Source organism: Streptomyces sp. NRRL WC-3742 (assembly GCF_000720635.1).
Lineage (GTDB): Bacteria > Actinomycetota > Actinomycetes > Streptomycetales > Streptomycetaceae > Kitasatospora.
In genome coordinates this window covers 1-56,008 of record NZ_JOCF01000011.1, presented here as the reverse complement: position 1 = coordinate 56,008, position 56,008 = coordinate 1, and the positions used below count along the sequence as shown (strand labels likewise).

The following is a 56,008-nucleotide window of genomic DNA, read 5'->3' as shown; positions in this document are numbered from 1 at the left end:
TCGGCGGTGACCAGGTAGAGCTGGTGGAAGATCGGCAGCTCGTCGTAGCCGCCCTGGACGACCTCGACGCCGCTCTTCTCGGCCTTCTTGATGTTGCGGCGCCAGAGCTGGTTGAAGCCCTTCTGGATGTCGTCCAGCGAGCGGTTGGCCAGCGGCACCTGGTACACGTAGCGCGGCTGGACGTCACCGAAGCCGGCGCCGCCGTCCTCGCCCTGCAGCCAGCCCGCCTTGCGCAGCCGGTCGGCCACCTCGAAGGCGCGCGGCTCGTACCAGTCGGCCTCGATGTCGCGCAGGCGCTTGGCCTGCTTGCCGGCGATGGCCTCCTTGATGGTGGGGGCGTTCCAGCGGCGGATGACCACCGGCGGGCCCATCTTCACCGAGAACGCGCCCTGCGACTTGAGGTGCGCCAGCATCGGGGAGAGCCAGCGTTCGAGGTCGCGGTCGAACCAGTCGATGACCGGGCCCTCGGGCAGGTAGGCGAGGTAGCGCTTGACCTTGGGCAGCTGGCGGTAGAGCACCAGGCCGGCGCCGATGAGCTGGTCGGCCTCGTCGAACCAGCCGATCGACTCCGAGCGCCACTCGGCCTTCACGTCACCCCAGGCCGGGACCTGCATGTGGCTGGCCGAGGCGCGGCTCCTGATGAAGGCGAGGTGCTCCTCGCGGGTGATCGTCCTCAGGCGCAGGCTCATTTGCTCGGTGCTCCTCGTCGGTCGGGCTGCGGTGGCCCCAGGTTCTCGGGCTGACCCTATCGTCCGGGGCCCGAGGGCCCGCGGCTGCGGGCAGGACGGCGCCCCCGTTGCGTACCTGTCTGCTTGCAGATACGCCACGGGGGCGCCGAGGGTTCCTGGACGGGCCGGACGGGCTCGACGGGGGCCGGTCGGACCCCGCCCCGGTCGGACCCTGTCGGTCGGCCCTCCCGGTCAGCCCCAGAGGCCGCCGCGGGCGATGCCGAGGTAGAAGCCGACCGCGGAGGCGCCCAGCGTGATCATCAGGACGAAGCGCTCGGCGGTGGTGACCGAGACGAACATGCCCCACAGACCGGTGACGATCCCGGCCAGGCCGGTCCACGAGGTCAGCAGGTGCAGGTTGTAGAAGAACGAGGTGGTGAAGGAGATCACGCCCAGCACGGCGGTGAGCGCCACCAGGGTGTTCTCGCGGGGGTGCGGGTGGCCGTCGGTGTTCAGCGTGAGCGCGGGCATGCGGTGGACGGACTGGGCCATGAGTCCCACCTCCAGGCGTGGAGACGAACGGGCAGGAATCCCGTTCGTCCAGATTGCGGCGGTTGTGCCTCTCCCACAACCCCTGTGCGTTTTGTTCGGCCGTCCGGGTGCAGGTAGGCTGTGCCGTCTGCACTGGTGTAGTTGTGCCCCCTTGTGCCCTCGTGAGGGTCGAACCCTTTCGGGTGAGCGGGGCCCGACTGTCGGACCCGGCCGCTACGGTGAGCCGGTGTCGTCACCGCACCGGTGCCGACGCTACGCACAACCCTCCTGCCACGGAGAGACCGTGGCCGCTGAGTCCAAAGGAGGTGGGTTACTCATGCGTCACTACGAGCTGATGGTCATCCTCGACCCCTCGGTCGAGGAGCGCGCTGTCTCCCCCCTGATCGAGTCCTTCCTGGCTGTCGTCCGCAACGGCGGCGGCAAGGTGGAGAAGGTCGACACCTGGGGTCGCCGCCGTCTGGCTTACGAGATCAACAAGCAGTCCGAGGGCATCTACTCGGTCATCGACCTCAAGGCCACGCCTGAGGTCGTCAAGGAGCTCGACCGCCAGCTGGGCCTGAGCGAGTCGGTTCTGCGGACCAAGGTCCTGCGCCCGGACACCCACTGAGCCACCTCTGAGGCCCTTCGGGTCTCGGGTAGCTCGCGTCCGCTGTTTCACGTGAAACATGCGGTGAACGGACAACTTCCCGAGAGGTCATCTCCACCATGGCAGGCGAGACCGTCATCACCCTCGTCGGCAATCTCGTCGACGATCCCGAGCTGCGCTTCACCCCGTCGGGTGCGGCGGTCGCGAAGTTCCGCATCGCGTCCACCCCCCGCACCTTCGACCGCCAGACGAACGAGTGGAAGGACGGCGAGAGCCTCTTCCTCACGTGCAACGTCTGGCGTCAGCCGGCGGAGAACGTGGCCGAGTCGCTTCAGCGGGGCATGCGCGTCATCGTGCAGGGCCGGCTGCGCCAGCGGTCTTACGAGACCAAGGAAGGCGAGAAGCGGACGGTCTTCGAGGTCGAGGTCGACGAGGTCGGCCCGAGCCTGCGCTCGGCGACCGCCAAGGTCACCCGCGCCAACCGCTCCGGCGGTCCCGGCGGCGGTGGCGGCTTCGGCGGCGGCCAGCAGAGCGGCGGCGGCCAGGGCAACTGGGGAGGCGGCGGTGGCGGCCAGCAGGGCGGCAGCTGGGGTGGAAACTCCGGCGGCCAGTCCGGCCCGTCCGACGACCCCTGGGCGTCCAGCGCCCCGTCCGGTGGGAACCAGAGCGGCGGCTGGGGTGGAAACTCCGGCGGCGGCGGCGGTGGCGGCTACTCGGAAGAGCCTCCGTTCTAAGAGCTGACAGATTTCGTGCGGCCCGGCCGCCGGCGCCTTCGGGCGCCGACCGGGCCGTGAACCCCAAATGGAGCACACCATGGCGAAGCCGCCTGCTCGCAAGCCGAAGAAGAAGGTTTGCGTCTTCTGCAAGGACAAGGTCAACTACGTTGACTACAAGGACACGAACCTGCTGCGGAAGTACATCTCCGACCGCGGAAAGATCCGTGCCCGCCGGGTCACCGGCAACTGCACCCAGCACCAGCGTGACGTCGCGACGGCCGTGAAGAACAGCCGTGAGATGGCGCTGCTGCCCTACACCAGCACCGCGCGCTAAGAGAGGGTGACCGAGTAATGAAGATCATCCTCACGCACGAGGTGCCGGGCCTGGGCTCGGCCGGCGAGATCGTCGAGGTCAAGGACGGTTACGCCCGCAACTACCTGGTCCCGCGTGGCTTCGCCATCCGCTGGACCAAGGGTGGCCAGAAGGACGTCGACGCGATCCGTCGCGCCCGCAAGATCCACGCCATCCAGACGCTCGAGGCCGCCACCGAGGTCAAGGGCAAGCTCGAGGGCGTCCAGGTCAAGCTGGCCGTCCGCTCGGGCGACGCCGGCCGTCTGTTCGGCTCGGTGACCCAGGCCGACGTCGTCGAGGCCATCAAGGCCGCCGGCGGTCCGTCCGTGGACAAGCGCGCCGTCGCGATCGCCTCGCCGATCAAGACCGTGGGCACCCACAAGGTCTCGGTCAAGCTGCACTCGGACGTCGTGGCCAACCTCGACGTCGCCGTCGTGGCTGCCTGAATTCCCTAGCAGTGGCCTGAGGGCCGGACTCCTCCGGGAGTCCGGCCCTCGGTCGTTCCCGGGGGTCGTTCCCGGGGGTGGTTCCCGGGGGTGGTTCCTCAGCTTCTGACCGCGCCGGTGACCAGCCAGCGGCCGCCCCGGGCGCGCCAGACCAGGAAGCCGGCGCGGACCAGCATGAACAGGTTCATCGCCCACCAGAGCCCGGCCAGCCCGGTGCCGCTGGCGGGGACGGCCAGGGCGACCGGGGTGAACACCGCCAGCGTCGCCAGCGCGGCCCGGGCCAGGTAGGGACCGTCCCCGGCGCCCATCAGCACCCCGTCCAGGACGAAGACCAGTCCGGCCACCGGCTGGCTGAGGGCGAGCAGCAGCAGGGCGGTGCCCAGCTGCGCCTGGACGGCCGGATCGGGCGTGAACAGCGGGATGTACAGCGGGCGGGCGAGCACCGCCAGCAGGCCGAGCAGCAGCCCGGAGCCGACGCCCCACTCGACCATCCGCCGGGTGGCCCCCTTCGCGCTGGGGACGTCCCCGGCGCCCAGGAAGCGCCCGATGATGGCCTGGCCGGCGATGGCGATGGCGTCCAGCGCGAAGGCCAGGAAGTTGAACAGCGTCATGGTGACCTGGTGCGCGGCCACCTGGTCGTCGCCGAGCCGGGCGGCCACGGCGGTGGCGAGCATCAGCACCGCGCGCAGGCTGAGCGTCCGCACCAGCAGCGGGCCCCCGGCCCTGGCGCTCGCCCGGATACCGGCCCGGTCCGGTCGCAGGGAGGCCCGCTCACGGCGGGCGCCGCGCACGACCACGACCAGGTAGACGGCCGCCATCCCGGTCTGCGCCAGCACCGTCCCCCAGGCGGAGCCGGCCACCCCGAGCCCGGCGCCGTACACCAGGCCCGCGTTGAGGCCGAGGTTGGCCGCGAAGCCCGCCACGGCCACCACCAGCGGGGTGCGGGTGTCCTGGAGTCCGCGCAGCACGCCGGTGGCGGCCAGCACCAGGAGCATCGCGGGGATGCCCAGGGAGCTGATCCGCAGGTACGTCACGGCGTACGGCGCCGCCGTGGGCGAGGCGCCCAGCGCGGTGGCCACCCAGGGGGCCAGCAGCAGGGTGAGCAGCACGACGGGGACGGCGAGGCCGAGCGCCAGCCAGAGGCCGTCGACGCCCTGCTGGACGGCGCCCCGCCGGTCCCCGGCGCCGATCCGGCGGGCGACGGCCGCGGTGGTGGCGTAGGCGAGGAAGACGAACACCCCGGTCGCGGTGGCCAGGGCGGCGGAGGCGACGCCGACACCGGCGAGCTGCGGGGTGCCGAGGTGGCCGACGATCGCCGAGTCGGCCATCAGGAAGAGGGGCTCGGCGACGAGGGCGCCGAAGGCGGGCACGGCCAGGGAGAGGATCTCCCGGTCGTGACGGCGTCCGGCGCGCGGCTCGGTGGGGGCGGCGGTCATGGGGACCAGCGTACTCATCCACAGGTAATGGCTGCTATGGCTTTTCGAGCATTACTCGAACATGTGGAGGACGGTCGCGGAGGGCGAGGCGCCCGCGGCCGTCCGGCAGCGTGTGAAGAATTTCTCATGCACAGCCCCGGGAAGAGGTAATCGCAGGTCAGCGAGTTGACAGTGGGGCGATGGTCGGTTTATCCACAGGAGCTTCCACAGGGGTGTCCACAGCTTTGCGGCACTTCTCCACAGCCCGGGGCCACTCGTCCACACCCCCTGTGGATAACCGCCTTGGCGCCAGGGCTCCCGGCGCCTTAGCGTGGGCCCTCCACCCGACACTCCCGCCCGCCCCGGCGTCCGGTTTGTCGCTGCCGTGGCGTACAAAGAGGAGCGGCTCCGCTCCAGACTCGCACCACTCGCTGATCGGGGAAACGCGTGACCGGCCCCCAGTACGACCCCCACGACGCCCCGCCGCCGGAGGAGGACTGGCAGCCCGCCGAGGACCCGTTCCCGGCCGGGGCCTTCGACGACGCCCCCTTCCCGGAAGGGCCCGGCGACCGCCTTCCCGTCTCCCGCAACCGCGGTGGCCAGGGCGGTGGCGGCGGTCAGGGCGGCGGCGGGCGCGGCGAGGGCTTCAAGAAGGGCGGCTTCCAGAAGGACGGGTTCCAGAAGGACGGTTTCCGGGGCGGCAAGGGCGACCGCCGGGACGGCGGCGCGGACGAGGGCCAGGGCGGCGCCGACGGCTTCGAGCGCGTCCCCCCGCAGGACCTCGCCGCCGAGCAGTCCGTCCTCGGCGGCATGCTGCTCTCCAAGGACGCCATCGCCGACGTCGTGGAGGTGCTCAAGCCCGCCGACTACTACCGGCCCGCGCACGAGATGATCCACGGCGCGATCCTCGACCTCTACGCCCGGGGCGAGCCGGCCGACCCGATCACCGTGGCCGGCGAGCTGACCAAGCGCGGCGAACTGCAGCGCGTCGGCGGGGCCTCCTACCTGCACACCCTGGTCAACTCCGTCCCGACCGCGGCCAACGCCGAGTACTACGCCCAGATCGTCAACGAGCGCGCCGTCCTGCGCCGCCTGGTCGAGGCCGGCACCCGCATCGCCGGCATGGGCTACGCGGCCGAGGGCGACGTGGACGAGATCGTCAACGCCGCCCAGGCGCAGATCTACGCCGTCACCGAGCAGCGGACCAACGAGGACTACGCCCCGCTCGCCGACATCATGGAGGGCGCCCTCGACGAGATCGAGGCGATCGGCTCCCGCCAGGGCCAGATGTCCGGCGTGCCGACCGGCTTCGCCGACTTCGACGCGCTCACCAACGGCCTCCACCCCGGCCAGATGATCGTCATCGCGGCCCGCCCCGCCATGGGTAAGTCCACCCTCGCGCTGGACTTCGCCCGGGCCTGCTCGATCCACAACAAGCTGCCGAGCGTGATCTTCTCGCTCGAAATGGGGCGCAACGAGATCGCGATGCGCCTGCTCTCCGCCGAGGCCCGGGTCGCGCTGCACCACATGCGCTCCGGCAACATGACGGACGACGACTGGACGCGCGTCGCCCGCCGGATGCCGGACGTCAGCGAGGCCCCGCTGTTCATCGACGACTCCCCGAACCTGTCGATGATGGAGATCCGCGCCAAGTGCCGCCGGCTCAAGCAGCGCAACGACATCAAGCTGATCGTCATCGACTACCTCCAGCTGATGCAGTCCGGAGGCTCCCGCCGGGCCGAGAACCGCCAGCAGGAGGTCTCGGACATGTCCCGTAACCTCAAGCTGCTGGCCAAGGAGCTGGAGGTGCCGGTCATCGCACTCTCCCAGCTGAACCGTGGCCCCGAGCAGCGCACCGACAAGCGGCCGATGGTGTCAGACCTGCGAGAGTCCGGCTCCATCGAGCAGGACGCCGACATGGTCATCCTGCTGCACCGCGAGGACGCCTACGAGAAGGAGTCCCCCCGCGCGGGCGAGGCCGACCTGATCGTCGCCAAGCACCGTAACGGCCCCACCGCCACCATCACCGTCGCCTTCCAGGGCCACTACTCCCGCTTCGTCGACATGACCCGGGACTGAGCCCTCCTACAGCGTGACCGTCGCGCGGAAGAGGGTCGCGGGGGCCGGGGCGGAGAGGCGGGTCGGGGTACCGGTGGCGGGGAGGTAGGCGGAGGCGCCGCGGGTCAGGGTGAGGGCGGTGCCGTCGGGGGCGGTGAGGTCGACGGTGCCCTCGGTACAGAGCAGGATCTGCGGGGTGCGGCCGTCGATCTCGTACGCGGTGCCGTCCAGGGTGAAGCGGGAGAGGCGGAACTCGTCGATCGGGACGGGGTAGAGCTCCTCGCCGGGGGTGGTGTCGACCGGGCGGGGGTGCAGGATCTCGGGCGTGCAGGGCTCGACGACCACGACGTCCAGGAGCTGCGGCACGTCGATGTGCTTGGGGGTGAGACCGGCCCGCAGCACGTTGTCGGAGTTGGCCTGGAGCTCGACGCAGGCGCCGGACAGGTAGGCGTGCGGCACCCCGGCGCCCAGGTAGAGCGCCTCTCCGGCGCGCAGCCGGAAGTGGTGGAGGAGCAGGCCCACGATCACGCCGCGGTCCTCGGGGAAGTCCTTGGCGATCCGGGCGTAGGGCGCGTACTCGCCGTCCGGGTCGGTACGCCAGAGGGCCTCGACGCTCTCCCGTACGATCCGCGAGGCTGCCTCGCCGTCCATCGTCAGCACGGCGACCAGGGCGCCGCGCAGTGCCTCGGACTCGTCCTCGGCGCCCAGCAGCTCGATCACCGGGGCGAGCCCGGGCACCTTGAGGCCGGCCATCAGCCGGGCCGCGTCGGCGGGCCGGCGGAAGCCGCAGAGGCCCTCGAACTCGCCCAGGGCGCAGATCAGTTCGGGCTTGTGGTTGTCGTCGCGGTAGTTGCGCTCGGGGGCGTCCAGCGGGATGCCGAGGGCGTTCTCGGCGGCGAACCCGGCCCGGGCCTGGGCCAGGGTGGGGTGGGCCTGGATGGAGAGCGGGATGCCCGCGGCGAGGACCTTGAACAGGAAGGGGAGGGTCGGGCCGAACTTCGCGACGCTCGCCGCGCCCAGTTCGCCCTGCGGGTCGGCCGCGATCAGCTCGTCCAGCCGGCTCGGGCCCTCGCCGCGGTCGACGCGGGACGGGTCGCCGGGGTGGGCGCCCATCCACAGTTCGGCCTGCGGTTCGCCGGTCGGCTCCTGGCCGAGGAGCTCGGGCAGGGCCGTGAGCGATCCCCAGGCGTACGGGCGGACGGTGTTGACGAGCCTGTCCATGCGCGCGGTCCTACTCCTTCGCTGAACGTCCTTCGCCGCGGCGGCGCGGGCGGTCCGGGCACGGGCAGGGGCATCGACCCTAGCCGACCGATGTCCCGGACGGGGAAACGGTGGGTGTCCGGTGGGAGTGCCGAGGACGGACCGGCGGTTCCCGGGGCCGCGGTAGTAGGATGCCAGGACGCGGAAGTCTCCGTCCTGCACAACAGTTCTCCACCGTGGCGACGCCGGCGGGCTGGCTGCGGGGCCGCGTTCCAGAGTGCGGGTGCCGCGGTTCCGCCAATTTTCCCGCCATCGGCCGAGAGGTTTGTACGTGACCGTGAACCAGCGGAGTTTTGCTGATCTCGGCAGGGTTCTGGTGATCATCCCGACCTACAACGAGGCGGAGAACGTCGAGCGAATCGTCGGCCGGGTGCGCGCAGCCGTCCCCGAGGCCCACGTGCTGGTCGCCGACGACAACAGCCCGGACGGGACGGGCGAGCTGGCCGACAAGCTGGCCGTCGAGGACGAGAACGTCCACGTCATGCACCGCAAGGGCAAGGAGGGCCTGGGCGCCGCCTACCTCGCGGGCTTCCGCTGGGGCATCGACCAGGGCTACGACGTGCTCGTCGAGATGGACGCGGACGGCTCCCACCAGCCCGAGGAGCTCGACCGGCTGCTGACCGCGCTGCGCGGCGCCGACCTGGTGCTGGGCTCGCGCTGGGTGCCCGGCGGCCGGGTGGTGAACTGGCCGAAGTCCCGGCTGCTGCTCTCGCGCGGCGGCTCCACCTACTCGCGGCTGATGCTGGGCGTGCCGATCCGGGACGTCACCGGCGGCTACCGGGCCTTCCGCAAGGAGACCCTGCTGGGCCTGGGCATGGACGAGGTGGCCTCGGCCGGGTACTGCTTCCAGGTCGACCTGGCCTGGCGCACGGTGAAGGCCGGCTTCAAGGTGGCCGAGGTGCCGATCACCTTCGTCGAGCGCGAGCTGGGCGCGTCCAAGATGAGCCGCAGCATCGTCGTCGAGGCGCTCTGGCGGGTGACGTCCTGGGGCATCGCGGACCGGGTGGCCCGGCTGCGGGCCAAGCGCTGAGTTTCACTTCACGGGACGAGGGCCCGTCCGCCGGAACCGGCGGACGGGCCCTCGTCCCGTTTTTCCGTCAGCAGCGGCCCTTGAGCGCGTGCTCGGGCAGGTACTGGTTGGCCCAGACGGCCAGTTCGGTGAGCGCGGGCTTGAGCGCGGCGCCGCCCTCGGTGAGCCGGTAGCTGACGCGCAGCGGCGGGCCCTCGTCGACCTCGCGGACGACCAGCCCGGCGTCGCCCAGTTCGGTGAGCCGGTCGGAGAGCATCCGTTCGCTGATGCCCGGGATCGCTCGGCGCAGTTCGGAGAAGTAGGCGGGGCCGTTGCTGGTGAGGACGCCCAGCAGGAGGCCCGTCCAGCGCTTGCCCAGCAGGGAGAAGACCCGGGTGAGGGCGTTCTCGACGTCGAAGCAGGTCCCGTGGCCCTCTGCGGCTCCACAGGGCCCGGGTGCCGCCGTGCCCTCGGGGGTTTCCGGTTCGGTCACTGCCTGGTGCTCGGCCATGGCTCCAGCTTACCGAACTCGTCACTAGTGACTGCAGAAAAGTAAGCTGCTACCGTAGTTGCAGCAACAGAGAAGTCCGCAGCTCCTTACGTCATGGAGAACCGTCATGCCCACGCTCCTGCACCTCGACTCCTCCGCCCTCCTCGACGGCTCCGTCTCCCGCGAGGTCACGGCCGCCTACCGCGCCGCCTGGCTGGCCGCGAACCCCGGCGGCACCGTCGTCTACCGGGACCTCGCCGCCGCACCGCTCCCGCACCTGGACGGACACGGCGTCGTCAGCGCCTTCCTCCCGGCCGAGGCCCGCACCGCCGAGCAGCAGGCCGCCTTCGCGCTGCGCGAGGAGGTCATGACCGAGCTGGAGTCCGCCGACGCGGTGCTGATCGGCGCCCCGATGTACAACTTCACGGTCCCGTCGACCCTCAAGGCGTGGCTGGACCACGTGATCCTGATGGGCCGCACCGCCGGCGAGACGCCCAGCGCCAAGGGCACCCCGGTCACCGTGGTCGCCTCCCGCGGCGGCTCGTACGCGCCGGGGGCGCCGCGTGAGCCGTACGAGTTCGTCACCACCTACCTGGAGAAGGTGCTGACCGGCATGCTCGGGCTGGAGGTGGACTTCATCGTTCCCGAGTTCACGCTGGCGCCGACCGTCCCCGCGATGGCCGACTTCATCGGGCGCGCCGCCGAGTCCAGGGCCGAGGCGCTGGAGCTGGCCGCCCGCCGGGGCAAGGAGATCGGCGCCGCGGTCGCGGTGTGACGTGAAGGCGCGCGCCCCGCCGGGCGCGCCTCCCGCGCAATCGGGCGCCGGTGCTCCCATGCTGTAGGGCGCAGTACGACCGACCGCCGAGCAGAGGGAGCAGCCCGTGACGTCGTCCCCGCCCGAGGAGGGCTCCGGCGTGCAACGGGCGGACGCCGAGCCCGGTGGTGCACCCGAGAAGGCCACCGGGGCCGTGCGGCCGCTGGAGATCGCCGTGTTCACCGGGCCCGAGTCGGCCTTCTTCACGACCTCCACGCTGATCCTCGGCGAGCGCACCGCGATCCTCGTCGACGCCCAGCTCACCCGCAGCGCCGGGCGCGAGGTGGCCGAGTGGGTCGCGGGCAAGGGCAGGCGGCTGCTCGCCGTGCTCGTCACCCACCAGCACCCCGACCACTACTTCGGCGCCGAGGAGGTGCTGCGGCTCTTCCCCGAGGCGCAGCTGCTGGCCGCGCCCGCCGTGGTCGAGGGCATCCGGAGCACCGTCGCCGCCAAGGTCGCCCAGTGGAAGCCGGTGTACGGCGACGACATCCCCGACCACCCGCTGATCCCGGCCCCGCTGCTGCCGCAGCCGCTGATGCTCGACCAGCAGGTCATCCCGGTGCTGCTGCTCGGGCAGGCCGACTGCGGGGACTCCACCGTCGTCCACGTGCCGAGCATCCGCACGGCCATCGCGGGCGACTTCGTCAGCAACGGCACCCACGTGTGGACGGCCGACACCACCCCGGCCCAGCGCACCACCTGGGGCCACAACCTCACCCGGATCGCCGACCTCGGCGTGGACCGGGTGATCGCCGGGCACCGCGCCCCCGAGCAGGGCGACGACGCGGCCCGGGTGCTCGCCTTCACCGGGGAGTACCTGCGGGACTTCGACCGGCTGCTGGCGGAGCACCCGGACGACCCGGAGGCGCTGGTCACCGCGATGAGCGAGCGGTACGGGGAGCTGACCCTGCCGGCCTTCCTGGAGCTCGGCGCGGTGGCCAACACCGGGCGGGCGGCGCAGGCGCCGGTGGAGGAGCCCGTGGAGCCCGAGGACGCCTCGGACTCAGGGGACTCAGGGGACTCAGGGGAGTCCGAGGGCTAGATACTGGCCGTATGACGCCGTACGACGTGATCGTGCCCGCCGGCGGGGCCGCCCGGCGGCTGGGCGGGGCCGACAAGCCCGGCCTCACCGTGGGGGAGAGCACGCTGCTCGACCGGGTGCTCGCCGCCTGCGAGGGCGCCCGGACCGTTGCCGTGGTCGGGCCGGAGCGGCCGACCGTACGGCCCGGCGTCCGCTGGACCGGGGAGCAGCCGCCCGGCGGCGGGCCGGTCGCGGCCGTCGCGGCCGGGCTGGCGCTGGTGGAGGCGCCGGTCGTGCTGCTGCTCGCCGCCGACCTGCCCTTCCTGAACCGGCGCACGGTGGAGCGGCTGGTCGCCGCCCTCGACGCGGCGGCCCCGGGTGTGGACGCGGCCCTGCTGATCGACGCCGGCGGCCGCGACCAGCCGCTGGCCGCCGCGTACCGGGCCGACGCCCTCCGCACGGCCCTGGCCGCCCTCGGCGACCCGGCCGGGCGGCCGCTGCACCGCCTCGTCGGCGGGCTCGGGCGGGTGCTGGTCGCGGACACGGACGACGTGGCGTACGACTGCGACACCTGGGAGGACCTGGAGCAGGCCCGCGACCGCGACCGCACATAGGGCGCGAGCGGGTTGTGAGCGAAACGACGCGCGCCGCACACGGGGCGAACACCTCCGGAGAATCCCCGATCGGGCAGCATGGGCGCATGGAGCGCACGCTGGATGACTGGATCGCCGAGGTCGGCGCCGACCTGGGCATCGACCTGGATGTGGACGTCCGGGGACTGCTCGACATGGCCCGGGTGGTCGCGCACGGGGTGGAGCGGCCGGCCGCGCCGCTGACCGCCTTCCTGATCGGCTACGCCGCCGCTCAGCGCGGTGGCGGGCCGCAGGCCGTGGAGGAGGCGTCGCGGCGGGCCGTGGCGCTCGCCGAGCGGTGGGCGGCCGCCGCCGGGCCGGGCGAGCCGTGAGCGCGGCCGGGCAGACCACGGTGGCCGCCCCGTCGACCGGCCCCGGCGTGACGGGCTGGGCGCAGGCCCGGGAGCGGGCCCGCCGGGCCGGGCTGCGGCCGCTGCCGCCGGTCGGACTGCCGCTGGCCGAGGCGCTCGGCCGCACCCTCGCCGAGCCGCTCGCCGCGCTCACCGACCTGCCCGCCTTCGACACCTCCGCGATGGACGGCTGGGCCGTCGCAGGCCCCGGCCCCTGGCGGGTCACCGGGCGGGTGCTCGCCGGGCGGGCCGATGCGGCCGCGCTGGCGGACGGCGCGGCCGTGGAGATCGCCACCGGCGCCCAACTGCCCTCCGGCGCCACGGCCGTGCTGCGCCGCGAGCACGGGCGGACGGACGGGGCGCTGCTGCACGCCTGCGGCCCGATGCCCGTGACCACCGGCCAGGACGTGCGCCCGCGCGGTCAGGAGTGCCGCAGGGGCGAGGAGTTGCTGCCCGCCGGCACCCCCGTGGGGCCCGCCGTGCTCGGGCTGGCCGCCGCCTGCGGGCACGACCGGCTGACCGTGCGCCGCCGTCCCGTCGTCCAACTCTTCGTTCTGGGCGACGAGTTGCTCTCCTCCGGGGTGCCCGGGGCGGGCCTGGTGCGGGACGCGCTGGGGCCGCTGCTGCCGCCCTGGCTGCGGTCGGCCGGCGCCGAGGTGGCCGAAGTCCGGTGCGTACGGGACGACTTCGGTCTGCTGCGGGACGCGCTGCGGCACTGCGAGGCCGACCTGGTGCTCACCACCGGCGGTACGGCGGCCGGCCCGGTCGACTTCCTGCACCGGGCACTTGCCGAGGCCGGAGCCCGGCTGCTGGTGGACGGCGTGGCCGTGCGGCCCGGGCACCCGATGCTGCTGGCCGAACTCCCCGGCGGGCGGCACCTGGTGGGCCTGCCGGGCAATCCGCTGGCCGCCGTCGCCGGGATGGCGACCCTCGCCCTGCCGCTGCTGCACGCCCTCGCCGGGCGTCCCGCCGCGGGCCCCGCCCCCGCCAGGGCGGCCGTCGCCCTGCCCGGGCACCCGGTGGACACCCGGCTTCAGCCCGTGCGGCGCACCGCCGAGGGCGTCGTACCCCTCGCCTTCGACGGGCCGGCGATGCTGCGCGGCCTGGCCAGGGCCGAGGCGCTGGCCGTGCTGCCGCCCGGCGGGGTGGCGGCGGGGGAGCCCGTCGAGCTGGTGGAGGCGCCGTGAATCGGCTGCGGAGCGTCGCGGCACCGGGGACGGAGCCGTGGGCGGACGCCGGGATCGTGCTGCCCGCACGGCCGTCGGCTCCGGCCGTGCGGCAGGTGGGCTCACGGCTGCTGCTGGCACTGGCTGTGCTCGTCGCCACCACGGTGATCGTCTACCTCGACCGCAGCGGCTACAACGACAACGCGGATGGCGAGCTCAGCTTCCTGGACGCGGCGTACTACGCCACCGTGACCCTCTCCACCACCGGGTACGGCGACATCACGCCGTTCAGCGACAGCGCCAGGCTCACCAACATCCTCGTGATCACCCCGCTGCGCGTGCTGTTCCTGATCATCCTGGTCGGCACCACCCTGGAGGTGCTCACCGAACGCACCCGCCTGCAATGGCGGTTGAACCGCTGGAGGTCCACCGTGCGCGAGCACACCGTCGTCATCGGCTACGGGACGAAGGGGCGCAGCGCCGTCGACACCCTGCTCGGCCAGGGGGTGAAGAAGGAGGAGATCGTCGTCGTCGACCCGCAGCGCAAGGTGGTCGACCAGGCCGCGCAGCACGGCCTGGTCGGGGTGGTCGGCGACGCGACCCGTACGGACACCCTGGTCCGGGCGGCCGTCCCCACGGCGGCCCGGATCGTCGTCGCCCCCGAGCGGGACGACACCGCCGTGCTGATCACCCTGACGGCGCGCCAGCTGAACAAGGGCGCCACGGTGGTCGCGGCCGTGCGGGAGGACGAGAACGCGCCGCTGCTGCGGCAGAGCGGCGCCGACGTGGTGGTCACCAGCTCCAGTTCGGCCGGGCGGCTGCTCGGGCTGTCGATGCTCAGCCCGAACGCCGGGGCGGTGATGGAGGACCTGCTGACGTACGGCAACGGGCTGGACGTCGTGGAGCGGCCCGTCACCCGGGCCGAGGCCGGGCACAGCCCGCGCGAGTGCGAGGAACTGGTGGTCGCGGTGGTCCGGGGCCGGCGGGTGCTCAACTACACCGAGCCGGAGGCGTCGGTGCTGCAGCTCACCGACCGGGTGATCGTCATCAAGTCCGCCGAGCGGCGCGGGGCCTGACCGGCTCGAGGCCGGGGCGCGCAGTAGGTTCGGAACCATGTATGCGATGACGATTCCCGTGCCGGGCGGCCCCGAGGCCCTGGTGTGGTCCGAGGTGCCCGATCCGGTGGCCGGCGAGGGCGAGGTCCTGGTCGAGGTGGCGGCCACCGCCGTCAACCGGGCCGACCTGCTCCAGCGGCAGGGCTTCTACAACCCACCGCCCGGCGCCTCGCCCTACCCGGGGCTGGAGTGCGCCGGGCGGATCGTGGCCCTCGGGCCGGGGGTGTCCGGCTGGGCGGTGGGCGACGAGGTGTGCGCGCTGCTCTCCGGCGGCGGGTACGCCCAGCTGGTCGCGGTGCCGACCGGGCAGCTGCTGCCGCTGCCGAAGGGGCTGGGCCCCGAGCAGGCCGCGGCGCTGCCGGAGGTGGCCTGCACGGTCTGGTCCAACGTGTTCCTCACCGCGCACCTGCGGCCCGGCGAGACGGTGCTGCTGCACGGCGGCGCCAGCGGCATCGGGACGATGGCGATCCAGCTGGCCAAGGCGGTCGGCGCGCGGGTCGCGGTGACGGCCGGCAGCGCGGAGAAGCTGGCCCGCTGCGCGGAGCTGGGCGCGGACATCCTGATCGACTACCGGGAGCAGGACTTCGTCGAGGCCCTGCGGGAGGCCACGGGCGGGGCCGGGGCGGACGTGATCCTGGACATCATGGGCGCCAAGTACCTGCAGCGGAACGTGGACGCCCTGGCCGTCAACGGGCGGCTGGTGATCATCGGGCTGCAGGGCGGGGTGAAGGGCGAGCTCGACCTCAACGCGCTGCTGCGCAAGCGGGCCGCGGTGATCGCGACCAACCTGCGGGGACGGCCGCTGGCGGAGAAGGCGGCGATCGTGGCGGCCGTGCGGGAGCACGTGTGGCCGCTGGTCGAGTCCGGGGTGGTGAAGCCGGTGGTCGACCGGGTGGTGCCACTGACCGAGGCCGGGGAGGGGCACCGGGTGCTGGAGGCGGGCGAGCAGGTGGGGAAGGTCGTGCTGCGGGCCTGAGGGGGGCGGGCGCCCGGGAAGGGCGCCCGAAATGCCTCGAATGTCGGAGTGTGTGAGGCTGGTCACGAGCTGTCCCGCCGCTGACCCCGCCCAGAGCGGGGTCGGCCGTCGGAAGGACCTCCGACCGTGGCCGCACCCTTCTCCGTGCTCCTCGCTCGCCGTCGTAGCCGTCGCGGTGGTTGCCGCCGTTCGCTGTCGTACCGGGCCCAGCGGGTCGTCGCGGGGGCGCTGCTGGGGCTGACGCTCCCGCTGGCCGCCGCGACGATCGCGGTGGCGGCGCCCTCGCCGTCGCCTTCGCCCTCTCCCGCGCCGTCCTCGGCGGCCGTCCCTTCGGCTGCCCCTTCCCCGGTGGCCTCCTCGACAGCCTCCCCGGCGGCGGAGGCGCGGCCGGTGGCGGCGGCCGTCCCGTCCGTGCCGGAGGCCCCTCCGCCCCGGCACCCGGTGGCGCACGGGCGCCCGGACACGGGTGGCTCCAGGGCGTTCCGGCACCGGCCCGGCTCGGCGCCCGAGCGGGCGGACGCGGCGGTGGAGCAGGCGCCCGACCAGGTGCCGGACCAGGCACCCGGGCAGGCACCGGACCAGGTACCCGGGCAGGCGCCCGAGGCCGACCGGTCCGACGCCGACCGGGGGAGCCCGGAGGCCGGGCCCACCGAGGACACCTCCGGGGAGAGCGTGACGACGGCCTCCGGCCAGACCGTCGCCGCTGCCGCCGCCCCGATCGTGCTGCCCGCGCACTGGCGCGACGCCTCCACCGTCCAGCTGCCGCTCGGCGCCGGGCTGAGCCTGATCGGCTGCGGCCTCGGCCTGGTCGGCCTGCGCCTGCGCCGCGGCTGAGCGCTCCCGCGGCGGTCCCGCGGCGGTCCCGGGTTCGGGATTCGGGCGGGACGGTGGATCTGAGTACCCGTACGGATACCGGTGGGGCGGGCGGGGGCGTACCGTCGTGGCGGGCGGGACAGGGCGGCGGGGCGAACGGGGGCTTCCGCCGGACCAACCCCAGTGAGAGAGAATGTTGTTCATGACGAATCCGATGAACGAGCGCTCGTCGCAGGAGCCCTTCCGGGCCGGCGGCGGGCAGGACGGCCAGAAGGTGCTGATCGTCGGACCGGACGGGATGCCCGTGGGGCAGGGGTTCGCCGACGTGACGGGCGGGGACGAGGGCGAGATGCCCCGTGAGCTTCCGGTGACCGAGATGGTCGAGCAGCCGGCCAAGGTCATGCGCATCGGCAGCATGATCAAGCAGCTGCTGGAGGAAGTGCGGGCGGCGCCCCTCGACGAGGCCAGCCGGGCCCGGCTGAAGGACATCCACGCCAGTTCCATCAAGGAGCTGGAGCTCGGGCTGGCCCCCGAGCTGGTCGCGGAGCTGGAGCGGCTCTCGCTGCCGTTCACCGAGGACTCCATCCCGACCGAGGCGGAGCTGCGGATCGCCCAGGCCCAGCTGGTCGGCTGGCTGGAGGGCCTGTTCCACGGCATCCAGACCGCCCTGTTCGCCCAGCAGATGGCGGCGCGGGCGCAGCTGGAGCAGATGCGCAGGGCGCTGCCGCCCGGCCTCAACGGCGCGGAACCGGACGAGGACGAGCCGGGCCAGGGCCGCGGCATCCGCTCCGGCCCGTACCTGTAGCCGTCCCGGCGGGCCGTACCCGGGGTCCGGACCTGTAGCCTTCCGGTCCGGCCCTGAGCCGATCGACGTCGGCGCGAGCCGATACCCTGACCCCTGTCGTCGGCCGATGCCGCCGCGGCAGGGGTCCACCGGGCCGGCTGAGCGGGGCCCACCACGTAGCACGTAGTACGGACGAGACCGAACGTCACGGTCGCGGCACCGCGCCGCGTCGAGGGGGAGCAGAGCACCATGAGCGAGCACGGCAACGCGGCGGTCGAGGGCTCCTCCCTGGGCAACGGCCGCTATGTGCTGCAGCAGCTGCTGGGCGAGGGCGGCATGGCCTCCGTGCACCTCGCGTACGACAGCGTGCTGGGCCGGTCGGTGGCACTGAAGAGCATGCACAGCGAGCTGGGCCGGGACGAGTCCTTCAAGGAGCGCTTCCGCCGCGAGGCCCAGGCCGTGGCCCGGCTGGAGCACCCGAACATCGTCACGGTGTACGACAGCGGCGAGGACATCGCCCCCGACGGCTCCAGCACGCCGTACATCGTCATGCAGCTGGTCGACGGCAAGGGCCTGCGCGACGCGATCAACGAGGCCGTCGCCCAGCACGGCGCGATGCCGCCCGAGGAGGCCCTGCGGGTCATCGTCGGCGTGCTGAACGCGCTGGAGGCGTCGCACGACATGGGTCTCGTGCACCGCGACATCAAGCCCGGCAACGTCATGTTCGACCGCAAGGGCAACGTCAAGGTCATGGACTTCGGCATCGCCCGGGCGCTGGAGTCCGGCGTCACGTCGATGACCCAGACCGGCATGGTGGTCGGCACCCCGCAGTACCTCTCGCCCGAGCAGGCGCTCGGCAAGCCGGTGGACGCGCGCTCCGACCTGTACTCGGTCGGCGTGATGCTCTTCGAGATGATCACCGGCCGACTGGTCTTCGACGGCGACTCGGCCTTCTCGATCGCCTACAAGCACGTCCAGGAGGAGCCGCCGGCGCCCTCCAGCCTCAACCCCTCGGTGACCCCGGTGGTGGACGCCTACGTCGGGCAGGCCCTGCGCAAGGACCCGGCGCACCGCTTCCAGAGCGCGGCCGACATGCGGGACGAGGCCGAGCGGCTGATCGCGGAGCTCAAGGGCGGCGGCAGCGGGCAGCAGCTCAAGGCCAGCACCCCGCTGGTGATCGGCGAGGGCCCGCGCTCGGCGCACGCCGCCCCGACCCCGGCGCCGCCGCAGGCCCCGCAGACGCCGCAGCCGTTCCCGGGCCAGCAGTACCAGACCCCGCCGCCCGCCTACCGGACGCCGGCCCCGCAGCCGCAGTACCCCCAGCAGGTCCACCCCCAGCAGGCGCAGCAGGCGCGGCCGCCGTACCAGACCCCGCCGCCCGCCTACCAGACCCCGCGCCCCGGCTTCCCGCAGCCGGCGCACACCCCGCCGCCGCGGCCGATGCCGCCGTACCAGCAGCCGAAGCCCTCCGGGGGCGGCTGCTCGACGGCCGTCGTGGTGATCTCGATCATCGTCGGCGTGCTGGTGCTGGCGGGCATCATCATCGCGATCGTGATCAACAACGCGCAGGACAAGACCAAGACCAAGGTGCTGCACGGCGCCCCCGCCATGAGTGTCACGGTGGTGGACGGCCGGGGCGACGGGAATGCCCTGATCTGACGGCCTTGGCCCACCCCGGGCGTGCCACGACCGTCCGCCGGAGGCGGTAGCGTTCGGGGATACGCAAGCGACAGGGCACCGCGATCCGAGCGACCGCCCGGGGCGAGGAGCGATGGCACAGACCCAGCAGCCGGACGACGACGGCGGGGCCCGGGCGGGCGGTGGGACCGGCGGGACGCCGAGGATCCCCGGGCCCGGGGACGAGGCGGCGACCTCCGCGCTGCCGCCGTTCGCCGGGGGCGGCCCGCAGACCCCGGGCCGCGGCACCGCCGCCCCGCTCGGCACCGTCGGGGACGGCCGCTACCGGCTGACGCACCGGCTCGGCCGCGGCGGCATGGCCGAGGTGTTCGCCGCCGAGGACGTGCGGCTCGGCCGCACCGTCGCCGTCAAGCTGCTGCGCGGCGACCTCGCCCAGGACGAGGTCGCCCGGCTGCGCTTCACCCGCGAGGCTCACGCCGTCGCGGCGCTGAACCACCACTCGATCGTCTCGGTCTACGACACCGGCGAGGAGTACGTCGGGGACGAGTCCACGCCGTACATCGTGATGGAGCTGGTCGAAGGCCGCACCGTCCGCGAGCTGCTGGTGGACGAGGCCGCCCCGCCGGTCGACCAGGCGCTGATCATCATCGCCGGGGTGCTGGAGGCGCTCGCCTACAGCCACCGCAACGGCATCGTCCACCGCGACATCAAGCCCGCCAACGTGATCATCACCAACGCCGGCGCGGTGAAGGTGATGGACTTCGGCATCGCCCGGGCGCTGACCGGCGGGGCGACCACCATGACCCAGACCGGCATGGTCATGGGCACCCCGCAGTACCTCTCGCCCGAGCAGGCGCTCGGCAAGCCGGTCGACCACCGCTCCGACCTGTACGCGGCCGGCTGCATGCTCTACGAGCTCCTCGCGCTGCGCCCGCCCTTCATGGGCGACACCCCGCTCTCGGTGGTCTACCAGCACGTCCAGGACCCGCCGGTGCCGCCCTCGCAGACCAACGGCCGGGTGCCGGCGGGCCTCGACCCGCTGGTGCTGCGCTCGCTGGCCAAGAACCCGGACGACCGCTTCCAGGACGCCGACGAGTTCCGCGCGCACGTCCAGCACGCGCTGCGCGAGATGCACGCCGCCGGGCCCGGCTGGGTCGGCGGGATGCCGGGCGACACCGGGGCCACCCAGGTGCTGCGGCCGGCCGACGGGACGGCCGCCACGGCGGCCTTCGGCGCGGTCGGCGCGGGCGACCAGACCTCCGTGCTGCCGTACTCGACGCCCGGCCCGCACACCCCGGCCTCGCCCCACCAGGGCGCGGGCGGCGGCGACGGGGGTTACGGCGGCGGGTACGACGACCACGAGGACGGCCACGGCAAGCGGCGCGGCATGTGGGCCGCGGTGGCCGGCGCGGCCGCCGTCCTGCTCGCGGCCGGGATCGGCATCGCGGTGGCGCTCAGCGGCTCCGGCGGGGAGAGCGACAAGCACGTGCCCAAGGAGACCGTCCCGGTGGTGAGCACCACCGAGCCCAGCCCGACCGCCCAGAGCGGCGGCGGGCAGAGCCCGGCGGCGCCGAACACCGCCACCAGGAAGCCGCAGCAGCCGACGGACACCGGCAACAACGGCGGGAGCGGCGGCAACATGTCGCCGTCGCCGAGCGCGAAGCACACGCCGACGCCCACGCCGACCGCGACGCAGAGCCACACGGCGACGACAACTCCCTCGGCGACGACCACGAAGGAGCCGACCTCCCCGGCAACGACGCCCGCCGGAGGGGCGACCACCCCCGCGCCGCCCCCCAAGACGCCTTAGGGCGAGCCAGGGCGGCGGCGGCACCGGCGGCGGTCAGTTGGCGAAGGCGTCCAGGACCTGCTCGTACTCCTGGCACCACCACGCCAGCTGCCCCGCCGAGGCCGGGTAGAGCGGGTCGGCCCGGTGGTCGCCCCGCTGGTAGCGCCACTGCAGCATCCAGAAGTCGTTGAGCCGCTCCCACCAGACCCGGTGGGTGGCGGCGGCCAGGTGCTCGGCGGTGGCGGCTCCGGTGGCCCGGTACGCCTGTGAGTAGTGGCGGACCCGGACGAGGTCGAGCGTGCCGGACGTCCGGTCGTTGAAGAGCAGGGTGGCCGCGCGGACGGCCTCCTCGGCGCGCGGCTGGGGGCCCAGCTTGTCCCAGTCCAGGACGGCCGCGACCTGCCCGCCGTGGCCGTCGGGGTCGTACAGCAGGTTGAGCCCGTGGAAGTCGCCGTGGGTCCAGCCGGTGGGCGGGGCGACGCCCGGGGCGGGGCGCCGGTGGGCGTGGTCGGCGAGCAGTTCAAGCCGTTCCGTGAGTCGGCGCTCGACGAGGACGTCGAGGTCCCCGTGGGGGCGGTGCCTGCGGGCGTGCCGACGCAGGTCACGGGCCAGGTCGGCGCTGTCGGCGGAGTCGGCGCTGCGGTAGCCGGCGGGCTGGTCGAGGGGGGCGCAGACGTCGTCGAGCGCGCCGTGCAGCCGGCCGAGCAGCGCGCCGAGCGCGTCGCACTCCGGGAGGGCGAGCTCGGTGCCGTGCCGGTGCCGGCCCTTCACCCAGGGGAAGAGCGCGAACAGCCGGCCACCCAGGCCGACCACGGTGTTCGCGCGTTCCGTGCAGGTCAGCGGGGGTGCGACGGGCAGGCCGAGGGCGGACAGGTCGGCGGTGGCGCGGTGGTGGGCGAGGATCTTGGGACGGTTGGCGGTGGCGGAGTCGACGTAGCACTTCAGGAAGTACGTGCCGGCCTCGGTGATGACCCGGTAGCCCCGGTTCAGCAGGCCCTCCGCGACCGGTTCGGCGGTCAGCGTTCTCCCCACGGGATAGCGGTCCAGGACCTCGGCGAGTGCGGTGTGCGGGACAGGTGGGCTGAGGGTCCCCATCGGTGGTGCGGCGAGGTCGGGGCGTGCCGGGGCACAGGCGAGGGTCTGGCTGAAAGTCACAGCCAGAGGTTATGGCCACACCGCAGGGGTCCTTGACAAACAGTCAGGACTGTGCAGGGGGTGGGTCAGTGCTGGTGGTCGGCCTGGCGCCGCGCCACGAAGGCGGCCGCCTGGGTCCGTCGCTCCATGCCCATCTTGGCGAGCAGACTGGAGACGTAGTTCTTCACCGTCTTCTCGGCGAGGTGCAACTCGTTGCCGATCTGACGATTCGTCATACCTTCGCCGATGAGGTCGAGGATTCGCCGCTCCTGCTTGGTGAGTTGTGCCAACCGCTCGTCCTCCTTCTCGCCGCCGTCGCGCAGCCGGGCGAGCACCCGGCTGGTGGCCACCGGGTCGAGCAGGGAGCGGCCGGCGGCCACGTCCCGGACGGCGGTGATCAGGTCGGTGCCGCGGATCGCCTTGAGGACGTAGCCCGAGGCGCCCGCCATGATCGAGTCGAACAGGGCCTCGTCGTCCGAGAAGGACGTCAGCATCAGGCACTTGATCTCGGGCATCCGTGACCGGATCTCGCGGCAGACCTCGACGCCGTTCCCGTCCGGAAGCCGCACGTCGAGCACCGCGACGTCGGGGTGGACGGCCGGAATCCGGGTGATCGCCTCGGCGGCCGTCCCGGCCTCGCCGACCACCTCGATGTCGCCTTCGACCGAGAGCAGATCGTGCACGCCCCGCCGGACCACCTCGTGGTCGTCGAGCAGGAATACCCTGATATGTCCGTTGTCAGTCACGCCCAAAGCCTCCCATATCACCGTACGACAGACGCCCCTCCCGGTCCGTGGGGGCGTTGTGATCAAGCCATGACGGAACGAACCGATACCGAGAACCCCCTTACGCACGGGCGTCTGCCCGGATAACGTGCGCTGGTGTCCTGAAGGCGCTCGAAATGAGAGCTGCGTCACGCCGACCGTCACCCCCACCCTTCCGACGGCTCGCCGAGCGCGGCACCCTCGGGGTTGTAGGCCCTGAACAAGTAGGACGTCCTAGCGCAGACGCGCCAAGGGCGGACGCTGGGTAACGTTCTCTAGCGGGACGCCGTCGGAACAGGATCACCACCTGCCACGCAGTAGGTGCGCACACCCACGCGCGCCCCGCGAGGCGGTGACCGGACCGGTCACCGGCGACCCCGGGCGGCCGGACAGACCGAGGAGTGAACGTGACCGTCAAAAGCACGGCGAGGGCCCGCAAGAAGGCGGCCCCCGGCGTCCCTGACACCCTCCGCGCCACGGGTAAGGACGCCCAGCCGGAGCTCGTGCAGCTGCTCACGCCGGAAGGCGAGCGGGTCGAGCACCCGGACTACCCCCTCACCGTCACGCCCGACGAACTGCGCTCCCTCTACCGCGACCTGGTGCTGGTGCGCCGGTTCGACGGTGAGGCGACCGCGCTGCAGCGCCAGGGCGAGCTGGGCCTGTGGGCCTCGCTGCTGGGCCAGGAGGCCGCCCAGGTCGGCTCCGGGCGGGCCATGCGGACCGGTGACTACGCCTTCCCCACCTACCGCGAGCACGGCGTGGCCTGGTGCCGCGACGTCGACCCGCTGAACCTGCTCGGCATGTTCCGCGGCGTGAACCACGGTGGCTGGGACCCGAACGAGAAGAACTTCCACCTGTACACCATCGTGATCGGCGCGCAGGCCCTGCACGCCACCGGGTACGCGATGGGCATCACCAAGGACGGCGCCGACGACGCGGTGATCGCGTACTTCGGCGACGGCGCCTCCAGCCAGGGCGACGTCAACGAGGCGTTCACCTTCGCCTCGGTCTACAACGCGCCGGTCGTGTTCTTCTGCCAGAACAACCAGTGGGCGATCTCCGAGCCCACCACCACGCAGACCAAGATCCCGCTCTACCGCCGCGCCTCCGGCTTCGGCTTCCCGGGCGTGCGGGTGGACGGCAACGACGTGCTGGCCTGCCTCGCCGTGACCCGCTGGGCGCTCGACCACGCCCGCAACGGCAACGGCCCGGTGCTGATCGAAGCCTTCACCTACCGCATGGGCGCGCACACCACCTCCGACGACCCGACGCGCTACCGGCACGCGGAGGAGACCGAAGCCTGGAAGGCCAAGGACCCGATCCTGCGGCTGCGCACCCTCCTGGAGAAGGAGGGCCTGGCGGACGAGGAGTTCTTCGCGGCCGTCGACGCCGAGAGCGAGCAGCTGGGGCTGCGGGTGCGCGAGGGCGTGCGCGGCATGCCCGACCCGGACCCGACGCTGATCTTCGACCACGTCTACAGCGAGCCTCATGCGCTGGTCGATGAGGAACGGGTCGAGTACGTCGAGTACGCGGCCTCCTTCGAAGCGGGGGAGAACCACTGATGGCCGGCCAGCTCAGCATCGCCAAGGCGCTCAACGACGCGCTGCGCAAGTCGTTGGAGAACGACCCGAAGACGCTCCTGATGGGCGAGGACATCGGCAAGCTCGGTGGCGTCTTCCGCATCACCGACGGCCTGCAGAAGGACTTCGGCGAGGGCCGGGTGATCGACACCCCGCTCGCCGAGTCCGGCATCATGGGCACCGCGATCGGCCTCGCGCTGCGCGGGTACCGCCCGGTCGTGGAGATCCAGTTCGACGGCTTCGTCTACCCGGCCTTCGACCAGATCGTCTCCCAGCTGGCGAAGATGCACGCCCGCGCGCTCGGGCACGTCAAGATGCCCGTCACCGTCCGCATCCCGTACGCGGGCGGCATCGGCGCGGTCGAGCACCACAGCGAGTCCCACGAGGCGTACTTCGCCCACACCGCGGGCCTGCGGGTGGTCACCCCCTCCAACGCGCACGACGCGCACTGGATGCTGCGCCAGGCGATCGAGTCGGACGACCCGGTGATCTTCCTGGAGCCCAAGCGGCGCTACTGGGACAAGGGCGAGGTCGGCACGGCCCCGGACCTCGGGATGCACGACGCCCGGATCGTCCGGCCCGGCACCGACGCGACGCTGATCGCGTACGGCCCGATGGTGAAGGTCTGCCTGGAGGCCGCCGCGGCCGCCGAGGAGGACGGCCGCCGCCTGGAGGTCGTCGACCTGCGCTCGCTCTCCCCGGTGGACTTCCGGACGCTCGAGGAGTCCGTGAAGCGCACCGGCCGGGCCGTCGTGGTGCACGAGGCGCCCGTCTTCCTGGGCATGGGCGCCGAGCTGGCCGCCCGGCTCACGGAGAAGTGCTTCTACCACCTGGAAGCGCCCGTCCTGAGGGTCGGCGGCTACTTCGCGCCGTACCCGCCGTCCCGGGTCGAGGAGGCGTTCCTGCCCGACCTGGACCGCGTGCTCGACGCCGTCGACCGCGCGCTCGCGTACTGAACCGGGGAGCGAAGATGACCACCGAAGTTCGCTCGCTCCGCGAGTTCAAGATGCCCGACGTGGGCGAGGGGCTCACCGAGGCCGAGATCCTCAGCTGGTACGTCAAGCCCGGTGACGTCGTCACCGACGGGCAGGTCGTGTGCGAGGTGGAGACCGCCAAGGCCGCGGTGGAGCTGCCGATCCCGTTCAACGGGGTCGTCGAGCAGCTGCACTTCCCCGAGGGGTCGACGGTCGACGTCGGCACCGTGATCATCTCGATCGCGGTCGCCGGGGAGGCGGGGGCCGCTCCGGTCGCCGCCGTGCCCGCACCCGCCGCCGCACCGGCCGCGGCTCCCGAGGCCGAGGCCGTGCCGGAGCGCCGGGAGGTGCTGGTCGGCTACGGCCCGCGCACCGGCACCGCGCAGCGCCGGGCCCGGCGCACCACGGCCACCGCCGTGGCCGCTCCGGCGAAGCCCGCGCCCGTCGCGGCTCCGGCTCCCGTGGCCCCCGTGGCTCCGGTGGCTCCGGTGGCTCCGGTGACCGAGGCCCCGGCCGGGGAGCGGCCGCTGGCCAAGCCGCCGGTACGCAAGCTGGCCAAGGACCTCGGCGTCGACCTGCGGGCCGTCACCCCGACCGGTACGGGCGGCGTGATCACCCGCGAGGACCTGCACGCCTTCGCGGCGGCCCAGGCCGCGCCGGTGGCCGAGCCCGTCGTGGCGGAGGTGTCCGAGGCGCCCCAGGCCCAGGCCCCGGCGCCGGTCGTCCCGGCCGCGGGCGACGTCCGGGTGCCGATCAAGGGCGTGCGCAAGGCGACCGCGCAGGCGATGGTGGCCTCGGCCTTCACCGCCCCGCACGTCACCGAGTTCGTCCAGGTCGACGTGACCCGCACGATGAAGTTCGTCCGCAAGCTCAAGGAGACCGGCGAGCTCGGGCGCGACGTCCGCGTCAGCCCGCTGCTGCTGGTCGCCAAGGCGCTGCTCACCGCGATCAAGCGGCACCCCGAGATCAACGCCCAGTGGGACGAGGCGGCCCAGGAGATCGTGATCAAGGGCCAGGTGAACCTCGGCATCGCCGCGGCCACCCCCCGCGGCCTGATCGTCCCGAACATCAAGGACGCCGGGTCCAAGACCCTCGCGGGCCTCGCGACCTCGCTCGGCGAGCTGGTCGAGACCGCCCGCCAGGGCAAGACCTCGCCGGCCGACATGCAGGGTGGCACGGTCACCATCACCAACGTCGGCGTCTTCGGCGTCGACACCGGCACCCCGATCCTCAACCCGGGCGAGGCCGCGATCCTCGCCTTCGGCGCGGTCCGGGAGCTGCCGTGGGTGCACAAGGGCAAGGTCGTCCCGCGCCAGGTGACGACGCTGGCGCTCTCCTTCGACCACCGCCTGGTCGACGGTGAGCTGGGCTCCAGGGTGCTGGCCGACGTGGCCGGCCTGCTGGAGCAGCCGAAGCGCCTGATCACCTGGGGCTGACCGGCCGAGGACCCACGAAGGGGCCCTGTTCCGCACCGTCGTGCGGAACAGGGCCCCTTCCGCTGCGCTCAAAAGATTGGTTGGAATGACTGGGGCGATCTGGATCGTTCGGCCAGGTCGGTGACATTTGCGTCCGCCGGTAGGGGCGACACGCCGCGTCGGGTACGTCTCCGCTCCACCACCCGGGCGACGCGGGTGACCGGAGCACCGAGGACGCACCCGTATGCCGCCTGGCAACCCTGGCCGTCTCGTCCGGAGTCTGGCCGCGCTCGTGCTGGTGTCCACCGCCGTACTGCCCGCCGCGCTGGAGCTGGCGGGCCCCTCGCCCTTCGGCGTGATCGGGCCGGGCGCGCCGCCGGTCGACCGGGCGGCGCCCCCGCACCACGTCGTACGGGCCGACCAGCGGGCCCCGGCCGCCGCCCCGACCTTCGACATACGCCGCACCGGGGACCCCGCCAACCGGATCACCCTCGTCCTGCTCGGGGACGGCTACACCACCGACCAGCAGGAGATGTTCCGGCAGCAGGCCGACAAGGCGTGGCACGCGCTGATGGACATCGAGCCGTTCCGCACCTACCAGGGGTTCTTCAACATACGGCGCGTCGAGGTCGTCTCCCCGGTCTCCGGGATAGCCGAGACCGAAGGCCGCGGCCGCAACCCCGGCACCCCGCTCGGCATGCACTTCTGGTGCGAGGGCACCGCCCGGCTGCTCTGCGCCGACGAGTCCGCCACCGCCCGGTACGCGGGGGACGGCGCCGGGCCGCAGTACCTGATCGCGCTGGCCAACTCCGTCGAGTACGGCGGCGCCGGCGGCACCGGGGTGACCACCCTGGCCGGGGGCAGCCCGGACGCCGGGCGGATCATCCAGCACGAGATCGGCCACACCGTGGGGGACCTCGGGGACGAGTACGACAGCGCCCCGGAGGACGCGGACTACCCGAACCTCTCCACCCTCAACGCCGACGACATGCGCCGGAAGCAGACGAAGTGGTGGCGCTGGCTGGGCACCGAGTCCCCGGACGGCGCCGGGACCATCGGGGCGTACCGCAGCGCCAACGGCCTCTACCGGCCGACCCAGGACTCGGTGATGCGCACCCTGGGCAGCGCCTACAACCTGCCCTCGCGCGAGGCGATCATCGAGGAGCTGTACCGCAAGGTCCGCCCGACCGACGCCCCCTCACCGCCCCCGGGCGAGGTGACCGGGCGCCCCCGGCTGGACGTGCGGCCGCTGCCGCTGACCGGCGCCCGGCAGCTGGCGGTGGAGTGGAAGGTGGACGGCGTCCCGGTGAAGCCGCAGCCCTCGGACGGGCGGCTGGACACCGCGCGGCTGGACCTGGAGCCGGGCCGTACGGCCACGGTGACCGCGACGGTGCGCGACACCACCGACTGGGTGCGGGACGAGGGCTTCCGGGACAAGTACATGACCCGCTCGGTGTCCTGGACGGTGACGGGCTGACGGTGACGGGCTGGGGGCGACTGGCCCGGCGTGACCGACGGGACCGGTCCGGTTCGACCGGTTCTGCAGCCCCACTCTGGGCGTCCAATCATGGGATGACTAATCTGGTCGCACTATGACCGTGGAGCCCGCCCGTTCAGCCGCGTCCCGATCCACCGCAGAGCCCGTAACCCCGCCGTCCTCCCCGCTGCCGTCCTCGCCGGCGTTCCCGCCCGGCGGGCGCGCGGCCTGGCTGGCCTGGTCCATCGGCGTCAGCGTCTACGTCCTGGCCGTCATCCACCGCACCAGCCTCGGCGTGGCCGGGCTGGACGCCGCCGACCGCTTCGGCATCGGCGCCTCGGCGCTCTCCACCTTCTCGATCCTCCAGGTGCTGGTCTACGCGGCCATGCAGATACCCGTGGGCCTGCTCGTCGACCGCTTCGGGCCGCGACGGGTGCTGCTGGTGGGCGTGGTGCTGCTGAGCGCCGGCCAGCTGGCCTTCGCCTTCAGCTCCTCCTTCGGCCCCGCGCTGGTCTCCCGGGCGGTGCTCGGCTGCGGCGACGCCATGACCTTCATCAGCGTGCTGCGCATAGCCGCCCGGTGGTTCCCGGCGGCCCGCAACCCCTTCGTCGCCCAGCTGACGGGCCTGGTCGGGATGGGCGGCAACCTGATCACCACCGTGGTGCTCGCCCAGGTGTTGCACCAGGAGGGCTGGACGCCGACCTTCACGGCGATCGCGCTGCTCGGCGTCGGGGTGTTCGCCCTCGTCGCGCTGTTCCTGCGGGAGGCCCCGGCGGGGGTGGCCGAGCTGGCCGAGGTGCGGCCGCAGAGCGGGGAGCGCCCGCCGATCGGGCGTCAGGTTCGCGACTGCTGGCGTGAGCCCGGCACCCGGCTCGGGCTGTGGGTGCACTTCACCACGCAGTTCCCGGGCAACGTCTTCGGCCTGCTCTGGGGCCTGCCCTACCTGGTGGAGGCCCAGGGGATGTCCCGGGCCGGTGCGGGCGGTCTGCTGACCCTGCTGGTGCTCTCCAACATGACCGCGGGCTTCGTCTTCGGCCGGGTGCTCTCCCGCACCGCACGGGCCCGGATGCCCATCGTGCTCACCGTCATCGCGGCCACCGCGCTCGGCTGGGCACTCGCCCTGGCCTGGCCCGGCGGACACCCGCCGATGTGGCTGCTGGTCGGCCTCGTCGCGGTGATGGGCAGCAACGGCCCCGCCTCACTGGTCGGCATGGACTACGCCCGCGCCCACAACCCGTCGGAGCGCCTCGGCACGGCCTCCGGCATCGTCAACATGGGCGGCTTCATCGGCACGATGATCAGTCTGCTCGGCATCGGCGTGCTGCTGGACGCACTCACGCCGGAAGGCACCGACGGGTATCCGGTCGATGCCTTCCGATGGGCGTTCTGCTGGCTGTACGTCCCGCTGGCGGTGGGGACCCTGATGATCCTCCGGCTGCGCCGGAAGGTCATTGCATAGGGTTTCCGACCTGCGGAAAACGTCCTGTGCCTGAGTTGAACTCAGGCATTCACCGACCGTACTCGCGCATCAGATCCGAGATCTGCCGGGCGGTGCCGTGGATGACAGCACCGTGCAGTTCCACGGTCAGCTGGCCGTCACCGACCTCGGTCGGTTTGGGTGCGAGCAGGAGCATGCGGACCAGATCCACGATCTTGATCTTCACGCAACGGGGGATGGCGGTGCCGCCCCTGATGCCGACCCGCTCAACGCTCGGGCAGGAGTAGTAGCCGCCGAAAGGCGGGCCACTGTCGTCCTCTCGCGACGGCACGTCGTAGAGCATTTCCCCGTGTTTGCAGTACACCGTTCCGTCGGACCGCAGGTAGACCTGGGGCCCGTCAGCGCGATCGAGCTCGGCGAGGATCTCCACCTGCTGGCCGATCGCCTCGGCCAGGGTTTCCGCCATTCGCCGCTGCTGGGTGGGGATGTCGGTGTCCCCACGGCGGACGGAGGGGAGCAACTCCTCGGTGACCCAGTCCCTGAACGGCCTGGAGGTGGCCTTGTTGGACCTCATCAGCAGCGAGTAGAGGCCCGCCTCGCTCACCACACCCAGGAGCGGGTTTTTGACCGCATAGGGTTTCTGACCTGCGGAATCCTGGTAACCATCGCTTTTGGCGATGGTTACCAACCGCATGTCGATGATGCGGTGCTGGCGGTCCTCCAGCCGCTTGACGGCATCGGCCGGATTGCGTCGACCCAGCACGCGGCACACGTCCGCCGTGTACACGCCGGGTGGTGTGCGCCGGTGGGTCAGGGGGTGACCGAGAAGTTGGCCAGGACGCGGTCGGCGAGTTCCTTGTCGCCGTCGATGGTCACCGGGCCGGGGCGGCCGCGGCCGCAGGCGAGGCGGACGTACGTCTCCCAGTCCATGGTGAGCTGGACGTCCGGGGCCAGGCTGATGGACTCGTCCACCGAGCCGCGGCCGGAGGCGTCCACCCGTACGGTGCGCAGGAACTCCAGCGGGCCGGTTACGTCCACCACCAGGGTGGTGCCCGCCGGGGCGCCGGCGGCGTGGGCGACGGCCTTGGGCAGGCCGGACAGCAGGAGGTCACGGGCGATCTGGGCGGCGGGGGAGTCCAGGTTGCCGGGGGTGTCGAGGGCGCGGCGCAGGTCCTGCTCGTGAACCCAGACGTCGAAGGCCCGGGTCTTCAGCAGCTGGTGGTAGGGGACCTTGGGCGCGTCCTGACCGAGCGGCAGGGGCACCAGCTCGTCCGGGGTCTGCTTGGCGTTCCGGAGTGCCCGGGAGCGGCGGATGATCGTGTACTCCAGCTCGCCGACCATCTCCGGCGCGGTGTGGCAGCGGCGCTTGTCGACCGGCAGCTCGATGTAGCGGGCGAACTCGCTGGTGACGTGGCGCAGATCGCGGGGCAGGGAGTGGATCGGGCGGGGGTCGCCGAGCAGTTCGGACTCGACGGCGATGACGTGCGAGACGACGTCCCGGACGGACCAGCCGGGGCACTCGGTGGCCCGGTTCCAGGAGTTCTCGGGGAGGGGGGCGACCAGCTCCACTATGGACTCGATGCTCTGCGTCCACGCCTCGGTGCAAGCCTGCACGGTCTGATTGTCCGTCACGGGAATCTCCGGCCCTCCGTCAGCTCTTTCGCCGCCTGCGCCCCCGGCCCTCGGGGTTCGGCCGGGATGGTCCGGCTTCCGGGCGCACACGCTAACCGCACGTTACGCTGCCCGGTGACAGCAGGGCAGCGCTTTCGGGTGACGATCGTAGGTCTCTTGTCGTGGACGGTGGTACTGTGCGCGCTTCATTGATCCAACTCGCGGTCTCCGATGCCGAGCCGCCGGCCGAACGGCGGGCCCGCGCGGTCGCGCTGGTGCGGGCGCAGCAGGGCGCGGACCTGGTGGTCCTGCCCGAACTGTGGCCGCTCGGGGGCTTCGCCTACGACCTCTGGCCGGAGGGCGCGGAGACGCTCGACGGGCCCACCTCCGACGCGATGGCCTCGGCGGCCCGGGCGGCCGGGGTGTGGCTGCACGCCGGATCGATCGTCGAACGCGATCCGGACGGGCCGATCTACAACACCTCGCTGGTGTTCGCCCCGGACGGCGAGCTGGTGCACACCTACCGCAAGATCCACCGCTTCGGCTTCGACAGCGGTGAGGCGGTGGTGATGGGCGCCGGGCAGGAGATCGTCACCGCGCCCACCGACTTCGGCACGCTGGGCCTGGCCACCTGCTACGACCTGCGCTTCCCCGAGCTGTTCCGGGCGCTGCTGGACGCGGGCGCTCAGCTGCTGGTCGTCCCGGCGGCCTGGCCGGCCCGGCGGCGCGAGCACTGGACGCTGCTGGCGCGGGCCCGGGCGGTGGAGGAGCAGGCGTTCGTGCTGGCCTGCAACACCGCCGGGACGCACGGCGGGGTCGAGCAGGCCGGGCACAGCCTGGTGGTGGACCCGTGGGGCCGGGTGCTGGCCGAGGCGGGGGAGGGGGAGCAGGTCCTGACGGTCGACTTCGACCCGGCCGAGGTGGGCAGGGCGCGGGAGGAGTTCCCGGTGCTGCGGGACCGCCTGCTGGGGATTCCGGCGCCGGTGCAGCGGTAGTGCGGGGAGGATCCGGGGCGATCCGGGATGATTTAAGGGGGTTGGTTCGTACCAGCCCCCGGCGGGTTTGAGAAGATGAGCACTCGTCGTGTTCTCCGCCGTTCCCGGCCCGTCCGTCGAGGGCCGGCCCGGGTGCGGCCCGCCCGCGAGGAGGTCGCGCGCATGTCGGTCAACGGCGCAGGCGACACCCGCCCCGTCATCCAGCGCAACAGCCTGCGCGAACAGATCGCCGGGGCGCTGCGCGAGGAGATGATGGCCGGCCGTCTCGCGGCCGGTCGCAACTTCACCGTCAAGGAGATCGCCGAGTTGTACGGCGTCTCCGCGACCCCGGCCCGGGAGGCGCTGGTCGACCTCGGGGCGCAGGGGCTGCTGCGGGCCGAGCACCACCGGGGCTACACCGTGCCCGAGCTGTGCTGGTCGGACTTCCTGGAGATCTTCGAGTCCCGGGTGCTGATCACCGACAGCTTCCACCGGCAGTTCGCCACCGGCCGGGCGATGCCCGACGTCTCCCGGCTCTCCTCGCTGCGCCGCCGGGCGGACGCGGCGCAGCGGGCCGCCCGCAGCGGCAACCTGGACGTGATGGTGGGCTGCGACCGCCGGTTCTGGCAGGAGGTGGCCTCCCTGATCGGCAACCGGCGCATCGCCGACTACCTGGACTGGCTGCGGGTGCAGTCCTGGATGTTCGCCGCCCGCTACCTGCGGGAGATGCCTGTACTGGGCGGGGTCTGCTGGGACCGCCAGGTGGAGCTGGTCGACGCGATCGGGGCCGGGGACCTGCAGGGCGCGCACCGGATCATCTGCGAGTACAACCTGTTCACCGTCCGGCTGCTGGCCGGGCTGGCGGGGGAGCCGCTGGAGTCGGTCACCGTCCTCGGGCTGCTCACCGAGTCGGCGGGCGGCGGGCAGGCCCCGGCCGCTCCCACACCCGCTCCCGCCTCCGCACCCGCTCAAGCGCCCACCGAGGCGCCCGAGGCCCGTCCGGGGAGGTCCGCCAGGGCCGGGGACGACCTCGGCAGGGAGCTGGGCAGGGAGCTGGGCCTGGGCCTCGGCCTGGTGCCCCAGCCGCGGGCCGTCCCGCCCTGGAAGTTCGGCCGCAGGCTGCCCTGAACCGGGAGGGGAGGCCAGGCCCGTACCGGGCGCGGGGCCGGTAGGGTGGGCGGTCGTCGACCGGGCGCCGCGTGAGGCGGTCGTCCGCGTACCGACCCCACCCCTTCGTCGCCCCGCTCGCGGGCGATCCCGTCGCCCGGAGAGGAACTGCCGGCCATGGCCTGCGACCTCTGGCTCGTCCCGCTGGTGGACGTGCTGAGCCACAGCCCCGACAACCCCTTCCGGGACGATCTCGCGCTCTACAACGCGGCGTTGTCCTCGTACGGGCTGCCGGAGGTGCCGGTCTACCAGTACTCGCCGGGGATCAGCGGGGCGGTCGAGCCCATAGCCGCCTTCGACTACGACTCGCTGCACTTCCTGCGCCGCGCCTACCTGTTGGGCCTGACGGGCCTGGACATCACCCCGGTCGACGCGCTCGGCGGCGACTACGAGCAGCTGCTCGAGATGTTCGAGAGCACCGCCGAACAGTCCCACCTGGTCTGGCACTTCGACCACGCGGGCGCGTACGTGCCGATCGAGTTCAACGCCCCGCTGGTGGACGACGCGCTGCTCGCCTCGGGCGGGCCGCTCGGCTCCAGCTTCGGGCTGCTGCGCGAACTCCAGGCCGTGGCCCCGGCGCTGGGCATCGACCCGCTCAACCCGCCGGACCCGACCCGGCCGCTCGGGCCGACCGGCCTGGAGCAGCCGTTCGGGCCGCCGATCGACGACGTGCACCCCTTCGCCAAGGAGCGGCACGCCTGGTCGGGCCTGTACGCGGCGGCCGCCCGCAGCGTCACCCAGGGCTCGATGATCGTCTTCGCCTGAGCGCTCCGCTCCCTGTCCTCCGCGCCTTCCGAACCTTCCGCCGCGCCTTCCGAGTCTTCCGCGCCCGCCCGGTCTCAGCGCAGCGGGCCCTCCGGCGGCCGCTGGCGCGGCATGGTGGGCCTGGTGCCCGGCGGGGGGAGCACCCGCACCTGCGCGCCGCCCCCGGTCTCGCTGCGCCCGCCCCAGGTCCCCGGGGCCTGGGTGGGCAGCTGGGTCATCGAGGCGCGGAACTCCAGCATCCACTCCGAGGTCTCGGTGCGGACCATGTCCGAGACGTCCTCGCAGAAGCGCCGCAGCACCCCGAGGCAGCGCTCGGCGGCCTCGCCCGCGGTGCCCTCGGTCGGGCCGAGCACCTCGCGCACGCACTCCGAGGCCCAGTCGAACTGGAACGCCTCCAGACGGCGTTGCAGCGCCTGGGCGGTGGAGACGTCCCGCATCCAGCCGGAGGTCAGGCCGAAGACCCGGTCGGTGCCGTAGCAGGCGGCGGCGAGCGCGAGGCCGACGTAGCCCCAGCCGGCGCCGTGGTCGATCGCGCCGGTCAGGTCGACCAGCGGGGCGGTGACCCCGCCCACCGCGAAGGAGGCCGTGCCGAAGCGCAGCAGCCGGGCCCAGCGGCGCTTCCAGACGCGGTCCCGGCGGTACCAGTCGATCGCCTCGACGGCCCGCTCCTCGGACCAGCGGTACAGCTCCTCCAGCCGCTCGGCGGGCTCGCCCCAGTCCCCCAGCGGGAACTGGCGGGCGCTCAGATCGGCGCGGCGGGGGGTGGAGGCCCGGCGGGCGACGGTGGCGGGGGCGGACTGGTCCTCCTCGCCGATCTCCTTGCCCCAGGCACTCTCCTCGGGCTGCATTTCCGGCTGGCTCACCTGTGGGGCTCCCTGTGCGGGCGGCTGGGTCTGGCGGCGCATCGGCTGACGTGGCGTCTGCCGGTGGTTGTCCAACAGCACTTCTTACCGCCAAATGGCTGACCATGGGGACGCTTCCCGGATGATCGTTACCGGATTCGGCCACCGGAACCCGAGGTGAGCGGGTTGCGCGATGCGGCGGGATTTCACCCGTCCGAGGGAAGGCCCGGTGACCCGCCGTCCTGACCCGGACACCCGCTGCTGATCATCCCGGGCCCGGCCTGGAGGTTCCTCCGGGCTCGTCGGCGTACTGACCTCTTCCGGCTGGACGATCGCACGGGCCCAGAAGGAGGCCGGAACCGGCCACCCACTACCCTGGCCAGCGTGAAGGTCCTCGTCATCGGCGGCGGCGCCCGCGAACACGCCCTGTGCCGCTCCTTGTCCCAAGATCCCTCCGTGACCGAGCTGCACTGCGCCCCGGGCAACGCCGGGATCGCCCGGGTGGCGTCGCTCCACCCGGTCGACCAGCTGGACGGCGCCCAGGTCCTCGACCTGGCCGTGCGGCTCGGCGCAGACCTGGTCGTCGTCGGCCCGGAGGCCCCGCTCGTCGCGGGCGTCGCCGACCCGCTGCGCGCGGCCGGCATCCCGGTGTTCGGCCCGTCCGCCCCGGCCGCCCAGCTGGAGGGCTCCAAGGCGTTCTCCAAGGACGTGATGGCCGCCGCCGGCGTGCCCACCGCCCGCTCCTACGTCTGCACCACGCCCGAGGAGGCCGCCGAGGCCCTGGACGCCTTCGGCGCCCCGTACGTGGTCAAGGACGACGGCCTGGCGGCCGGCAAGGGCGTCGTGGTCACCTCCGACCGCGAGGCCGCGCTGGCCCACGCCGCCTCCTGCGAGCGCGTGGTCATCGAGGAGTACCTGGACGGCCCCGAGGTCTCGCTGTTCGCGATCACCGACGGCACCACCGTCGTGCCGCTGCAGCCCGCGCAGGACTTCAAGCGCGCGCTGGACGGCGACGAGGGCCCCAACACCGGCGGCATGGGCGCCTACTCCCCGCTGCCCTGGGCCCCGGCCGGGCTGGTCGAGGAGGTCCTGGAGAGCGTCCTGCAGCCGACCGTGGACGAGCTGCGCCGCCGCGGCACCCCGTTCTCCGGCCTGCTGTACGCGGGCCTGGCGCTCACCTCGCGCGGCACCCGCGTGATCGAGTTCAACGCCCGCTTCGGCGACCCGGAGACCCAGGTCGTGCTCGCCCGGCTGCGCACCCCGCTGGCCGGCGTCCTGCTGGCGGCCGGCAACGGCACCCTGGACCAGCTGGAGCCGCTGCGCTGGAGCGAGGAGGCGGCCGTGACCGTCGTCATCGCCTCCGAGGGCTACCCGGCCGCGCCGCGCACCGGGGACCCGATCGAGGGCCTGGACGAGGCCGAGGCCGACGGCACCGCGTACGTGCTGCACGCCGGCACGGCCGCCGACGAGGACGGCCGGGTGCTGAGCGCCGGCGGCCGGGTGCTGTCCGTCACCGCGACCGGCGCCGACCTCGCCCAGGCGCGCGAGCGCGCGTACGCCGGGGTCGGCCGGATCTCGCTCAAGGGCGGCCAGCACCGCACCGACATCGCGCTGAAGGCGGCCACCGCGTAGCGGGTTCCTGCTCCCCGCCCGAGGGCGCTGCGGACCGTGGGGGTATCCACTCCATGGACGCAGCGCCCTCGGCGTTTCCGGCGCGAGGGTGACGAAGGGGCGAGGCGCACCGTTCGGCGGCCCGATTCCAGCCCATCGGGTGACAGCGTCCGCATCCGGCTGACGTAACCGGGTGCCCGGCCTTATGGTGCGCTGGATCGCAGTGCGCCGGGTCAGTGCGCCGGGGTCGCCGCCGGGTAGCGGTGTTCCCGCGGGGTGATGCTGGACGGCGTCAGGCGGGGCGGTCACGCGGGTGCTTCGCACCGGACCGGTCGTCGTCCCGAGGGTGACGGCGTCGGCGTTCGGGCGGTGTCACCGGGACGAGTGGAAACCGGGACCATCCGGAACGCCCACCCGGGACGCCGCGTCGAAAATGTTCAGTAGCACCATGCAGCTTGCACTGCCGGGATCGGGCGACTCCGCTTCCCGGTCGGAACTGATCGTTTCGAGTCGGCTCAGGGGCCCGTCACCGGGTGCCCCAGAGCTCCGAAGGGGGTGCCGGTATGACCGCAGTCGACACCGCGCGCGCTCACGCCCAGGCCGTCCTGCGGGTCCGGGGCCTCGCCCTGGCCGCCGCCGCTCTGCCCGCCGCCGTGGCGGTGGTCCTGGTCGCCGGGCGGTTCACGGGCCGCATCGGTGCGCCGGGATCCGCCGACGCCGTCGGCTGGGACGCGGCCCGCTGGGTGGTGTGCGTCGTCGCCGTCCTCACCCTCGCGGTGGCCGCCCTCACCGCCCGCGCGTACCGACGGGCCGTGCCGCCGCGCACCCCGGCCGTCCCGCTGGAACGCACCGAGGCGCCCGAGCTGTACCGGCTCATCGGCGAGCTGGCCGAGCGGCTGGAGGTGCCCGCGCCCTCGGCCGTCGCGCTGACGCCCGACTGCGACAGCTGGCTGGAGGACCTTCCGCCCAGCGGCCGCCACCAGGCGCCGCCCGCGCCCGTCCTGGTGATCGGCTCGCCGTTCCTGTGGTGGATGCGGGCCGGGGAGCTGCGCGCGCTGCTCGCCCCCGTGGTCGCCGGGACGGCAGCCTCCGCCGACCACGAGATCGCCGCCGCCCGCCGCTTCCTGCGCAGCCTGGACGCCAGCCTCGACTCCGGCGACGCCCCCGGCCTCGGCGGCGGCACCCTGGCCGCCGAGCCCGCCCCGCCCCGGCGCGGCCCCGCCGCGCTCGCCCACCGCCTCACCGGGGCGATCACCCGCCGGCTGCTCGGCGCCTGCCGCGGCCACGCCGCCGAGTTGGAGCGGTCGGTGGCCGGCTGGGCCTCCGAGCAGGCCCGTAACGTCGACTACGGCCTGCGCATAGCCGCCCAGGAGCAGGTCGGCCTCGCCTACGCCGGCTGGGACCGCCTGCTCACCAGGGTCGCCCTGCCCGCCTGGCGGCTCGGCCGCCACCCCGCCCGCCTCAACGCCGGTGTCGCCTCCGCGCTCACCGAGCTGTCCCGCCGCGACCGGCTGGCCGAGGGCTACGGCACCCGGCTCGGCGACCGCCCCGCCTGCGACCTGCTGGAGGAGCCCGGCGCCGTCGACCGGGCCGTCTCCCTCCTCGCCGCCGAACTCTTCTTCGGCCGCCCCCCGGCCGGCGTCTGGCACGAGCTGGAGTGGACCGACTACCCGGCCGAGGTCGTGGACGCCGGCTGGCGCTCCCGAGCCGCCGCCCTGCAGAGCGCCCTGGACCGGCTCGCCCCCCAGGCCCGCCCCGGCGCCCCCACCCTCACCCGGCTCCTCGGCCGGCTCGCCGAGGGCGACGGCGAACGCCTCGCCGCCGTGCTCGCCGCCGGGCCGGCCCGCACCGCCGCCCCTGCTCCGCTGCTCGAACCCGACCGCTCCGGCCGCGACCTGCTCGTGGACCACGTCACCGCGATGGTCTGCTGCGCCGCCGTGGACACCGCGGGCGGCACCCCCGGCCTGGACTGGCTGGACGGCCCGGTGCTGCTGCTGCGCGGGGTCCGCCGCACCGACCTGGCGGGCCCGGTGGCCCAGGCCGTCGAGCAGGGCCAGGACGGGCCGCTGCGCGCCTGGCTGGACGCGGCGGACGTCCGGCTGGAGAAGCCCGTGCGCCTCTGACCCGGCCCGGGGGCGGCGCTCGGAGCGTCCGTACGCGCCCCCCGGAGGCCGGGCCGTCGGCCGTCCTCGCAGGCCGGAGGCCCTGGCTCCGCCGACCTCAAAGTTTCCGTACACCAATTGCTACCGTGGGGTGACGCAGCGTCCGTACGGTGTGGTGTATTAGACCGCACGCACATCCGGGGGGCACGTGCCAGCCGGACGAAGGTGCCACCTGGGAGGGGCGCGTGGGGACCGAACTCAATCGCCGCTGGGAGTCCGGAACGCACGCCTACAGCGTCTCCGACCCCTTCGGGCAGGGCCCGCTGCCCTGGCTGCGCAGCCCCGACGAGTACCTCGACAACGGCGGCAGCGTGCCCTGGTACGTCTCGGTGGACGCCCCCGGCCAGCGTCCCCTGGCCGCCGGGGGCCGCCCCAGCCCGCCGATCGGCACCCCGCGCAGCTCCAACGACGTGGACCAGCAGATCAAGGGCTTCGCCTCGGCCGGTTTCATCCGCCCCGGCGGCTCGGTGGACTTCCGGGTGACCGTCAACCCGCCCCGCGACTTCTCCGTCGACGTCTACCGGATCGGCCACTACGGCGGCGACGGCGCCCGCCACATGACCACCAGTCCGCTGATCTCCGGACTCGTCCAGCCCGCCCCGCTGGTCGTCGAGCGCACCGTCTCCTGCCACCACTGGTGGCACTCCTGGCGGCTGCAGATCCCCACCCACTGGCAGCCCGGCGCGTACGTCGCCGTGCTGACCACCAGCGACATGCTGCACCGCAGCCACATCCCGTTCACCGTACGGGACTTCGACGACCAGGGGGCCGCCGCCGAGCTGCTCCTGGTGCTCCCCGACGTCACCTGGCAGGCGTACAACCTGTTCCCCGAGGACGGCCGCAGCGGCGCCAGCCTCTACCACGCCTGGGACGACGCGGGCGGGCTGCTCGGCGAGGCCGAGGCCGCCCTCACCGTCTCCTTCGACCGCCCGCACGCCACCGCCGGGCTGCCCCTGCACGTCGGCCACGCCTACGACTTCATCCGCTGGGCCGAGCGCTACGGCTACGACCTCTCCTACGCCACCGCCACCGACCTGCACGCGGGCCTGGTCGACCCGGCCCGGCACCGGGCGCTGGTCTTCCCCGGCCACGACGAGTACTGGTCCGAGCCGATGCGCCGGGCCGCCGAGAAGGCCCGCGACGGCGGCACCTCCCTGGTGTTCCTCTCCGCCAACACCATGTACTGGCGGGTCGAGCTGACCCCGGCCGCCTCCGGCGAGCCCAACCGGCTGCTCAACTGCCGCAAGCGGCAGAAGGCCGGGCCCGGGAGCCCCGCCGCCGGGGCGCCCGGCGCGTCCAGCGCACTGTGGCGCGACGCGGGGGAGCCCGAGCAGCACCTGCTCGGCGTGCAGTACTCGGGCAGCGTCGCCGCGCCCGTCCCGCTGGTCGCCCGGCACACCGCGCACTGGCTCTGGGACGGCACCGGGCTGATGGAGGGCGAGGAACTGCCCGGCCTCGTCGCGGGGGAGGCCGACCGGTACTACCCCAAGGTGGCGCTGCCCGAGCACACCGAGCGGGTGCTGCTCGCGCACTCGCCGTACCAGGACCTCGCCGGGCGCACCCGCTTCCAGGAGACCTCCCTGTACCGGGCGCCCAGCGGCGCGTACGTCTTCGCCGCCGGGACCTTCGCGTGGTCCCCCGCCCTGGACCGGCCCGGCATGACCGACGAGCGCGTCCAGCGGGCCACCGCCAACCTGCTGGACCGGCTCTGCAAGAACGAGCCCGCGGGGGTTCGTGAAAGACTGCGGAGGCAGTGACCTCCCCTTTCACGGCGCCCCACGCCCGTGAACGACCCCTGAGGACTGAACACCTTGAGCGGATTTGTCACCAAGCCCGAGCCGGTCCAGGTACCCGGCCTGGTCCACCTGCACACCGGCAAGGTGCGCGATCTCTACCGCACCGAGTCGGGCGAACTGGTGATGGTGGCCAGCGACCGGATGTCCGCCCACGACTGGGTGCTGCCGAACGAGATCCCGGACAAGGGCCGCGTCCTCGCCCAGCTGTCCCTGTGGTGGTTCGAGCGGATCGCCGACATCGTGCCCAACCACGTGATCTCCACCGAGGCCCCGGCCGGCGCCCCCGCCGACTGGAAGGGCCGCACGCTGATCTGCAAGAGCCTGGACATGATCCCCGTCGAGGCGGTCGCCCGCGGCTACCTGGCCGGCTCCGGCCTCACCGAGTACCAGGAGACCCGTACGGTCTGCGGCATCGCGCTGCCCGAGGGCCTGGTCAACAGCTCCGAACTGCCCGCCCCGATCTACACCCCGGCCCTCAAGGCCGAGGTCGGCGAGCACGACGAGAACGTCCCCTACGAGGAGACGGCCCGCCGCATCGGCGCCGAGATGGCCAACCAGGTCCGCCGCACCACCCTGGACGTCTACGCCCGCGCCCGGGACATCGCCCGCGAGCGCGGCATCATCCTGGCCGACACCAAGTTCGAGTTCGGCCTGCTGGACGGCGAGCTGATCATCGGCGACGAGGTGCTCACGCCGGACTCCTCGCGCTACTGGCCCGCCGACGAGTACGAGCCGGGCCGCTCGCAGTCCTCCTTCGACAAGCAGCTGATCCGCGACTGGCTGGTCTCCCCGGCCTCCGGCTGGGACCGCTACAGCGAGCAGCCGCCGCCGGAGCTGCCCGCCGAGCTGGTCGAGCGGACCCGGGCCAAGTACATCGAGGTGTACGAGCGGCTGACGGGCCTCAGCTGGGCCTGAGCCCGTATCGCCCGCGAGCTCAGATCCAGCCGTGCTCGCGGGCGATCCGCACCGCCGCGTGGCGGTTCTCGGCGCCGAGCTTTCCGGCCGCCGAGGACAGGTAGTTGCGCACGGTGCCCTGGGAGAGCGAGGCGCGCTGCGCGATCTCGGCGATGGTGGTGCCGTCCGCGGCCAGCTCCAGGACGTCCGTCTCGCGCGGGGTCAGCGGGGTCTCCCCGGCGCTGATCGCGTCCGCCGCCAGCTCCGGGTCCACGTACCGCCCGCCGGCGCGTACGGTGCGGATGATGCCGGCCAGGTCGGCGGCCGAGACGGTCTTCGGCAGGAAGCCCCGCACGCCGACCTCCAGCGCCCGCTTGAGGTAGCCGGGGCGGCCGTGGCCGGTGACGATCATGCAGCGGCAGTCGGGCACCAGCAGCCGCAGCTCGGTGGCCACCTCGATGCCGTCGCGGCCGGGCATCTGGAGGTCCAGTACGGCGATGTCGGGCCGGTGCGCCCGGGCCATCGCCACCGCCTCCGGGCCGGAGCCGGCCTGGGCGACCACCTCGATGTCCTCCTCCAGCGAGAGCAGCGCGGCCAGCGCACCCCGGATGAGGTGCTCGTCGTCGGCGAGCAGGACGCGGACGGCCCTCTCGGCCGTCGGGGCCTGTTCGGACACCGGGGCTTGTTCGGTCATCGGGCGGGCCTTCCTCAGTGCGGCAGCGGAACGGTGGCGAGCATCCGGAACGTACCGGCCTCGGCGGTCGGGACGGTCAGCTCCCCGTCGTGCGCGGCCAGGCGCTCGCGCAGTCCGCGCAGCCCGGTGCCACCGCCCTGGGAGGGGAGCGGGACGGCGGGCACCCCGTCGTTCTCCAGCTCCAGCACCGCCCGTCCGCGCTCCTGGCGCAGCCGGATCAGGCAGTGCGCGGCCTCGCTGTGGCGCAGCACGTTGGTGGTGGCCTCGCGGATCACCCAGCCGAGCACGGCCTGCACCTGGGGCGGCAGCAGCGCGGCCTCCTCGCCGAGGTCGATCTCGCAGCGGACGTCCGCCGAGCGCAGCACCGCGCGGGCGCCGTACGCCTCGGCGTGCAGGTCGGCGGTGCGGTAGCCGCGGATCACGTCCCGGACCTCGCGCTGCGACTCCTGGGCGATCCTCTGAACCTCGGCCATCTGCTCGGCGGCCTCCGGGCGCCCGCGGCGGGCCAGCTGGACGGCGAGTTCGCTCTTGAGCGCGATGGTGGTGAGGTTGCGGCCCATGACGTCGTGCAGGTCGCGGGAGAAGCGCAGCCGCTCCTCGGCGACGGCCAGCCGGGACTGCGCCTCGCGGGCGGCGTCCAGCTCCCAGATGATGGCGCAGAGCCAGGCGAAGCTGCGGTTGCCCACCGCGACGAAAGGCAGGCCGAGCATGTTGCCGACCAGCAGTACGGCGGTCTGGGGGACGCTCGCCCCGGCGAGCAGGAACGCGGGGGCGAGCAGCAGTTCGCCGCAGACCACCGCCGCGGCGGCCCGGCGCAGCGGCAGCCCGACGAAGGCCGGCACGGAGGCGACGATGACCAGGATGACGGCGGCAGAGGGGGTGAACGTCGAGCTCGTGGCGAGTGAGGGCCCGGTCAGCAGGACGGCCCAGCCGCCGGCCACCGCGAAGGCGCCGTTGGCGGCCATCCAGCGCAGGTGCCGGACCGGCCGGCCGAGGTAGTGGTCGAGCGAGGTGCGACAGGCCCGTACGTTCAGCAGCGTGCTGGCCAGCGCGACGACGAGCGCGACCCGGGCGGCGGTGATGGAGTTCTCCAGGTCGGTCGACTTGCCGAGGAAGAGCACCATCAGGGGTACCTGCGTCAGCGGGAACAGGTAGATCGACCAGCGGATGTAGACCTCGGAGCGCTTGGCCTTGCCGAAGCCCCGCCAGGTGCGCAGCGGTGAGCGCATCCCCATGTCTTCCGCCCCCAGCTCGGTCACGATCTTGCTGTCCGCCTTCCTATCAGAGGTGGGACCGGGGGCGCTTCCTCGGATCGGCCCCTGATCAGCGGCGGGGCTCCCAGCGGAAGTACCGGTGCGCGCCCCAGATCGCCAGGTACAGCCAGATGCCCCCGGTGATCAGGTGCGGGCCCGCGGCGCCCCAGCTGCCGGCGAAGCCGGTGGCGGCGGCCGAGCCGTCGGTGCCGAACCAGCCGATGCGGATCAGCTGGAAGGCCGGGGTGGTGGGCAGCAGCCGGCAGACGTCGGCGACCACCTTGGTCATGACCTCCAGCGGGACGAACAGGCCCGAGCCGAACTGCATGACCAGCATCATCGGCAGGGTGGTGATGCCGGCGCTCTCCACGGTCCTGGTGAAGGCGCTGGACAGCGCGGCCAGGGCGATCATGGTGGCCAGGATCATCACCATCCCGAGCAGCATCAGCAGCGGGTTGACCGGCACGGCCAGGTGCAGGCCCAGGCTGCCGCCGACGCCGATCAGGGCGGCCATGAGCAGACCGATGGTGAGCGAGGGGACGGCCGTGCCGAGCAGGATCTCCAGGTCCCGGGCCTCGCCGGTGCGCAGCCGCTTGAGGACCAGCTCGCCGCGGCGGGCGACGTACGCGCCGGTCAGGTTGTAGTAGACGACGAAGGACAGCATCATGCCGACCGAGCCGTAGACCAGCATCGAGTCCACGTCCAGCCCGGGGGTGGAGTCCGCCTGCTTCCTGAGGATGCCGCGCAGCGAGACGATCAGCACCAGCGGCATCAGCAGGGCGGTGAACAGCGCCGTGCGGTTGCGCACCAGCAGGGTGGCCTCGGCGCGGCCGAGGGCGAGCAGCCGGCGGACGGTGGTGCTCTTCGGGCCGACGGCGGGCGCGGTGGTGGTGGCGGTGGTCATCGGGCGGTTCCGATCGGGCGGCGGCGGGCGGGACGGGTGGTGGGCCCTGAAGGCGGTGCGGTGTGCGGCGGGGCCTGGTGGGCGGCCTCGGAGGCGATGGCGAGGAAGGCTTCCTCCAGCGAGGCGCTGCGGGCGTCCAGGGCGCCGAGCGCGATCCCGTGGTGGCGGGCCCAGCCGAGCAGGTCGGTGAGGGTGTCCTGGAGGGCGGTGGTCCGGAGGGTGACCTTGCGGCCGTCGACCGTCACCTCGGCCCGTTCCAGGACGGGCAGGGCGGTGCCCGTGAACTCGGGCAGGTCGAAGTCGATCCTGGAGGGCCGCCCGGCGATCACCTCGGCGACGGTGCCGGAGACGACGATCCGGCCGCCGTGCATGATGGCCAGCCGGTCGGCGAGCTCCTCGGCCTCCTCCAGGTAGTGCGTGGTGAGCAGCACGGTGGTGCCCTGGGCGCGCAGTTCGCGCACCAGGTGCCAGACGGCGGCGCGGGCCTCCGGGTCCAGGCCCGTGCTGGGCTCGTCCAGGAACAGCACCTCGGGGCGGCCGAGCAGGGCCATCGCCAGGTCGAGCCGGCGCTTCTCGCCGCCGGACAGCTGCTTGACCCGGACGCCGGCGCGGTGGCCGAGGCCCACCAGGTCGAGCACCTCGGAGACGGGGCGGGCGCCGCTGGTCATCCCGGCCCAGGCGCGGCCGGTCTCGGCGGCGGTGAGGTCGCCGGGGAAGCCGCCCTCCTGGAGCATGATGCCGATCCGGGGGCGGACGGCGGCGCGTTCGGCGAAGGGGTCGCGGCCGAGCACCCGGACGCTGCCGCCGCTGGGGGCGGTCAGTCCTTCGATGACCTCCATGGTGGAGGTCTTGCCGGCCCCGTTGGTGCCGAGCAGGGCGAACAGCTCGCCGCGGCCGACCGTCAGGTCCACGCCGCGGACGGCGTGGTAGCCGGTGGCGCCGCTGCCGTAGTGGCGGTGCAGGCCCGTGACCTCGATCACGTGGCCTCCGGGGCTGGAGGGCTGGCTCTTTTCCATGCCTCGAGCCTTCCGCCGCCCCGGGCCCGCGGGCAGTGCGCGCCGTCATCGGACGGTGGTGGCGATCCACGGGTCGGCGATGACAAATGTCATCGGCCCGGCACGGCCCGGCTTATTGCGAGAGGGCGAGGGGGCGCGGGGGGAAATGCCGAAGGGCCCCCTCGATCGAGGGGGCCCTTCGTACTGGAGCGGACGACGAGATTCGAACTCGCGACCCTCACCTTGGCAAGGTGATGCTCTACCAACTGAGCCACGTCCGCAGGATGGAACTATTGAGTTGTACTGTGCTCGCGCACTGCGAGCGGACGACGAGATTCGAACTCGCGACCCTCACCTTGGCAAGGTGATGCTCTACCAACTGAGCCACGTCCGCATGGTGCCTGGCGGGGCACCCGCCGCCTCTTCGGATCTCTCCGTTGCGGCGACGAGGAATACTCTACAGCATCGTTCGGGGTGGTCGCCCCACCCTTTCGGCCCAGGGGGCCGGGCGGGGCGACCGGGGCCGGACGGCCCGGACGGGTCAGTTCGCCTCGGCGAACTGCTCGTACACGTGCTTGGGAATCCGGCCGCGGGCCGGGAGCTCCATGCCGCGCGAGAGGGCCCAGGCACGGACGGTGGCCGGGTCCGGGGTCAGCGCGGTGCGGCGGAAGGACTTTCCGGTGCGGCTCTGGCGACGGCCGGCCGCGACGAACGGAGCGAGGGCCTCCCGCAGCTTTTCGGCGTTGTCCACGGACAGGTCGATCTCGTACGACTTCCCGTCGACGCCGAAGTGGACGGTTTCCGCCGCGGCGCCGCCGTCCAGGTCGTCGGAGAGCGTGACAACTACACGCTGAGCCATGGGTGTCAATCCTCTCGGCAATTCGGCCGCCGGTTCCCGGGGATGTGTCCGGGGGGCCTGATGTGCACCACTCGCGCAAACGCGTACGGGCCGACCGGGAGCCGGCCGGATACGCAGCACTCGCCGCGACAGGTGGCCCTATTCTGCACCCGAAGGGGGTCGAAATCGAAGAGTCCGGCATTCTTTTCCGGATATTCACGAGTCTTCGCCGGAGTCCCGGATACCGGTGTGCGGGGACGGGAGGATCTGTCCCCAAGTGCCGTATTCGGGTGTTCTTCGGGCGTTCTCGCGAGGGGTCGGGAATCACCGGAAACCGGGGGGTGGCGGCGGGGATCCCGGGCGCCGGAAGCCTTGGGGCGTAAGGGTCCTGGGTCTACGCGCGTCACCCTCCCCGGCCAGCAATCCTGGTCCGAACGGCTTGTAGTCTGGAGTTCCCCCGCCTCACCGAAACACCACCGGGAGTGCCAGTGGCACGCGTCGTAGTCGACGTCATGCTCAAGCCGGAGATCCTCGACCCCCAGGGCCAGGCGGTGCAGCGCGCACTGCCCCGTCTCGGATTCACCGGGATCGCCGACGTCCGCCAGGGCAAGCGCTTCGAGCTGGAAGTGGAGGGCCCGGTCGACGAGGCCGCGCTCGCCCGTATCCGCGAAGCCGCAGAGACGTTCCTCGCCAACACCGTGATCGAGGACTTCACAGTCCGCGTCGAGGAGGCGGCGAAGTGACCACCCGCGTCGGCGTCGTCACTTTCCCCGGCTCCCTCGACGACCGTGACGCGCAGCGTGCGGTCCGCCTGGCCGGCGCCGAGCCGGTCGCGCTCTGGCACCGTGACAAGGATCTCCACCAGGTCGACGCCGTCGTCCTGCCCGGCGGATTCAGTTACGGCGACTATCTGCGCGCGGGCGCCATCTCCCGCTTCTCGCCGGTGATGGAGAGCATCATCGAGCAGGCGAAGCTCGGAATGCCCGTCCTCGGTATCTGCAACGGCTTCCAGGTGCTCACCGAGTCCCACCTGCTGCCCGGCGCGATGCTGCGCAACAACCACCTGCACTTCATCTGCCGCGAGCAGAAGCTGCGGGTGGAGAATGCCTCCACCGCCTGGACCCGTGATTACACGGCCGGGCAGGAGATTCAGATCCCGCTGAAGAACATGGACGGCCGCTACACCGCGGACGCTCGCACGATCGACGAGCTGGAGGCGGAGGGCCGGGTGGTTTTCCGCTACCTGGACGTCAACCCCAACGGGTCGATCAACGACATCGCCGGCATCACCAACGCCGCCGGCAACGTCGTCGGTCTGATGCCGCACCCGGAGCACGCGGTCGAGCCGCTGGTGGGTACCGGCGGCACGGACGGTCTGGGTTTCTTCACGTCCGTCCTCAAGCAGCTGGTGAACGCCTGATGAGCCTCGACACCGTCAAGAACGCCGAGCAGACTCCGGACGCGGCCCAGCCGTGGGCCGAACTCGGCCTCAAGGAGGACGAGTACGCGCGCATCCGGGAGATTCTCGGCCGCCGCCCGACCGGCGCGGAACTCGCGATGTACTCCGTCATGTGGTCGGAGCACTGTTCGTACAAGAGCAGCAAGGTCCACCTGAAGCAGTTCGGCGAGAAGAAGCCGGATTCGGACGCGATGCTCGTCGGCATCGGCGAGAACGCCGGCGTCGTGGACGTGGGCCAGGGTTACGCGGTGACCTTCAAGGTCGAGTCGCACAACCACCCCTCGTACATCGAGCCCTACCAGGGCGCGGCCACCGGCATCGGCGGCATCGTGCGCGACATCCTCGCGATGGGCGCCCGCCCGGTCGCGGTGATGGACCCGCTGCGCTTCGGCGCGGCCGACCACCCGGACACCCGGCGCGTGCTGCCCGGGATCGTCTCGGGCATCGGCGGCTACGGCAACTGCCTGGGCCTGCCGAACATCGGAGGCGAGGTCGTCTTCGACTCCTGCTACCAGGGCAACCCGCTGGTCAACGCGCTGTGCGTGGGCGTCATGAAGCACGAGGACATCCACCTCGCGCAGGCGTCCGGCGCCGGCAACAAGGTCATCCTGTACGGCGCCCGCACCGGCGGCGACGGCATCGGCGGCGTCTCGGTGCTGGCCTCCGAGACCTTCGACGACACCAAGCCGGCCAAGCGCCCGGCCGTCCAGGTCGGCGACCCGTTCCAGGAGAAGCTCCTCATCGAGTGCACCCTGGAGATCTTCCGCGAGAAGCTCGTCAAGGGCATCCAGGACCTCGGCGGCGCCGGACTGTCCTGCGCCACCAGCGAGCTGGCCTCGGCCGGCTCCGGCGGTATGCGGGTCGACCTCGACACCGTGCACCTGCGCGACCACACGCTCTCGCCCGAGGAGATCCTCATGAGCGAGTCGCAGGAGCGCATGTGCGCGATCGTCGAGCCCGACAAGGTCGCCCGCTTCCTCGAGATCTGCGAGAAGTGGGACGTCATCGCCAACGTCATCGGTGAGGTGACCGACGGCGAGCGCCTGGAGATCTACTGGCACGGCGAGCTCGTCGTGGACGTGCCCCCGCGCACCGTCGCCCACGACGGCCCGGTCTACCAGCGCCCCTACGCCCGCCCGAGCTGGCAGGACGCGCTGCAGGCCGACGCCCCCACCGCCGAGCGGCTGGCCCGCCCGACCACCGGCGAGGGCCTCAAGGCCGACCTGCTGAAGGTCGCCTCGCACCCGAACCAGGCGTCCAAGTCCTGGATCACCGACCAGTACGACCGCTTCGTGCTCGGCAACACCGTGCTCTCGGTCGGTGAGGACTCGGGCATGATCCGGATCGACGAGGAGACCAACCTCGGCGTCTCGGTCGCCACCGACGGCAACGGGCGCTACGCCAAGCTGGACCCGTACACCGGCGCCCAGCTGGCCCTGGCCGAGTCGTACCGCAACGTCGCGGCCGGCGGTGCCAAGCCGCTCGCCATCTCCGACTGCCTCAACTTCGGCTCCCCCGAGGACCCGGACGTGATGTGGCAGTTCGCCGAGGCCACCCGCGGCCTGGCCGACGGCTGCCTGGTGCTCGGCACCCCGGTCACCGGCGGCAACGTCTCGCTGTACAACCAGACCGGCGAGGTCGCCATCCACCCGACCCCCGTGGTCGCGGTGCTCGGCGTCATCGACGACGTCACCCGCCGCACCCCGGTCGCCTTCGCCGAGGAAGGGCAGCTGCTCTACCTGCTCGGCGACACGGCGGACGAGCTCGGCGGCTCGGCCTGGACCCAGGTCGTCCACGACCACCTCGGCGGCCTGCCGCCCAAGGTGGACCTGGAGCGCGAGCGGCTGCTCGGCGAGATCCTGATCGCCGCCTCGCGCGACGGCATGATCGACGCCGCGCACGACCTCTCGGACGGCGGCCTCGGCCAGGCGCTCGTGGAGAGCTGCCTCAAGGGCGGCAACGGCGCGCGGATCATCGTGCCCGAGGGCATGGACCCGTTCGTGTTCCTGTTCTCGGAGTCGGCCGGCCGCGCCGTCGTGGCGGTGCCGCGCAGCGAGGAGCTCCGGTTCAACGACATGTGCACCGCGCGCGGCCTCCCGGCCACCCGCATCGGTGTCGTGGACGGCGACTCCCTGGACGTCCAGGGGCAGTTCACCGTCTCGCTGGCCGAGCTGAAGGACGCCCACACCGGCGTCATCGAGGCCCTGCTGGGCTGAGTTCGCGCTTGGGGGGCGGACGGTTCTTCACGAACCGTCCGCCCCTCGGCGTATGTTGGGCCCCATGCCTCCCAAGTCCCGTACGTACCAGCCGCAGAAGGTCCGCGCCGCGCTGGCCGCCCAGATCGGGGCACTGCGCGCCGTCGTGGACGGTCTCGACGACGGGCGGCTGGAGCTGCCGACCCGGCTGGGGGACTGGCGGGTGCGGGAGCTGCTCGCGCACCTGGCCGTCCAGCTCGACTTCCTGCCGGCGCACCTGGACGATCCGCTGGAGGGCCGGGTGGCGCTGGACCTGACGGGGTGGGTGGCGGCGGTCGGTACGGTCGCGCCGGCGCTGGACGCCCAGACCCGGGAGCGGGCGGCCGCCGGGTTCGGCGGCGACGCGGCCTCCGTGGCCGAAGCTTTCGGGCGGTCCGCGGACGCCCTGGCGGGGATGCTGGAGCGGCCCGAAGTGGCGGACCCGGAGCGGCGGTTGGAGATCCGGCTGGGGTCGATGCTGCTCTCCGACCTGCTGGTGACCAGGTTGGTCGAGACGGTGGTGCACGCCGACGACCTGGCCCAGGCGCTGGGCCTGCCTGCCTTCCCGCACGACCGCCAGGCCCTCGCCGCCGTCACCCGGCTGCTGGCGGACGCCTTCGCCGACCGGGCACCCGGCGGGGCCGTCGAGCTGCGGATCCCGCCGTACGCCGTGGTGCAGGCCGTCGAGGGGCCGAAGCACACCCGGGGCACCCCGCCGAACGTGGTCGAGACCGACGCCCTCACCTGGATCCGGCTGGCCACCGGGCGCCTGGGCTGGGCGGAGGCGGAGGAGACCGCCTCCCTCTCCGCCTCCGGCGAGCGCAGCGACCTGCGGGCGTACCTGCCGGTGATGCGCTGACCGAGAGGTGCTCGGCCGGGGCTCCGCGTTCCGCCTCCGCGTTCCGTCGAGGTCGCGTCAGGGGACGGCGGGGCCGCCCAGGTACGTGCCGTCCGCCGAGTACGGCCAGGCGTTGGGCGCGCAGCCCTTGAGGCCGTAGATCTGCTGCATCATCGCGGGGGCGGGCTTGCCGGGGCCGGGGCAGGTCTCGTGGCCGTGGCCTATCCGGTGGCCGACCTCGTGATTGACGATCAGCGCCCGGTACTCCTCTATCGGGCCGCTGAACTGGGGTGAACCGGTGTTCCAGCGCTTGGAGTTGACGAGCACCTGGTTGCCGACGTTGCAGTTCACCTCGCCGTGGGTGTCCAGGCCGGAGGCGCCGCAGATCTTGTCGACGGTCGCCGGGGAGGCGATCTTCACCGTGAAGTCGTACGCGCCGGAGGCGACCAGCTGGAAGCCGTTCTTGTGGTCGTTGGTCCAGCCTCGCGGGTCGCCGAGGATGCCGTGTATCTGCGCGGCGGCTGAGGGGGCGTCGATGTTGATGCCGTCCTCGACCTCCACCCGGTAGCGGCGGATGGTGCCGCGCCCGACGGCCTTGGCGTCGGCGGGGGCGACGGTGAAGGTGCCCGCACCCTTGGTGGGCCCGGGGTCGGGCGCGGTGGGGGTGGGCTGCGCGGTCGCCGTCGGGCTGACGGCCGGGGGAGGGGTCGTCGGCGCGGGGGCGGCCGGGGTCTCCTCGGGCGGGGCGATCCGGGCCTGGGCGCTGGGCCCGGCGGCGGGCGCCTCGTCGGTCCGGTTCAGGGCGAACGCGGCGACGCCCAGCACCAGGACAGCCGCCACGAGTGCCGTGAGCATGCCAGGTCCGAGCCGACGCTGCCGTCGACTGCGTCGGCGGCCACCCCGGGCGCGACGGCGCGGGGCGGAACGGGCTGCGGGCACGATCGACACCCTTCCATGGCGAACGGGTGAATGTCCACATACGCGGTATGCAGATCTGCGGGGAGGTGATCAGCCGGCCGCCGGCCCCAGGGAGCGGACGAGGTCCAGCAGTTCCCGCCGGTACGGCCTGCCCGGTCGCAGGGCGAGGCGCCCCGGGGCCCGGTGATCACCCGGGGGCGGTTGACCCCTGGGCACCGGGTGGCAGACTGCACTGCATGGCGATTCACAGGAATCTTCTCGACGGCCCCGAACCGACCCTCCTGCCGGAGGACGAGCACCCGTACCGGATGCTCGCGGAGGAGTCGGCCTCACCGACGCAGGTGGCGGCCGAGTACCCGACCTTCTGCCTGGCCTGGGCGATGCTCGCCGACGACGCCAACGCGGCCGGCCGGTACGTCGAGTCGTACGCCTACGCCCGCACCGGCTACCACCGGGGCCTCGACGCGCTGCGCCGCAACGGCTGGAAGGGCCACGGCCCGGTGCCGTGGGAGCACCGCGGCAACCGCGGCTTCCTGCGCTGCCTCGCGGCGCTCGCCCGGGCGGCCGGCGCGATCAAGGAGACCGAGGAGGAGGCCCGCTGCTGGCAGTTCCTGAAGGACAGCAGCGCGGAGGCGTACGCGGAGCTCAAGCAGTAGTCATCGTTCGGACAGCACGGTGCCCCCGGCGGATCCCTCCGCCGGGGGCACCGCCGCATCCGCCTACTTCAGGCGCTTGCCGGCCGAGCGCAGCTGCTCGGCGGCCTCGACCACGCGGGCGGCCATGCCGGCCTCGGCCAGCTTGCCCCAGGTGCGCGGGTCGTAGGTGTTCTTCTTGCCGACCTCGCCGTCGACCTTCAGCACGCCGTCGTAGTTGGCGAACATGTGGCCGGCCACCGGGCGGGTGAAGGCGTACTGGGTGTCGGTGTCCAGGTTCATCTTCACGACGCCGTTCTCCAGCGCGGTGGCGATCTCCTCGGCCGAGGAGCCCGAGCCGCCGTGGAAGACGAAGTCGAACGGGTCGGTCCTGCCGTACTGCTTGCCGATCGCGTCCTGCAGCTCGCGCAGCAGCTCCGGCTTGAGGACGACGTTGCCCGGCTTGTACACGCCGTGCACGTTGCCGAAGGAGGCGGCCAGCAGGTAGCGGCCCTTCTCGCCCAGGCCCAGGGCCTCGGCGGTGCGCACGGCGTCGTTGACGGTGGTGTACAGCTCGTCGTTGATCTCGTGGGTGACGCCGTCCTCCTCGCCGCCGGTCGGGGTGATCTCGACCTCGAGGATGATCTTCGCGGCGGCGGCCTGGGCCAGCAGCTCCTGGGCGATGGCCAGGTTGTCGGCCAGGGTCTCGGCCGAGCCGTCCCACATGTGCGACTGGAACAGCGGGTTCAGGCCCTTGGCCACGCGCTCGGCGGAGACCGCCAGCAGCGGGCGGACGTAGCCGTCCAGCTTGTCCTTCGGGCAGTGGTCGGTGTGCAGCGCGACGGTGACGTCGTACTTGGCGGCGACGATGTGCGCGAACTCGGCGAGGGCCACGGCGCCGGTCACCATGTCCTTGTTGTGCTGGCCGCCCAGGAACTCCGCGCCACCGGTCGAGATCTGGATGATGCCGTCGCTCTCGGCCTCGGCGAAACCGCGCAGGGCGGCGTGCAGGGTCTGCGAGGAGGTGACGTTGATGGCCGGGTAGGCGAACTTGCCCGCCTTGGCCCGGTCCAGCATCTCGTTGTAGACCTCGGGAGTTGCGATGGGCATGCGATCCGCTCCTGTCGGGTTGCGGCGTACGGACGGGTGCTGTCCGACGCTGTGTACGCCTTCGTGTCGACTCCGTGCCGGCCCGCCGACGCGCGGCGCTGCGGTGTGGCTCTCCGGCACCAAGGTTCGAGGCGGCCACCGCGGTACGGCCATGAGGGTGGGGCCACCGCGGACCGGACGCCTCGGCCATCTTCCCAGACTCGTGCCCGCAGGTCAGCAGGAGCCCGCCTGTCGGGACGTTGGGCCGCGGACCTGGCCGGGGATCCCGCGGGGGCCTGACCGCGGACCTGACCGCGGACCTGGCTGGGACCTTGCTGGGACCTGGCCGGGACCCGGCCGGGACCCGGCCGGGGCCCGCCGGTAAGGTTCGCCCGCTATCCTGCGCCCGTGGACTACAACCAGCTGGCCGTCAATCTTCTCGACGCCAAATCCCTGATCTCCTCGCTCGGCGCCATCGGGCTGATCGCGATCATCTTCGCGGAGACCGGCCTGCTGGTCGGCTTCTTCTTCCCGGGCGACTCACTGCTGATCCTCGCGGGCGTCGCCGCCTCCAACGCCGCCTCCTCGGTGCTCGGGGACGGGGCCAAGCTGCCGATCGCCGTCCTGCTGGTCGGCTGCCCGATCGCGGCGGTCGCCGGGGCCCAGCTGGGGCACCTGATCGGGGCCAAGGTCGGGCCGAGGATGTTCGACAAGCCCGATTCGAAGATCTTCCGCCGCGAGTACGTGGTGAAGGCGGAGGAGTACTTCAACAAGTTCGGCTCCGGCAAGGCCGTGGTCCTGGCCCGCTTCATGCCGATCATCCGGACCTTCCTGAACCCGGTGGCCGGCACCCTGGAGATGCCCGCGCGGACCTTCTTCGTGTGGAACGTCATCGGCGGTGTGCTCTGGACCGAGTCCATGCTGCTGATCGGCTACTTCTTCGGTGACGCGCTCGCCCCGGTGATCGACAAGTACCTGATCCCGGCGGTGCTGCTGATCGTCCTGCTGTCGATCTCGCCGATCCTGGTCGAGGTCTTCCGGGAGCGCCGGAAGAAGAAGGCCGGCGTCGTCGACGGCGTCGACCCCGAGTCCGCGCAGAGCGTGGGCGGCCGGCACCGGCGCGGCTGAGGGTCCCGTTCACGACGGAGGGGCTGGTCGTTGTTCCACGTGGAACAACGACCAGCCCCTCCGCCTCTTCCTTCGCCCTACAGGCCGAGGTCGGCCGCGGTGTAGGCGGTGACGTACGGGAGGCCCTGCGCCTCGACGGCGTCCTGGCCGCCGCGCTCGACGATCACCGCGACGCCCACGACCTCGGCGCCCGCCTCGCGCAGCGCCTCGACGGCCGTCAGCACCGAACCGCCGGTGGTGGAGGTGTCCTCGACGGCCAGCACCCGGCGACCCTTGACGTCCGGGCCCTCGATGCGGCGCTGGAGGCCGTGCGCCTTGCCCGCCTTGCGGACCACGAAGGCGTCCAGCTGCTGCCCGCGCGCGGCGGCGGCGTGCAGCATGGAGGCGGCCACCGGGTCGGCGCCCAGGGTCAGGCCGCCGACGGCGTCGTACTCGAGGTGGGAGGTCGCGTCCAGCATCACCCGGCCTACCAGCGGGGCGGCCACGCCGTCCAGCGTGATCCGGCGAAGGTCGACGTAGTAGTCCGCCTCCTTGCCGGAGGAGAGGGTGACCTTGCCGTGCACGACGGCCTTGTCCTTGATCTGTGCCAGCAGGGCGTCGCGGTCGTTGCTCATGAGCGTTCAGTCTAGACCCGGTCGCCCCGGTCCTCAGCGGCGGCGCAGCGCCCTGACCAGCACCACGGCCCCGCCCAGCAGGGCCACCGAGCCGCCGATCACCCACGGCAGCGCGTTGCGGCCGTCCGAACCCGGCACCACGATGCCGCCCGCCTCGCCGCCCCAGCGGGACGCGGCCCGGGCCCGGGCGCTGCGGGCCGGCGGGGCCGGGGCGTAGCGGCCGCGCGGCGGGGCGTGGTCCACCTCCTCGGCGGAGCGGCCGACGATGCTGCGGCGCACCGGGGGCTCCTCCTCGTAGGCGAACAGGGGCTCGGGGGTCAGCTCCTCGGCGACGGAGTCCTCGGTGCCCTCGGCGCCGTCCTCGTCCTCGTCGTCGGTGGAGCCGGTCGGGAGGCCGAAGCCCTCGGCGTCGGCGTCGGAGAAGGCGATCAGGTCGGAGAGGTCGTCGTCGAGGTCCTCGCCGGGCTGGTCGAGGTAGACCACGCCGGCTTCCGTCCCGCTCTCCTCCGCGGCGGTGTCCCCGGATTCCTCCTCCTCGGACTCCTCGGGGGCTTCCCCGGGGCCGGCCAGGGCGGTGGAGAAACGGTCCAGCAGGCGGCGGCCGGCGGCTTCCAGGGTCTCGGCGTCGAACTCGGCCAGGCGGCCGGTGGCGCTGAGGTCCCCGGTGAAGCGGATCACCGCGGTGCCGTCCTCGGGGCCGTCGCCGACGCTGACCCGCACGGTCGCCGTCGCCTCACCGCCGCCCCGGGCCTCCTGGCCCTCGGCGAACACGGTCAGCACGCCCTCCCGGCCCTCGATCAGCGACAACACGCCCTTGTACGTGATCGTGGAGCCGCCGATCCGCAGCTTGAGCCGCCCACCGATCTCCTCGGCGGGGCCGCTGCCCACGGCCGCCGGCTCGGTGCTCAGCCCGGGCACACTCCGCGCCAGCCGTGCGGGTTCCTGCATCGCCTGCCGCACCAACCCGGCCGGCATCGGGACGACAACCTCATGCTCCATGCCACGGAGCCTACCGACCCGTCCCGGCCCGGTCCCCACCCAGCACCGTCCGACTTCTCCACGCCGTCCTCCGTGCCGTCCTCCACACCGTTCTCCACACCGTTCTCCACGCTGGGGCAACGGGCTCCGCCCGGTCGGCCGCGGCGAGCCCGGCGGCCG

Annotated in this window: 52 protein-coding genes, 2 tRNA genes and 1 pseudogene (1 of these 55 cut by a window edge); 34 read left to right on the top strand and 21 right to left on the bottom strand. The window is 72.9% G+C overall.

The features are described 5' to 3' along the window. On the bottom strand, nt 1-689 hold the 5' portion of the coding sequence (locus IH61_RS0109365; RefSeq protein WP_031067730.1) for a lipid II:glycine glycyltransferase FemX. It extends 430 nt beyond the left edge of the window; only the first 689 of its 1,119 coding nucleotides appear in the window; the start codon lies at nt 687-689; the stop codon falls past the left edge of the window. Nucleotides 690-920: 231 nt separating this feature from the next. Then, a complete protein-coding gene (locus IH61_RS0109360; RefSeq protein WP_031067728.1) occupies nt 921-1,220 on the bottom strand; it encodes a hypothetical protein in 300 nt (99 codons plus the stop codon). Between the two features lie 316 nt (nt 1,221-1,536). Between IH61_RS0109360 and rpsF the strand changes: the two genes are divergently transcribed. From rpsF to rplI, 4 genes are all read left to right on the top strand, one after another. Further along, nucleotides 1,537-1,827 (top strand): 30S ribosomal protein S6, encoded by a 291-nt coding sequence (gene rpsF, locus IH61_RS0109355; protein WP_030278276.1) that lies wholly within the window; start codon nt 1,537-1,539, stop codon nt 1,825-1,827. Between the two features lie 98 nt (nt 1,828-1,925). Then, on the top strand, nt 1,926-2,540 hold the full coding sequence (locus IH61_RS0109350; protein ID WP_031067725.1) for a single-stranded DNA-binding protein: 615 nt from the start codon (nt 1,926-1,928) through the stop codon (nt 2,538-2,540). Nucleotides 2,541-2,619: 79 nt separating this feature from the next. Continuing rightward, on the top strand, nt 2,620-2,856 hold the full coding sequence (gene rpsR, locus IH61_RS0109345) for a 30S ribosomal protein S18 (RefSeq protein ID WP_030059640.1): 237 nt from the start codon (nt 2,620-2,622) through the stop codon (nt 2,854-2,856). A 17-nt stretch (nt 2,857-2,873) separates the two neighbouring features. Next, entirely contained in the window at nt 2,874-3,320 is a 447-nt protein-coding gene (gene rplI / locus IH61_RS0109340; protein ID WP_031067719.1) for a 50S ribosomal protein L9, read from the top strand. 98 nt (nt 3,321-3,418) lie between these two features. Here the strand turns inward: rplI and IH61_RS0109335 are convergent, their stop codons facing one another. Then, on the bottom strand, nt 3,419-4,756 hold the full coding sequence (locus tag IH61_RS0109335; protein WP_031067717.1) for an MATE family efflux transporter: 1,338 nt from the start codon (nt 4,754-4,756) through the stop codon (nt 3,419-3,421). A 426-nt stretch (nt 4,757-5,182) separates the two neighbouring features. Between IH61_RS0109335 and dnaB the strand changes: the two genes are divergently transcribed. Further along, nucleotides 5,183-6,814, top strand: a complete 1,632-nt coding sequence (gene dnaB / locus IH61_RS0109330; RefSeq protein WP_078910962.1) for a replicative DNA helicase — start codon at nt 5,183-5,185, stop codon at nt 6,812-6,814. A gap of 6 nt (nt 6,815-6,820) precedes the next feature. Here dnaB and manA read toward each other — a convergent pair whose 3' ends face one another. Next, entirely contained in the window at nt 6,821-8,014 is a 1,194-nt protein-coding gene (manA, locus tag IH61_RS0109325) for a mannose-6-phosphate isomerase, class I (protein ID WP_031067714.1), read from the bottom strand. Between the two features lie 310 nt (nt 8,015-8,324). Between manA and IH61_RS0109320 the strand changes: the two genes are divergently transcribed. After that, nucleotides 8,325-9,083, top strand: a complete 759-nt coding sequence (locus tag IH61_RS0109320) for a polyprenol monophosphomannose synthase (protein WP_078910961.1) — start codon at nt 8,325-8,327, stop codon at nt 9,081-9,083. Nucleotides 9,084-9,150: 67 nt separating this feature from the next. Here the strand turns inward: IH61_RS0109320 and IH61_RS0109315 are convergent, their stop codons facing one another. Further along, nucleotides 9,151-9,573: a winged helix-turn-helix transcriptional regulator gene (locus IH61_RS0109315; protein ID WP_078910960.1), complete on the bottom strand. Its 423-nt coding sequence runs from the start codon at nt 9,571-9,573 to the stop codon at nt 9,151-9,153. A 106-nt stretch (nt 9,574-9,679) separates the two neighbouring features. On the opposite strand from IH61_RS0109315, the gene IH61_RS0109310 reads away from it, so the two are divergent. The 10 genes and pseudogenes from IH61_RS0109310 (at nt 9,680) to IH61_RS0109265 (ending at nt 20,671) form a co-directional block, all read left to right on the top strand. Then, nucleotides 9,680-10,327 (top strand): FMN-dependent NADH-azoreductase, encoded by a 648-nt coding sequence (locus IH61_RS0109310; RefSeq protein ID WP_031067708.1) that lies wholly within the window; start codon nt 9,680-9,682, stop codon nt 10,325-10,327. A 106-nt stretch (nt 10,328-10,433) separates the two neighbouring features. Next, nucleotides 10,434-11,408: an MBL fold metallo-hydrolase gene (locus IH61_RS0109305; protein ID WP_051836642.1), complete on the top strand. Its 975-nt coding sequence runs from the start codon at nt 10,434-10,436 to the stop codon at nt 11,406-11,408. Between the two features lie 11 nt (nt 11,409-11,419). Then, nucleotides 11,420-12,351 (top strand): annotated as a pseudogene (locus IH61_RS40625) (NTP transferase domain-containing protein). After that, nucleotides 12,348-13,556 carry a molybdopterin molybdotransferase MoeA gene (locus tag IH61_RS0109295; protein ID WP_078910970.1) on the top strand — a complete coding sequence of 403 codons (1,209 nt, stop codon included), beginning with the start codon at nt 12,348-12,350 and terminating at the stop codon, nt 13,554-13,556. The pseudogene IH61_RS40625 and the gene IH61_RS0109295 overlap by 4 nt, the downstream one beginning before the upstream one ends. A 53-nt stretch (nt 13,557-13,609) precedes the next feature. Then, nucleotides 13,610-14,611: a potassium channel family protein gene (locus IH61_RS0109290; RefSeq protein ID WP_234327103.1), complete on the top strand. Its 1,002-nt coding sequence runs from the start codon at nt 13,610-13,612 to the stop codon at nt 14,609-14,611. 37 nt (nt 14,612-14,648) lie between these two features. Further along, nucleotides 14,649-15,626, top strand: a complete 978-nt coding sequence (locus IH61_RS0109285; protein WP_031067698.1) for an NAD(P)H-quinone oxidoreductase — start codon at nt 14,649-14,651, stop codon at nt 15,624-15,626. A gap of 126 nt (nt 15,627-15,752) precedes the next feature. Then, nucleotides 15,753-16,460: a hypothetical protein gene (locus IH61_RS46860; protein WP_158844838.1), complete on the top strand. Its 708-nt coding sequence runs from the start codon at nt 15,753-15,755 to the stop codon at nt 16,458-16,460. Between the two features lie 181 nt (nt 16,461-16,641). Further along, complete coding sequence (locus IH61_RS0109275) at nt 16,642-17,244, top strand: bacterial proteasome activator family protein (protein ID WP_031067693.1); 603 nt, start codon at nt 16,642-16,644, stop codon at nt 17,242-17,244. Between the two features lie 228 nt (nt 17,245-17,472). Then, a complete protein-coding gene (locus tag IH61_RS0109270; RefSeq protein ID WP_063763168.1) occupies nt 17,473-18,882 on the top strand; it encodes a protein kinase domain-containing protein in 1,410 nt (469 codons plus the stop codon). A gap of 112 nt (nt 18,883-18,994) precedes the next feature. Next, a complete protein-coding gene (locus IH61_RS0109265; protein ID WP_078910958.1) occupies nt 18,995-20,671 on the top strand; it encodes a protein kinase domain-containing protein in 1,677 nt (558 codons plus the stop codon). A 33-nt stretch (nt 20,672-20,704) separates the two neighbouring features. Here IH61_RS0109265 and IH61_RS0109260 read toward each other — a convergent pair whose 3' ends face one another. Further along, nucleotides 20,705-21,805: a phosphotransferase enzyme family protein gene (locus IH61_RS0109260; protein ID WP_234327098.1), complete on the bottom strand. Its 1,101-nt coding sequence runs from the start codon at nt 21,803-21,805 to the stop codon at nt 20,705-20,707. 65 nt (nt 21,806-21,870) lie between these two features. Continuing rightward, the gene (locus IH61_RS0109255) at nt 21,871-22,530 is read right to left on the bottom strand and encodes a response regulator (RefSeq protein ID WP_031067687.1); all 660 of its coding nucleotides are present in this window, start codon (nt 22,528-22,530) and stop codon (nt 21,871-21,873) included. 425 nt (nt 22,531-22,955) lie between these two features. Between IH61_RS0109255 and pdhA the strand changes: the two genes are divergently transcribed. From pdhA to IH61_RS0109230, 5 genes are all read left to right on the top strand, one after another. Then, on the top strand, nt 22,956-24,110 hold the full coding sequence (gene pdhA, locus IH61_RS0109250; RefSeq protein ID WP_031067686.1) for a pyruvate dehydrogenase (acetyl-transferring) E1 component subunit alpha: 1,155 nt from the start codon (nt 22,956-22,958) through the stop codon (nt 24,108-24,110). Next, a complete protein-coding gene (locus IH61_RS0109245) occupies nt 24,110-25,084 on the top strand; it encodes an alpha-ketoacid dehydrogenase subunit beta (RefSeq protein ID WP_031067683.1) in 975 nt (324 codons plus the stop codon). The genes pdhA and IH61_RS0109245 overlap by 1 nt, the downstream gene beginning before the upstream one ends. Nucleotides 25,085-25,098: 14 nt before the next feature. Continuing rightward, nucleotides 25,099-26,538 (top strand): dihydrolipoamide acetyltransferase family protein, encoded by a 1,440-nt coding sequence (locus tag IH61_RS0109240; RefSeq protein ID WP_031067680.1) that lies wholly within the window; start codon nt 25,099-25,101, stop codon nt 26,536-26,538. 223 nt (nt 26,539-26,761) lie between these two features. Continuing rightward, entirely contained in the window at nt 26,762-27,994 is a 1,233-nt protein-coding gene (locus tag IH61_RS0109235) for a M64 family metallopeptidase (protein ID WP_158844835.1), read from the top strand. 115 nt (nt 27,995-28,109) lie between these two features. Further along, complete coding sequence (locus IH61_RS0109230; protein ID WP_051836638.1) at nt 28,110-29,453, top strand: MFS transporter; 1,344 nt, start codon at nt 28,110-28,112, stop codon at nt 29,451-29,453. A 49-nt stretch (nt 29,454-29,502) separates the two neighbouring features. Here IH61_RS0109230 and IH61_RS0109225 read toward each other — a convergent pair whose 3' ends face one another. Further along, the gene (locus tag IH61_RS0109225) at nt 29,503-30,219 is read right to left on the bottom strand and encodes a Bro-N domain-containing protein (RefSeq protein WP_031067672.1); all 717 of its coding nucleotides are present in this window, start codon (nt 30,217-30,219) and stop codon (nt 29,503-29,505) included. Nucleotides 30,220-30,242: 23 nt separating this feature from the next. Beyond that, nucleotides 30,243-31,064, bottom strand: coding sequence for a maleylpyruvate isomerase family mycothiol-dependent enzyme (locus IH61_RS0109220; RefSeq protein WP_031067670.1), 822 nt, complete (start codon nt 31,062-31,064; stop codon nt 30,243-30,245). Between the two features lie 176 nt (nt 31,065-31,240). Between IH61_RS0109220 and IH61_RS0109215 the strand changes: the two genes are divergently transcribed. From IH61_RS0109215 to IH61_RS0109205, 3 genes are all read left to right on the top strand, one after another. After that, complete coding sequence (locus IH61_RS0109215; protein WP_031067668.1) at nt 31,241-32,038, top strand: carbon-nitrogen family hydrolase; 798 nt, start codon at nt 31,241-31,243, stop codon at nt 32,036-32,038. A gap of 162 nt (nt 32,039-32,200) precedes the next feature. Next, nucleotides 32,201-33,145, top strand: coding sequence for a GntR family transcriptional regulator (locus IH61_RS0109210; protein ID WP_063763167.1), 945 nt, complete (start codon nt 32,201-32,203; stop codon nt 33,143-33,145). Nucleotides 33,146-33,301: 156 nt separating this feature from the next. Beyond that, nucleotides 33,302-33,949: a hypothetical protein gene (locus tag IH61_RS0109205; RefSeq protein ID WP_031067663.1), complete on the top strand. Its 648-nt coding sequence runs from the start codon at nt 33,302-33,304 to the stop codon at nt 33,947-33,949. Between the two features lie 74 nt (nt 33,950-34,023). Here the strand turns inward: IH61_RS0109205 and IH61_RS0109200 are convergent, their stop codons facing one another. Beyond that, the gene (locus IH61_RS0109200; RefSeq protein WP_031067661.1) at nt 34,024-34,812 is read right to left on the bottom strand and encodes an SLATT domain-containing protein; all 789 of its coding nucleotides are present in this window, start codon (nt 34,810-34,812) and stop codon (nt 34,024-34,026) included. Between the two features lie 363 nt (nt 34,813-35,175). Between IH61_RS0109200 and purD the strand changes: the two genes are divergently transcribed. The 4 genes from purD (at nt 35,176) to IH61_RS0109180 (ending at nt 41,275) form a co-directional block, all read left to right on the top strand. Beyond that, on the top strand, nt 35,176-36,423 hold the full coding sequence (purD, locus tag IH61_RS0109195; RefSeq protein WP_031067660.1) for a phosphoribosylamine--glycine ligase: 1,248 nt from the start codon (nt 35,176-35,178) through the stop codon (nt 36,421-36,423). 542 nt (nt 36,424-36,965) lie between these two features. Further along, complete coding sequence (locus tag IH61_RS0109190) at nt 36,966-38,525, top strand: hypothetical protein (RefSeq protein ID WP_031067658.1); 1,560 nt, start codon at nt 36,966-36,968, stop codon at nt 38,523-38,525. 224 nt (nt 38,526-38,749) lie between these two features. After that, the gene (locus tag IH61_RS0109185; protein WP_051836637.1) at nt 38,750-40,321 is read left to right on the top strand and encodes a N,N-dimethylformamidase beta subunit family domain-containing protein; all 1,572 of its coding nucleotides are present in this window, start codon (nt 38,750-38,752) and stop codon (nt 40,319-40,321) included. Nucleotides 40,322-40,375: 54 nt separating this feature from the next. After that, a complete protein-coding gene (locus IH61_RS0109180) occupies nt 40,376-41,275 on the top strand; it encodes a phosphoribosylaminoimidazolesuccinocarboxamide synthase (protein ID WP_031067654.1) in 900 nt (299 codons plus the stop codon). A gap of 19 nt (nt 41,276-41,294) precedes the next feature. Here the strand turns inward: IH61_RS0109180 and IH61_RS0109175 are convergent, their stop codons facing one another. The 7 genes from IH61_RS0109175 to IH61_RS0109145 all read right to left on the bottom strand — a co-directional run bounded on the left by IH61_RS0109175 (nt 41,295) and on the right by IH61_RS0109145 (nt 45,959). After that, the gene (locus tag IH61_RS0109175; protein WP_051836634.1) at nt 41,295-41,948 is read right to left on the bottom strand and encodes a response regulator transcription factor; all 654 of its coding nucleotides are present in this window, start codon (nt 41,946-41,948) and stop codon (nt 41,295-41,297) included. A gap of 14 nt (nt 41,949-41,962) precedes the next feature. Continuing rightward, a complete protein-coding gene (locus IH61_RS0109170) occupies nt 41,963-43,207 on the bottom strand; it encodes a sensor histidine kinase (protein WP_158844830.1) in 1,245 nt (414 codons plus the stop codon). A gap of 64 nt (nt 43,208-43,271) precedes the next feature. After that, nucleotides 43,272-44,105 (bottom strand): ABC transporter permease, encoded by an 834-nt coding sequence (locus IH61_RS0109165; RefSeq protein ID WP_031067648.1) that lies wholly within the window; start codon nt 44,103-44,105, stop codon nt 43,272-43,274. Further along, a complete protein-coding gene (locus tag IH61_RS0109160) occupies nt 44,102-45,121 on the bottom strand; it encodes an ABC transporter ATP-binding protein (RefSeq protein WP_078910956.1) in 1,020 nt (339 codons plus the stop codon). The genes IH61_RS0109165 and IH61_RS0109160 overlap by 4 nt, the downstream gene beginning before the upstream one ends. 184 nt (nt 45,122-45,305) lie before the next feature. Then, nucleotides 45,306-45,381, bottom strand: a tRNA-Gly gene (locus tag IH61_RS0109155). 40 nt (nt 45,382-45,421) lie between these two features. Further along, nucleotides 45,422-45,494 (bottom strand) — tRNA-Gly (locus IH61_RS0109150). A 147-nt stretch (nt 45,495-45,641) separates the two neighbouring features. After that, a complete protein-coding gene (locus tag IH61_RS0109145; protein WP_031067644.1) occupies nt 45,642-45,959 on the bottom strand; it encodes a histone-like nucleoid-structuring protein Lsr2 in 318 nt (105 codons plus the stop codon). A gap of 461 nt (nt 45,960-46,420) precedes the next feature. Between IH61_RS0109145 and purS the strand changes: the two genes are divergently transcribed. From purS to IH61_RS0109125, 4 genes are all read left to right on the top strand, one after another. Then, complete coding sequence (gene purS, locus IH61_RS0109140; RefSeq protein WP_078910955.1) at nt 46,421-46,681, top strand: phosphoribosylformylglycinamidine synthase subunit PurS; 261 nt, start codon at nt 46,421-46,423, stop codon at nt 46,679-46,681. Next, complete coding sequence (gene purQ / locus IH61_RS0109135; RefSeq protein WP_031067640.1) at nt 46,678-47,358, top strand: phosphoribosylformylglycinamidine synthase subunit PurQ; 681 nt, start codon at nt 46,678-46,680, stop codon at nt 47,356-47,358. The genes purS and purQ overlap by 4 nt, the downstream gene beginning before the upstream one ends. Next, nucleotides 47,358-49,613, top strand: coding sequence for a phosphoribosylformylglycinamidine synthase subunit PurL (gene purL, locus IH61_RS40615; protein WP_037972089.1), 2,256 nt, complete (start codon nt 47,358-47,360; stop codon nt 49,611-49,613). The genes purQ and purL overlap by 1 nt, the downstream gene beginning before the upstream one ends. A gap of 64 nt (nt 49,614-49,677) precedes the next feature. Then, nucleotides 49,678-50,490 carry a maleylpyruvate isomerase family mycothiol-dependent enzyme gene (locus IH61_RS0109125; RefSeq protein ID WP_031067637.1) on the top strand — a complete coding sequence of 271 codons (813 nt, stop codon included), beginning with the start codon at nt 49,678-49,680 and terminating at the stop codon, nt 50,488-50,490. A 57-nt stretch (nt 50,491-50,547) separates the two neighbouring features. Here IH61_RS0109125 and IH61_RS0109120 read toward each other — a convergent pair whose 3' ends face one another. Next, nucleotides 50,548-51,324, bottom strand: coding sequence for a DUF3152 domain-containing protein (locus IH61_RS0109120; protein WP_078910954.1), 777 nt, complete (start codon nt 51,322-51,324; stop codon nt 50,548-50,550). Nucleotides 51,325-51,623: 299 nt separating this feature from the next. Between IH61_RS0109120 and IH61_RS0109115 the strand changes: the two genes are divergently transcribed. Then, entirely contained in the window at nt 51,624-52,043 is a 420-nt protein-coding gene (locus IH61_RS0109115; protein WP_031067631.1) for a DUF3151 domain-containing protein, read from the top strand. A 63-nt stretch (nt 52,044-52,106) separates the two neighbouring features. Here the strand turns inward: IH61_RS0109115 and fbaA are convergent, their stop codons facing one another. Then, nucleotides 52,107-53,129, bottom strand: coding sequence for a class II fructose-bisphosphate aldolase (gene fbaA, locus IH61_RS0109110; protein ID WP_031067630.1), 1,023 nt, complete (start codon nt 53,127-53,129; stop codon nt 52,107-52,109). Nucleotides 53,130-53,516: 387 nt separating this feature from the next. On the opposite strand from fbaA, the gene IH61_RS0109105 reads away from it, so the two are divergent. Further along, nucleotides 53,517-54,236 (top strand): DedA family protein, encoded by a 720-nt coding sequence (locus IH61_RS0109105; RefSeq protein ID WP_031067627.1) that lies wholly within the window; start codon nt 53,517-53,519, stop codon nt 54,234-54,236. A 77-nt stretch (nt 54,237-54,313) separates the two neighbouring features. On the opposite strand, the gene pyrE is transcribed toward IH61_RS0109105, so the two are convergent. Together pyrE and IH61_RS0109095 are read right to left on the bottom strand one after the other, a co-directional pair. After that, nucleotides 54,314-54,850 (bottom strand): orotate phosphoribosyltransferase, encoded by a 537-nt coding sequence (pyrE, locus tag IH61_RS0109100; RefSeq protein WP_031067624.1) that lies wholly within the window; start codon nt 54,848-54,850, stop codon nt 54,314-54,316. A gap of 33 nt (nt 54,851-54,883) precedes the next feature. Next, nucleotides 54,884-55,849 carry a carbon monoxide dehydrogenase subunit G gene (locus IH61_RS0109095; RefSeq protein WP_158844827.1) on the bottom strand — a complete coding sequence of 322 codons (966 nt, stop codon included), beginning with the start codon at nt 55,847-55,849 and terminating at the stop codon, nt 54,884-54,886. Nucleotides 55,850-56,008 lie beyond the last annotated feature (159 nt).

Coding starts and splice junctions, on each gene's coding strand:
- IH61_RS0109360 (WP_031067728.1), bottom strand. CDS start 1,220: ATGGCCCAGTCCGTCCACCGCATGCCCGCGCTCACGCTGAACACCGAC.
- rpsF (WP_030278276.1), top strand. CDS start 1,537: ATGCGTCACTACGAGCTGATGGTCATCCTCGACCCCTCGGTCGAGGAG.
- IH61_RS0109350 (WP_031067725.1), top strand. CDS start 1,926: ATGGCAGGCGAGACCGTCATCACCCTCGTCGGCAATCTCGTCGACGAT.
- rpsR (WP_030059640.1), top strand. CDS start 2,620: ATGGCGAAGCCGCCTGCTCGCAAGCCGAAGAAGAAGGTTTGCGTCTTC.
- rplI (WP_031067719.1), top strand. CDS start 2,874: ATGAAGATCATCCTCACGCACGAGGTGCCGGGCCTGGGCTCGGCCGGC.
- IH61_RS0109335 (WP_031067717.1), bottom strand. CDS start 4,756: ATGACCGCCGCCCCCACCGAGCCGCGCGCCGGACGCCGTCACGACCGG.
- manA (WP_031067714.1), bottom strand. CDS start 8,014: ATGGACAGGCTCGTCAACACCGTCCGCCCGTACGCCTGGGGATCGCTC.
- IH61_RS0109315 (WP_078910960.1), bottom strand. CDS start 9,573: ATGGCCGAGCACCAGGCAGTGACCGAACCGGAAACCCCCGAGGGCACG.
- IH61_RS0109310 (WP_031067708.1), top strand. CDS start 9,680: ATGCCCACGCTCCTGCACCTCGACTCCTCCGCCCTCCTCGACGGCTCC.
- IH61_RS0109285 (WP_031067698.1), top strand. CDS start 14,649: ATGTATGCGATGACGATTCCCGTGCCGGGCGGCCCCGAGGCCCTGGTG.
- IH61_RS0109275 (WP_031067693.1), top strand. CDS start 16,642: ATGACGAATCCGATGAACGAGCGCTCGTCGCAGGAGCCCTTCCGGGCC.
- IH61_RS0109270 (WP_063763168.1), top strand. CDS start 17,473: ATGAGCGAGCACGGCAACGCGGCGGTCGAGGGCTCCTCCCTGGGCAAC.
- IH61_RS0109265 (WP_078910958.1), top strand. CDS start 18,995: ATGGCACAGACCCAGCAGCCGGACGACGACGGCGGGGCCCGGGCGGGC.
- IH61_RS0109245 (WP_031067683.1), top strand. CDS start 24,110: ATGGCCGGCCAGCTCAGCATCGCCAAGGCGCTCAACGACGCGCTGCGC.
- IH61_RS0109240 (WP_031067680.1), top strand. CDS start 25,099: ATGACCACCGAAGTTCGCTCGCTCCGCGAGTTCAAGATGCCCGACGTG.
- IH61_RS0109235 (WP_158844835.1), top strand. CDS start 26,762: ATGCCGCCTGGCAACCCTGGCCGTCTCGTCCGGAGTCTGGCCGCGCTC.
- IH61_RS0109230 (WP_051836638.1), top strand. CDS start 28,110: ATGACCGTGGAGCCCGCCCGTTCAGCCGCGTCCCGATCCACCGCAGAG.
- IH61_RS0109210 (WP_063763167.1), top strand. CDS start 32,201: ATGTCGGTCAACGGCGCAGGCGACACCCGCCCCGTCATCCAGCGCAAC.
- IH61_RS0109205 (WP_031067663.1), top strand. CDS start 33,302: ATGGCCTGCGACCTCTGGCTCGTCCCGCTGGTGGACGTGCTGAGCCAC.
- IH61_RS0109190 (WP_031067658.1), top strand. CDS start 36,966: ATGACCGCAGTCGACACCGCGCGCGCTCACGCCCAGGCCGTCCTGCGG.
- IH61_RS0109175 (WP_051836634.1), bottom strand. CDS start 41,948: ATGACCGAACAAGCCCCGGTGTCCGAACAGGCCCCGACGGCCGAGAGG.
- IH61_RS0109165 (WP_031067648.1), bottom strand. CDS start 44,105: ATGACCACCGCCACCACCACCGCGCCCGCCGTCGGCCCGAAGAGCACC.
- IH61_RS0109160 (WP_078910956.1), bottom strand. CDS start 45,121: ATGGAAAAGAGCCAGCCCTCCAGCCCCGGAGGCCACGTGATCGAGGTC.
- IH61_RS0109145 (WP_031067644.1), bottom strand. CDS start 45,959: ATGGCTCAGCGTGTAGTTGTCACGCTCTCCGACGACCTGGACGGCGGC.
- purL (WP_037972089.1), top strand. CDS start 47,358: ATGAGCCTCGACACCGTCAAGAACGCCGAGCAGACTCCGGACGCGGCC.
- IH61_RS0109125 (WP_031067637.1), top strand. CDS start 49,678: ATGCCTCCCAAGTCCCGTACGTACCAGCCGCAGAAGGTCCGCGCCGCG.
- IH61_RS0109120 (WP_078910954.1), bottom strand. CDS start 51,324: ATGCTCACGGCACTCGTGGCGGCTGTCCTGGTGCTGGGCGTCGCCGCG.
- IH61_RS0109115 (WP_031067631.1), top strand. CDS start 51,624: ATGGCGATTCACAGGAATCTTCTCGACGGCCCCGAACCGACCCTCCTG.
- fbaA (WP_031067630.1), bottom strand. CDS start 53,129: ATGCCCATCGCAACTCCCGAGGTCTACAACGAGATGCTGGACCGGGCC.
- pyrE (WP_031067624.1), bottom strand. CDS start 54,850: ATGAGCAACGACCGCGACGCCCTGCTGGCACAGATCAAGGACAAGGCC.
- IH61_RS0109095 (WP_158844827.1), bottom strand. CDS start 55,849: ATGGAGCATGAGGTTGTCGTCCCGATGCCGGCCGGGTTGGTGCGGCAG.